The sequence below is a fragment of the Pseudoalteromonas sp. Ld20 genome, from assembly GCF_045064175.1.
Taxonomy (GTDB): domain Bacteria; phylum Pseudomonadota; class Gammaproteobacteria; order Enterobacterales; family Alteromonadaceae; genus Pseudoalteromonas; species Pseudoalteromonas neustonica.
Genome location: NZ_JBISHB010000025.1, coordinates 1 through 57,671, shown reverse-complemented (window position 1 = coordinate 57,671; position 57,671 = coordinate 1). Strand labels below are relative to the sequence as shown.

Annotated in this window: 49 protein-coding genes (1 of these 49 running past the window's edge); 30 read left to right on the top strand and 19 right to left on the bottom strand. The window is 38.4% G+C overall.

Going from position 1 to position 57,671, the window contains the following annotated elements; translation table 11 throughout:
- The 3 genes in view from ACJJVX_RS02140 to ACJJVX_RS02130 are tightly spaced (at most 54 nt apart) and all read left to right on the top strand, a layout consistent with a single transcriptional unit that may run on beyond the window.
- Positions 1–562 carry the 3' portion of a Xaa-Pro peptidase family protein gene (locus ACJJVX_RS02140; protein WP_064435959.1) on the top strand. The gene continues 524 nt to the left of window position 1, outside the view, so the window shows 562 of its 1,086 coding nt (coding positions 525–1,086); its start codon lies off the left edge, out of view; it ends in the stop codon at positions 560–562.
- 1 nt (position 563) lies between these two features.
- Positions 564–1,520 carry an ornithine cyclodeaminase family protein gene (locus ACJJVX_RS02135; RefSeq protein WP_405629852.1) on the top strand — a complete coding sequence of 319 codons (957 nt, stop codon included), beginning with the start codon at positions 564–566 and terminating at the stop codon, positions 1,518–1,520.
- A 54-nt stretch (positions 1,521–1,574) separates the two neighbouring features.
- Positions 1,575–1,976, top strand: coding sequence for a hypothetical protein (locus tag ACJJVX_RS02130; RefSeq protein WP_054455710.1), 402 nt, complete (start codon positions 1,575–1,577; stop codon positions 1,974–1,976).
- Positions 1,977–2,034: 58 nt separating this feature from the next.
- Here ACJJVX_RS02130 and ACJJVX_RS02125 read toward each other — a convergent pair whose 3' ends face one another.
- The 3 genes from ACJJVX_RS02125 to ACJJVX_RS02115 are packed head-to-tail and all read right to left on the bottom strand — an operon-like array spanning position 2,035 to position 3,752.
- Positions 2,035–2,643 (bottom strand): flavin reductase family protein, encoded by a 609-nt coding sequence (locus tag ACJJVX_RS02125; RefSeq protein WP_054205938.1) that lies wholly within the window; start codon positions 2,641–2,643, stop codon positions 2,035–2,037.
- A gap of 9 nt (positions 2,644–2,652) precedes the next feature.
- Complete coding sequence (locus tag ACJJVX_RS02120) at positions 2,653–3,387, bottom strand: SDR family NAD(P)-dependent oxidoreductase (RefSeq protein WP_054455712.1); 735 nt, start codon at positions 3,385–3,387, stop codon at positions 2,653–2,655.
- Positions 3,387–3,752 carry a thiol-disulfide oxidoreductase DCC family protein gene (locus tag ACJJVX_RS02115; RefSeq protein ID WP_054205940.1) on the bottom strand — a complete coding sequence of 122 codons (366 nt, stop codon included), beginning with the start codon at positions 3,750–3,752 and terminating at the stop codon, positions 3,387–3,389. The genes ACJJVX_RS02120 and ACJJVX_RS02115 overlap by 1 nt, the downstream gene beginning before the upstream one ends.
- Positions 3,753–3,973: 221 nt before the next feature.
- On the opposite strand from ACJJVX_RS02115, the gene ppc reads away from it, so the two are divergent.
- Entirely contained in the window at positions 3,974–6,619 is a 2,646-nt protein-coding gene (gene ppc / locus ACJJVX_RS02110) for a phosphoenolpyruvate carboxylase (protein ID WP_054455714.1), read from the top strand.
- Positions 6,620–6,642: 23 nt separating this feature from the next.
- Here ppc and ACJJVX_RS02105 read toward each other — a convergent pair whose 3' ends face one another.
- A complete protein-coding gene (locus tag ACJJVX_RS02105; RefSeq protein WP_064435962.1) occupies positions 6,643–8,667 on the bottom strand; it encodes a tetratricopeptide repeat protein in 2,025 nt (674 codons plus the stop codon).
- A 248-nt stretch (positions 8,668–8,915) separates the two neighbouring features.
- Here ACJJVX_RS02105 and ACJJVX_RS02100 point away from each other — a divergent pair, with 248 nt between their 5' ends.
- Together ACJJVX_RS02100 and cdd are read left to right on the top strand one after the other, a co-directional pair.
- Positions 8,916–9,293 carry a hypothetical protein gene (locus ACJJVX_RS02100; RefSeq protein WP_054205943.1) on the top strand — a complete coding sequence of 126 codons (378 nt, stop codon included), beginning with the start codon at positions 8,916–8,918 and terminating at the stop codon, positions 9,291–9,293.
- A gap of 49 nt (positions 9,294–9,342) precedes the next feature.
- The gene (cdd, locus tag ACJJVX_RS02095) at positions 9,343–10,278 is read left to right on the top strand and encodes a cytidine deaminase (protein ID WP_054205944.1); all 936 of its coding nucleotides are present in this window, start codon (positions 9,343–9,345) and stop codon (positions 10,276–10,278) included.
- On the opposite strand, the gene udp is transcribed toward cdd, so the two are convergent.
- Positions 10,275–11,030 carry a uridine phosphorylase gene (udp, locus tag ACJJVX_RS02090; RefSeq protein ID WP_054205945.1) on the bottom strand — a complete coding sequence of 252 codons (756 nt, stop codon included), beginning with the start codon at positions 11,028–11,030 and terminating at the stop codon, positions 10,275–10,277. The genes cdd and udp overlap by 4 nt on opposite strands.
- A 431-nt stretch (positions 11,031–11,461) precedes the next feature.
- Between udp and ACJJVX_RS02085 the strand changes: the two genes are divergently transcribed.
- From ACJJVX_RS02085 to ACJJVX_RS02060, 6 genes are all read left to right on the top strand, one after another.
- Entirely contained in the window at positions 11,462–12,571 is a 1,110-nt protein-coding gene (locus ACJJVX_RS02085) for an arginase family protein (protein ID WP_405629846.1), read from the top strand.
- A 123-nt stretch (positions 12,572–12,694) separates the two neighbouring features.
- Complete coding sequence (locus ACJJVX_RS02080) at positions 12,695–13,384, top strand: ABC transporter substrate-binding protein (protein ID WP_054455722.1); 690 nt, start codon at positions 12,695–12,697, stop codon at positions 13,382–13,384.
- A gap of 214 nt (positions 13,385–13,598) precedes the next feature.
- Complete coding sequence (locus tag ACJJVX_RS02075; RefSeq protein ID WP_054205948.1) at positions 13,599–14,906, top strand: hemolysin family protein; 1,308 nt, start codon at positions 13,599–13,601, stop codon at positions 14,904–14,906.
- A gap of 634 nt (positions 14,907–15,540) precedes the next feature.
- The gene (locus ACJJVX_RS02070; protein WP_405629842.1) at positions 15,541–17,169 is read left to right on the top strand and encodes a cyanophycinase; all 1,629 of its coding nucleotides are present in this window, start codon (positions 15,541–15,543) and stop codon (positions 17,167–17,169) included.
- 593 nt (positions 17,170–17,762) lie between these two features.
- Complete coding sequence (locus ACJJVX_RS02065) at positions 17,763–18,764, top strand: branched-chain amino acid aminotransferase (protein WP_169327957.1); 1,002 nt, start codon at positions 17,763–17,765, stop codon at positions 18,762–18,764.
- Positions 18,765–19,193: 429 nt separating this feature from the next.
- Positions 19,194–20,810 carry a diacylglycerol kinase family protein gene (locus ACJJVX_RS02060; RefSeq protein ID WP_064435964.1) on the top strand — a complete coding sequence of 539 codons (1,617 nt, stop codon included), beginning with the start codon at positions 19,194–19,196 and terminating at the stop codon, positions 20,808–20,810.
- Between the two features lie 288 nt (positions 20,811–21,098).
- Here ACJJVX_RS02060 and ACJJVX_RS02055 read toward each other — a convergent pair whose 3' ends face one another.
- Both ACJJVX_RS02055 and ACJJVX_RS02050 read right to left on the bottom strand, forming a co-directional pair.
- Positions 21,099–21,365, bottom strand: a complete 267-nt coding sequence (locus ACJJVX_RS02055; protein WP_054205952.1) for a VF530 family DNA-binding protein — start codon at positions 21,363–21,365, stop codon at positions 21,099–21,101.
- A gap of 111 nt (positions 21,366–21,476) precedes the next feature.
- On the bottom strand, positions 21,477–21,779 hold the full coding sequence (locus ACJJVX_RS02050; protein WP_054205953.1) for a DUF1496 domain-containing protein: 303 nt from the start codon (positions 21,777–21,779) through the stop codon (positions 21,477–21,479).
- Between the two features lie 181 nt (positions 21,780–21,960).
- Here ACJJVX_RS02050 and ACJJVX_RS02045 point away from each other — a divergent pair, with 181 nt between their 5' ends.
- Complete coding sequence (locus ACJJVX_RS02045) at positions 21,961–22,194, top strand: TIGR02647 family protein (protein WP_054455730.1); 234 nt, start codon at positions 21,961–21,963, stop codon at positions 22,192–22,194.
- A 13-nt stretch (positions 22,195–22,207) separates the two neighbouring features.
- On the opposite strand, the gene maiA is transcribed toward ACJJVX_RS02045, so the two are convergent.
- Positions 22,208–22,837: a maleylacetoacetate isomerase gene (maiA, locus tag ACJJVX_RS02040; protein WP_054205955.1), complete on the bottom strand. Its 630-nt coding sequence runs from the start codon at positions 22,835–22,837 to the stop codon at positions 22,208–22,210.
- 7 nt (positions 22,838–22,844) lie between these two features.
- Positions 22,845–24,146 (bottom strand): homogentisate 1,2-dioxygenase, encoded by a 1,302-nt coding sequence (gene hmgA / locus ACJJVX_RS02035; RefSeq protein ID WP_405629836.1) that lies wholly within the window; start codon positions 24,144–24,146, stop codon positions 22,845–22,847.
- Between the two features lie 131 nt (positions 24,147–24,277).
- Here hmgA and ACJJVX_RS02030 point away from each other — a divergent pair, with 131 nt between their 5' ends.
- A complete protein-coding gene (locus ACJJVX_RS02030; RefSeq protein WP_064435966.1) occupies positions 24,278–24,712 on the top strand; it encodes a MarR family winged helix-turn-helix transcriptional regulator in 435 nt (144 codons plus the stop codon).
- Between the two features lie 65 nt (positions 24,713–24,777).
- On the opposite strand, the gene ACJJVX_RS02025 is transcribed toward ACJJVX_RS02030, so the two are convergent.
- Positions 24,778–27,945 (bottom strand): TonB-dependent receptor domain-containing protein, encoded by a 3,168-nt coding sequence (locus ACJJVX_RS02025; protein ID WP_405629834.1) that lies wholly within the window; start codon positions 27,943–27,945, stop codon positions 24,778–24,780.
- 39 nt (positions 27,946–27,984) lie between these two features.
- Positions 27,985–28,845: a S1/P1 nuclease gene (locus ACJJVX_RS02020; protein WP_054205959.1), complete on the bottom strand. Its 861-nt coding sequence runs from the start codon at positions 28,843–28,845 to the stop codon at positions 27,985–27,987.
- A 220-nt stretch (positions 28,846–29,065) separates the two neighbouring features.
- Between ACJJVX_RS02020 and ACJJVX_RS02015 the strand changes: the two genes are divergently transcribed.
- Both ACJJVX_RS02015 and ACJJVX_RS02010 read left to right on the top strand, forming a co-directional pair.
- On the top strand, positions 29,066–29,959 hold the full coding sequence (locus ACJJVX_RS02015) for a hypothetical protein (RefSeq protein WP_212760659.1): 894 nt from the start codon (positions 29,066–29,068) through the stop codon (positions 29,957–29,959).
- Complete coding sequence (locus ACJJVX_RS02010) at positions 29,952–30,899, top strand: hypothetical protein (protein WP_405629831.1); 948 nt, start codon at positions 29,952–29,954, stop codon at positions 30,897–30,899. The genes ACJJVX_RS02015 and ACJJVX_RS02010 overlap by 8 nt, the downstream gene beginning before the upstream one ends.
- A 59-nt stretch (positions 30,900–30,958) precedes the next feature.
- Here the strand turns inward: ACJJVX_RS02010 and ushA are convergent, their stop codons facing one another.
- Positions 30,959–32,593: a bifunctional UDP-sugar hydrolase/5'-nucleotidase UshA gene (gene ushA, locus ACJJVX_RS02005; RefSeq protein WP_405629829.1), complete on the bottom strand. Its 1,635-nt coding sequence runs from the start codon at positions 32,591–32,593 to the stop codon at positions 30,959–30,961.
- 76 nt (positions 32,594–32,669) lie between these two features.
- Positions 32,670–32,867 (bottom strand): hypothetical protein, encoded by a 198-nt coding sequence (locus ACJJVX_RS02000; protein ID WP_054205962.1) that lies wholly within the window; start codon positions 32,865–32,867, stop codon positions 32,670–32,672.
- 275 nt (positions 32,868–33,142) lie between these two features.
- Between ACJJVX_RS02000 and ACJJVX_RS01995 the strand changes: the two genes are divergently transcribed.
- Positions 33,143–33,883, top strand: coding sequence for a peptidylprolyl isomerase (locus ACJJVX_RS01995; protein ID WP_064435972.1), 741 nt, complete (start codon positions 33,143–33,145; stop codon positions 33,881–33,883).
- Positions 33,884–33,946: 63 nt separating this feature from the next.
- Here the strand turns inward: ACJJVX_RS01995 and ACJJVX_RS01990 are convergent, their stop codons facing one another.
- Positions 33,947–34,366 carry an MAPEG family protein gene (locus tag ACJJVX_RS01990; RefSeq protein WP_054455741.1) on the bottom strand — a complete coding sequence of 140 codons (420 nt, stop codon included), beginning with the start codon at positions 34,364–34,366 and terminating at the stop codon, positions 33,947–33,949.
- 153 nt (positions 34,367–34,519) lie between these two features.
- On the opposite strand from ACJJVX_RS01990, the gene ACJJVX_RS01985 reads away from it, so the two are divergent.
- The 6 genes from ACJJVX_RS01985 (at position 34,520) to ACJJVX_RS01960 (ending at position 40,375) form a co-directional block, all read left to right on the top strand.
- Positions 34,520–37,399, top strand: coding sequence for an insulinase family protein (locus tag ACJJVX_RS01985; protein WP_405629860.1), 2,880 nt, complete (start codon positions 34,520–34,522; stop codon positions 37,397–37,399).
- A 126-nt stretch (positions 37,400–37,525) separates the two neighbouring features.
- Positions 37,526–38,044 (top strand): RNA polymerase sigma factor, encoded by a 519-nt coding sequence (locus tag ACJJVX_RS01980; RefSeq protein WP_054205965.1) that lies wholly within the window; start codon positions 37,526–37,528, stop codon positions 38,042–38,044.
- Positions 38,045–38,053: 9 nt separating this feature from the next.
- On the top strand, positions 38,054–38,440 hold the full coding sequence (locus tag ACJJVX_RS01975; protein WP_231659066.1) for a DUF6768 family protein: 387 nt from the start codon (positions 38,054–38,056) through the stop codon (positions 38,438–38,440).
- A 24-nt stretch (positions 38,441–38,464) separates the two neighbouring features.
- A complete protein-coding gene (locus ACJJVX_RS01970; RefSeq protein WP_170173616.1) occupies positions 38,465–39,307 on the top strand; it encodes an alpha/beta fold hydrolase in 843 nt (280 codons plus the stop codon).
- Positions 39,308–39,356: 49 nt separating this feature from the next.
- Entirely contained in the window at positions 39,357–39,947 is a 591-nt protein-coding gene (locus tag ACJJVX_RS01965; protein WP_405629824.1) for a DUF1287 domain-containing protein, read from the top strand.
- Positions 39,948–39,970: 23 nt separating this feature from the next.
- Positions 39,971–40,375 (top strand): DUF1801 domain-containing protein, encoded by a 405-nt coding sequence (locus ACJJVX_RS01960; RefSeq protein ID WP_405629859.1) that lies wholly within the window; start codon positions 39,971–39,973, stop codon positions 40,373–40,375.
- A gap of 32 nt (positions 40,376–40,407) precedes the next feature.
- Here the strand turns inward: ACJJVX_RS01960 and ACJJVX_RS01955 are convergent, their stop codons facing one another.
- Complete coding sequence (locus ACJJVX_RS01955; protein ID WP_054455746.1) at positions 40,408–42,588, bottom strand: OsmC domain/YcaO domain-containing protein; 2,181 nt, start codon at positions 42,586–42,588, stop codon at positions 40,408–40,410.
- Positions 42,589–43,001: 413 nt separating this feature from the next.
- On the opposite strand from ACJJVX_RS01955, the gene ACJJVX_RS01950 reads away from it, so the two are divergent.
- Positions 43,002–44,081, top strand: coding sequence for a hypothetical protein (locus ACJJVX_RS01950; RefSeq protein WP_082355720.1), 1,080 nt, complete (start codon positions 43,002–43,004; stop codon positions 44,079–44,081).
- A 10-nt stretch (positions 44,082–44,091) separates the two neighbouring features.
- The gene (locus tag ACJJVX_RS01945; RefSeq protein ID WP_197279081.1) at positions 44,092–44,508 is read left to right on the top strand and encodes a phosphate ABC transporter substrate-binding protein; all 417 of its coding nucleotides are present in this window, start codon (positions 44,092–44,094) and stop codon (positions 44,506–44,508) included.
- A 481-nt stretch (positions 44,509–44,989) separates the two neighbouring features.
- On the opposite strand, the gene ACJJVX_RS01940 is transcribed toward ACJJVX_RS01945, so the two are convergent.
- The 3 genes from ACJJVX_RS01940 to ACJJVX_RS01930 all read right to left on the bottom strand — a co-directional run bounded on the left by ACJJVX_RS01940 (position 44,990) and on the right by ACJJVX_RS01930 (position 48,798).
- Positions 44,990–46,372 carry a Na+/H+ antiporter NhaC family protein gene (locus ACJJVX_RS01940; RefSeq protein WP_405629821.1) on the bottom strand — a complete coding sequence of 461 codons (1,383 nt, stop codon included), beginning with the start codon at positions 46,370–46,372 and terminating at the stop codon, positions 44,990–44,992.
- A 342-nt stretch (positions 46,373–46,714) separates the two neighbouring features.
- Positions 46,715–47,800, bottom strand: a complete 1,086-nt coding sequence (locus ACJJVX_RS01935; RefSeq protein ID WP_054205969.1) for a methyl-accepting chemotaxis protein — start codon at positions 47,798–47,800, stop codon at positions 46,715–46,717.
- Between the two features lie 89 nt (positions 47,801–47,889).
- The gene (locus ACJJVX_RS01930; protein ID WP_342884009.1) at positions 47,890–48,798 is read right to left on the bottom strand and encodes an AraC family transcriptional regulator; all 909 of its coding nucleotides are present in this window, start codon (positions 48,796–48,798) and stop codon (positions 47,890–47,892) included.
- Between the two features lie 174 nt (positions 48,799–48,972).
- On the opposite strand from ACJJVX_RS01930, the gene ACJJVX_RS01925 reads away from it, so the two are divergent.
- The 3 genes from ACJJVX_RS01925 to ACJJVX_RS01915 all read left to right on the top strand — a co-directional run bounded on the left by ACJJVX_RS01925 (position 48,973) and on the right by ACJJVX_RS01915 (position 51,285).
- Entirely contained in the window at positions 48,973–50,493 is a 1,521-nt protein-coding gene (locus ACJJVX_RS01925; protein WP_054205971.1) for an aldehyde dehydrogenase family protein, read from the top strand.
- Between the two features lie 156 nt (positions 50,494–50,649).
- Positions 50,650–51,024 (top strand): VOC family protein, encoded by a 375-nt coding sequence (locus ACJJVX_RS01920; protein ID WP_405629818.1) that lies wholly within the window; start codon positions 50,650–50,652, stop codon positions 51,022–51,024.
- A gap of 63 nt (positions 51,025–51,087) precedes the next feature.
- On the top strand, positions 51,088–51,285 hold the full coding sequence (locus tag ACJJVX_RS01915; RefSeq protein ID WP_054205973.1) for a CPXCG motif-containing cysteine-rich protein: 198 nt from the start codon (positions 51,088–51,090) through the stop codon (positions 51,283–51,285).
- 268 nt (positions 51,286–51,553) lie between these two features.
- Here the strand turns inward: ACJJVX_RS01915 and ACJJVX_RS01910 are convergent, their stop codons facing one another.
- The gene (locus tag ACJJVX_RS01910) at positions 51,554–53,569 is read right to left on the bottom strand and encodes a winged helix-turn-helix domain-containing protein (protein WP_054205974.1); all 2,016 of its coding nucleotides are present in this window, start codon (positions 53,567–53,569) and stop codon (positions 51,554–51,556) included.
- A gap of 136 nt (positions 53,570–53,705) precedes the next feature.
- Between ACJJVX_RS01910 and ACJJVX_RS01905 the strand changes: the two genes are divergently transcribed.
- The gene (locus tag ACJJVX_RS01905; protein ID WP_405629815.1) at positions 53,706–55,526 is read left to right on the top strand and encodes an alpha/beta hydrolase; all 1,821 of its coding nucleotides are present in this window, start codon (positions 53,706–53,708) and stop codon (positions 55,524–55,526) included.
- Between the two features lie 1,345 nt (positions 55,527–56,871).
- Positions 56,872–57,153: a hypothetical protein gene (locus tag ACJJVX_RS01900; RefSeq protein WP_405629812.1), complete on the top strand. Its 282-nt coding sequence runs from the start codon at positions 56,872–56,874 to the stop codon at positions 57,151–57,153.
- Positions 57,154–57,671 lie beyond the last annotated feature (518 nt).

Genomic DNA, 57,671 nt, shown 5'->3' with positions numbered 1-57,671 from the left:
GTTTAGAATGCAAAAACTAGGCTCAGAAGGCATGTCATTTGCGACCATTTTAATGTTTGCTGAACGTACATCACTCCCCCATGGCAGCCCAAGTGAGCGCACACTTAAAGAGGGCGATTTTATTACCTTAGATTTTGGTGCTGTTATTAATGGTTATCGCTCAGACATGACTCGCAGCTATGTATTAGGCAAGGCGTCAAGCAAACAAACTCAAATTTACAATGCAGTTGCGACTGCTCAACAAACTGCTATTAATTTACTTAAGCCTGGTGTTGATTGTATTGATTTACAAAATGCCTCGCAACGAGTATTGGATGACTCAGGTTATGGGAAGTGGGCAGGGCAAGGGCTTGGTCACGGTTTGGGGCTATTTTTACATGAACACCCCTTTATTAATAAAAATGTGAGTCATGTTTTAGAGGTTGGTAATGTGATAACAATTGAACCGGGTATTTACATCCCTGATTTTGGTGGTGTACGTCTTGAAGAAGATATTTTAATTACACCAACCGGCTACGAAATATTAACGCATGCACCAAAGCCATTTGAGCTGGAGCTATAAAATGCAAGTTATTGATACAAAGCACATTGATAGCGCTCTTGATTTTGATTCGTTAATAACTGCTATGCAACAAGGATTTGCGCTCGATTTTGGCATGCCAAAACGTAACGTGTATGAGTTAGATAGCAACAGTGCCAGCCATGATGCGTTTGCTGTGCTACCTGCTTGGAATGAACAAGTGATTGGGGTTAAAGCATTTACTTACTTTCCAAACAATGGCGAAGCGGGTTTTGACTCGTTGTATTCTAAAATTATGCTGTTTTCGCGCGAGCACGGCGAGCCACTGGCACTGGTGGATGGAACGCGGATTACTTTGTGGCGCACGGCGAGCGTATCTGCACTGGCGAGTCGTTATTTATCTCGAGAGAACAGCAAGCATTTAGTGTTTTTTGGCAGTGGCAACTTAGCCCAATACATGGTACGTGCACATTTAGCTGTACGTGATTTTAAGCGGGTAACGCTGGTGGCGCGCAATAAATTAAAAGTAGCCGCCCTGCAACGTCGTTTACAGCATGCATTTCCCGATGTTGAGTTTGTGATTGGACAAAGCACACAGGAGATTATTTATAGCGCTGACGTGATCAGCTGCGCAACCGGTTCTGCTAAACCATTATTTGATGGTAACTGGTTAAAAGCAGGCACGCATATTGATTTAATAGGTAATCATCACAGCGAGCATCGTGAATGCGACACCACGACCATCAACCGCAGCCGTGTTTATGTAGATAGCAAAGCAAATGTTTTGGCAGAAGCAGGTGAGTTATTAATACCGATAGCGCAAGGGGTATTTAGTGAGCAAGATGTATGTGCAGAGTTGGCTGATTTAGCCAAGGTAAATACCATTGCTCGTTTTAATGAAACGGATATAACAGTATTTAAGTCAGTTGGTACGGCATTGAGTGATTTAATTGCTGCATATAAAGTGTACACCCAAACCACCTGCAAAACGACCAACTGAAACTCGCATCTTGAGGTCGTTTGGGTATATCAATCTTTACAAGGCTAGAAACTGATGAGCAAAGTACTATTTATATTGGGGGCTATTTTTATATTCGTTGGCATTTTGCCACTACTGCGCTGGCTAAAAAGTAAAATTAGCAAGCATCATTGGCGAGTATGCCCGATTGACGATATAACGAGTGTTGTTAATACGCGCGTGGCATCGCGTGAGTTACTACCACAAAAATCAATGTTAGTAAGCTTTCGCTTTAATAACCATTTGCACAGTGTTTTAATTGGTTACGATAGACGATTATTACTGCGTTTTAGAGATTCGCAAAGCTGCACTATATTAGTTGATAAAGATAACCCGCAGAGTGTGTATAACAATGCGCAGCTGTGGCATAGCTACGCAACAATATGGTTATTTTCAGGGGTAAGCCTATGTGCGGGTAGTTACTTTTTAGTGCCGTAGTTTTGGCCATTTAAAGGTTGGTATAAAGTAACTTAAAAACCAACCTTTTGGGTACGGGCTATTTTTTAGCGTAAGGCAGGCGAGTTAAGTGGCGAGTTTTATGATAGCTATCTAAACCACTGATAGCGACTGTATTTATAAGTTCAATGTCCAGAAAACCGTCGTCCATCACGGCTATATCATCAACGTGTATGTCCATTATTTCACCGATTACCAGCTCTGTTGCGTTAATATTAAGGTGCTGATGATCAACAAACTTAACAGCGTATTTTAGTTTACTTTGCGCGACGAATGGAGCTTTAAAATCAGCTAAGTATTGCTCCGTTAAGCCTGTTGCATCAAACTCAGACTCATCCTTATCATAGCGAGCTGATGTTTGATGTGCTTGCTCAACAATTTCACTGTTAACTTGGTTGATTGTAAATACACCGGTCTGAATAATATTTTCAAAGGTGTGTCTAGGTACGCTGTGTGGACGCATTATCATTGCGACCAAAGGTGGATGCGCGCCTAAGTGGATAACTGAACTGACAATCGCCAAATTGGTATTACCTGATTCGTCTTGTGTACCAATTAAATTAGCGCTTTTGAATCCAGACAATGAGTTTATCAGATGAGTGCGATAATCCTTTTCAAAGCTTTCGATTGCGTCTTTTGTTATATGCATGATGAATCCTTACCAGTGAATGTGTTCGCCTCGCCAATCTATGTAAGCTGGCGTACCAATATTTGTTAATTGTTCGGGTGTTTGTAAAAGAGCAAATAATTGATCCGCCACAAATTCAGGTGTAAACAGTTTTCCTGCGGGGACATTTTTTTGAAATGGTTTAGATAGTTCAGTATCTGTTGTGCCAGGGTGAAAAAGCACTAACCGTGTTTGTTTTGCTCTGCGGGCAAGCTCTATGGCAGCAGTTTTAAACAACATATTAAGCGCCGCTTTAGAGGCGCGATAGCTATACCATCCACCTAAATCATTATCAGTAATACTACCAACACGCGCACTGAGTGAGGTTATCACACAGGGGGATTTATGATTAAGTAGCGGTAAAATAGATTGTAAGCACAATACCGGTGTGAGTGCATTGGTGTTTAGCAGTACGTTGAAATAATTTTCATCTAAATCTTCGAGTTTTTTTTCTGGCATTGATTGGTCAAAATGCAGTAAACCGTTGAATATTAAAACTTGAGTAGGAGTAATGTTTTTAGTTTTTAAATGGGCTGTTAATTTGGCTAAGCTGGATTTGGTGTAATCACTGTGTATTTGTTCAATAAGTAATGAAGTGTTGGGCAATTGAATCTGCGCACGGCTTATACAAAAAACATGCGCGTTGGCGTCATCTAATGCAATTTTTTCTATGTATGCTTTTGCAATTGCACTGTTTGCGCCAAATAAAATATACACAGATGACATTATTTGATCCCACATGATGATTTACACAGTACGCTTGAGATTTGCAGGCGATACTTTGCAAATACCCAGTACCCTAGATCTGCAAAAAAGCGTATTACAGGAAGTTGTAAAATCTTTAACCATGAATGACGACCAACGGCTTTCCAAGCCGCAAATGTAACATCTAAGCCATATAGCATTTCGCCATTGTCACTTTGACCATGTAAAAAAGCCTGAGCATCTTGGCGTTTTATATAGCTATAGCGGTCTTCAAAATCATCTTTGTTGATATCTTCAAGGACAATTTGGTTGCGTGTGTCGGCGTGTTTGAGTTGTTGCATTTCTTTGCTGCATAAAGGGCATTTGCCATCGTAAAAAATAATCACAGTTTACTCATCCAGTATCAATTCATTATTAATTGTTACGAAATAGAATAAGCTTTGGATCTGTTCAATTAGCAATTTGGATGATATTAATAGAGCCTAACAAAATAAGGGTTAGCAAAATGTCGATTTTAACCATTATCCACACTCCACACTTTTAAAATCGATCCGGCTAACTATTTGTACCTAAACGGTATAAAAACATCAACAATGGAGTATCAGGAATGAGTGAACAATATGCCGCCTTACGGGGGAACGTTAATTTATTGGGCCAATTATTAGGCCAAACAATTAAAGACGCCCAAGGACAAGCAATTTTAGATAAAGTGGAAGAGATCCGAGCTTTAGCTAAATCATCTCGCACAGGTAATGAGCAAGATCGTTATGCCTTAATTGATGTTCTGCACGCTTTAACTGATGAAGAGCTATTGCCCGTCGCGCGTGCGTTTAATCACTTTTTAAACTTAGCGAATGTTGCTGAGCAATTTCATACAATATCGCGCTTTAATGATGTTGGATTTTGTCAATTAAGCCCTCTGACACAAACACTTAAAGCGTTATCAAGCCAAGTCCAGCAAGGTAAAATAGATCCAAACCAAATAGCAGACAACCTTGCTAAATTACATATCAATTTAGTACTAACCGCGCATCCTACAGAAGTAACTCGTCGTACTATTATTAATAAACATGTTGAACTAAGTGACTGTTTAGCAGCGCTTGAGCGCACTGATAACTTACCATTTGAACGTGAGAATATTTTAAACCGTATTGCTCAGCTTATTAGCCAAGCATGGCATACTGATGATATTCGTCGCTCGCGACCAACCCCCATTGATGAAGCGAAATGGGGCTTTGCGGTTATAGAAAACAGCTTGTGGCATGCGGTTCCTCGTTTTTTACGTGATTTTAGTAAAGAAGTAAAAGAGCATCTGGATTTAGAACTGCCAAATAACTATAGCCCGGTTGAATTTACATCTTGGATGGGGGGCGATCGCGATGGCAATCCATTTGTTACTGCACAAGTAACACAGCAAGTGTTGGATCATGGTCGTTGGATGGCGCTTGATTTGTACAGTCGTGATATTGAGACCTTAAGTACAGAGCTATCAATGTCGCAAGCAAGTGATGAACTGATTGAACAGGCAGGACAAGAGTTTGAACCATATCGTGCTGTATTAAAAGATCTCAAGGCAAAGGTGAGTGAAACGGTAGCTCATTTAGGCGCTAAAATTATGGGTAATCGCAGTGAAGCGCAAGACATCATTACTGATATTAGCCAAATTAAATATCCTCTAGAGGCGTGCTATCGCTCATTACTTAAAACAAATATGGGTGTTGTAGCGAATGGTTTATTATTAGATGTATTACACCGTATTAATAGTTTTGGGATCCGATTAGCTAAGCTTGATGTACGTCAAGATTCATCACGTCATAGCGATGTTTTTTCAGAGTTAACACGTTACTTGGGTCTGGGTGATTACAATCAATGGCAAGAAGAAGATAAGCAAGCCTTTTTATTGGCTGAGCTTAACTCTCGCCGCCCACTTATCCCTAAACATTGGCAACCAAGCGCAGATGTTAAAGAAGTGCTCGATACCTTTGATGTAATAGCACAACAAGATGCGTCAACATTTGGTTTATACGTGATTTCAATGGCACGTACAGCATCAGATGTGCTGGCGGTACAGTTATTATTAAAAGAAAGTGGCTGTGGTTTTAAACTGCCAGTTGCGCCGTTATTTGAAACCTTAGATGATTTAAACGCCGGGCACAGTGTTATAACGCAATTACTGGATAATAATTGGTATCGTGGTCAAGCTGAGGGTGTGCAAAACGTCATGATCGGTTATTCAGATTCAGCTAAAGACGCTGGTATGATGGCAGCGGGTTGGGCTCAATATGAAGCAATGGATAAACTTGTACAATTAGCGCAGCAACGCGGTATTGAACTGGTGTTGTTTCATGGTCGTGGTGGTACGGTGGGTCGTGGTGGTGCACCTGCAGCGCAAGCACTTCGTTCACAACCGCCAGGATCACTCAAAGGTGGCCTGCGTGTAACTGAGCAAGGTGAAATGATCCGCTTTAAATTTGGTTTGCCTAATGTGGCATTACAAAGTTTAAATATATACGCGGGTGCAGTGCTTGAAAGTAACTTATTACCGCCGCCAGAACCTAAAGATAAATGGCGTGACGTGATGGCATTGATCAGCGAAAAATCATGTGAACATTATCGTAATGTGGTTCGTCATGATGACAATTTCGTGCCGTATTTTAGAATGGCAACACCTGAGCAAGAGCTATCTAAATTACCGCTAGGTTCAAGGCCTGCTAAACGAAACCCACATGGTGGCGTTGAAAGCTTACGTGCTATTCCGTGGATATTTGCATGGAGTCAAAACCGTCTAATGCTGCCAGCATGGTTAGGTGCATTAACAGGGCTACAGGCAGCACTTGAAAAGCATGGCATAGAGACGCTTAATGAAATGAGTCAACAATGGCCATTTTTCAGAGCGCGTCTAGAAATGCTCGAAATGGTGTTTAGTAAGGCTGACTGCTGGTTAAGCGCGCATTATGACGATGCGTTAGTTGAGACACAATACAAACCTCTTGGTGTGACGTTACGCCAAGAGCTAAAACAAGCCATTGAATTAGTTCAATCATTAAGCCCACAACAAAGCTTATTGGCAGATCAGCCATGGATCAAAGAATCTATCAATTTGCGTAATCCGTACACCGATCCACTTAATGTATTACAAGTTGAGCTATTAAAACGCTCTCGTGAAGCTGCGCAAGGTAGCTCCGGTGATATTGATAATGCACTAATGATCACTATGACGGGCATTGCCGCCGGTATGCGTAATACGGGTTAGATAGCGTTAACTTAGGGTTTATATTACATCGTCTCAACTGGCCCATTGAGAGGCAATACAATTTTAAAACATGCGCCTAGCTTACACGGCTCGGCGCATATATTACCATTTAATGATTGCTTTACTGCGTTAAACACAATATTTAAACCCAGTCCTAAGTGGTTTCCCCCCATATTTGTTGAATAAAATGGAGTGAAAATATCTTTGAGTATTTTATCATCAATGCCGCTGCCATTATCTTGAAATATAATCACAGCATGATTGTTAACTACACTTATTTCTATTGTGATTAACGCATTATCAGTGTGTACAAAACCATGCTCGTAAGCATTAATGATCAATGTTTTAATAACATCAGAAACAATTGATGGATAAGTAGGAATAGAGACTTCGGTGCCTATCACGTTAAAACTAATATGTTTTTTAAAGTGATTTTGTAATGTGGTCACTCTATCTGTAATAAACGTTTTAAGTGGGATTACTCGCATTGGTATATCGGGTGCAATCGAGACACTTAATGCTTTGAACTCTTCAACAATATTTGCTAAGCGGTTTATATTATTGATCACAAAATCTTTTGCTTCGTTCGTTTCTTGAATAAATTTACTAAAGTCGTTGCTGCTGAGTGTTTTTTCATTGAATTTCTGACTCAATCGTTTTAGATTTTCTTCGATCAAAGAACTGGCCGTCGCAGCTGTGCCAATAGGGGTATTTAATTGATGTGCAAGCCCGGTGACTAACACTGTTAATGCGGCTATTTTCTCAGCTTCTAATAATTGCGATTGAGTTTTATGAAGTTCATCGAGTGTTTTAGCTAAGCGTTGCTCACGCTTATGAATATTATGTACAGCAAAAAAAGAGCCGAACAATATCACTAACAACGAAATAGTAATTGCTATAGACAATTCTTGAAACGCTTTAGCTTTTGTTTCTTTGAGTTGTTTTGTACGAGTTAACTCGGTTATTTCTACTTCCTTACTACTTGAGTCAGCTTCGGCGAGTGCCTTGGCTAAGTTAACATCACTTTGCTGTTTCACTAATTGAGTATGCGCATTAGTATGCTTTTTATATGCATTAATTGATTGTTTATAAAGGCTTTGAGATTCAAGGAAACTTGACTGAAATTTATAAACACGAGATACAAATAGTAAATTACTTTGTTTATTTATACTCGCAATCACTAACGCTAGGGTTGTATTTGCTTTATTTAGATCACCCATATCAGCATATATTTGTGCAATAAAAAAATGAGCTTGTGATATTTTTTCAGGCAAACCTTGTTGCTGAAAAATACTGAGGGCTTTTTCGTAATGCTGCTTGGCAAGTGGGTAGTCATTATTTGCTTGTTCAATCTCACCGAGTAATAAATATGCTTCAGCTAAGTAGTATTTAAAATCATTGTCTTGTAACTTAATAATAATATTTAAAGCTAGCGTTTTTGCTTCTGCATACTGTTGTTTGGCAATTAATGTATTAATTAAATTGATCGTCGAAATTGAGATGCTTAATGGGTTTTTTAATGCGGTGGCATAATCGAGGTACTTCCTGTAAATATCCTCTGCTTCATCGAGACGTCCAAGTTGTAAATATACTTCAGCTAAGTTGTTAAGTGTTTGCTGGGCTAAATTTTTGTTATCTTTTTTAGTGTGTTCAAGCGCCTTTAAAAAATGCTCTATAGCAAGTTGATACATGCCTAATTGTGTGTAAATACCGCCAGAAATATTATAGTACCCATAAATTAAGCTCGGTTTATCTGACCGTTGAACCAGATTTTTATACAGGACTAAAGTGCGCATTGCCTCTTCAAATTGCTTGGCTTCGAGTTCAAACCATGCTTTGTAATTAAGCATTACAATTTTTTGAGTTGGATTTAACTCGTCATTATTGAGAATGTTTTTTAATTGTGTAAGTGCTTCGGTGGGGTTTTTTGCGTAACTGGCGCGAAGATCCACGCGTAATTCTTCAAACGATCTATTAGTGTAGGACTGAGCGAAAGCAGATACAGAACTTAGGCTATATAAAATGACAAGTAACACAACACGAAGCATATAACTTCCTTTTAACTGCATGAGTGACGATATAAAATATTCTTTAATTATAAGTGAAAAAGTAGCTCAGTTGTGTATGATTTTTACCTTTTTTGTAGTCTTTGCTAATACTTTAATCTGTTTCTATCGAATGGACTGACCAGTTAGGATGATAATGATTGACGGCGGCGAAGAAAAAACTACAATGACTCACCTCCTTGAATGAGAGTTTATCTTATTCTCTTTTACTTAACTGACAGAGCCGTTTAATGTCTAATGTTTCTACTTGTATTACTTATGATGCGTCGACATCATTAATAATGATGACATTACGAGGGACTGCAAATGCACAGGATGTGATTACTTTTTATCAAATAGCAGAGCAATATATTGGCATCTATAAATGTAATAAATTATTGGTAGATGTATCTGAATTAAAACACGATTTTCCTGCAAGTGACTTACTTAGCATTATGCCTGCGATTTCAAGCTGGCTTAAACACTGTTTTATAGCTCGCATTGTTAGTTTTGATGGTTTTATGCATGATTTATTTTTGCAAAAAGCGAAACGTTTTGAAATAACGGCTGAGAATTTTGAGTGTTTTCGTAGTGCAAAGCACTGGCTTGAAAATCAGCCTAGCAATTAGGCCTGTAACATTTTACACTGTGTAGCCATTAAATAAGAATAAATTGTTTATGACTGCATCAACGTCTTCTGTATTAAAAGATTCATTAAATAAAACCACATTTTCATTTGATGAATCGCAGCGCACAGCATTGTTCAATCAAGTTAAAACACAGCATGGATTGCTGTTTGCTGCTGACATTAAAGCGCTTTGCGCTCAATATACAATTACACATGATGAGCTTTTACGTGCATGTTTGCCGGTAGCCTCATTGTTTGCTGTAGCACCGATTTCTCACTTTTTGGTTGGTGCTGTTGTTGTTGGTATTGATTGTGATGATGCTATAAATTTTTACTTTGGTGCTAATGTTGAATTCGCCAAACAACCATTGAGCTTGGTGGTACATGCCGAGCAATCGGCGATAAACAACGCATGGCTTAAAGGTGCACAAACAATTGTGCAAATAGCAATAAGTGATGCACCTTGTGGCTATTGTCGTCAGTTTATGAATGAGCTTGCCGATGCAGAAAAGTTTGATATTTTGTTACCTGATCAGCAATTTAAATTAAACCAATTATTACCACATGCATTTGGTCCAAAAGATTTAGGTAATAATTACAGCCTATTTAATCCAGCCCCACAAACGCAGACTTTTGAGGCTAACGCTGATATTGATACTGCGCTTACTAAGCTTGCTTTAACAGCTTATGTCCCTTATACGGCTAATTACAGCGCTGTGAAAATTACAACGTTTGATAATGGCTGCTTCTATGGCTGTTATGCTGAAAATGCAGCCTATAGCCCAAGTTTAGCACCACTACAAAGTGCAATTAGCCAGTTGCATTTAGCGGGCTTAAGTATGAATGACACAACAGTGAAAAGTATTGAGTTGCTACAAACTAAGGGAGTGGAAAATCAGTTACACGTAAGTGAATCAGTACTGGCAAGTTATAGTAACTTACCAGCGTTGATTGCATATAGTTTAGCGCTTATAAAGACCTGTTAAGCAAGAAGTATTTTTGCAGCCTCGATAACCACGGCGACTGATTTCTTCTCGATTTCGCCGTGATCAACATTTGGTATTTCCTGGCGAGTACGGTTCACTAATACACCAGCTACACAAGCCGCTTTTAAACCAAGTGCTGCACACATAGTAAATAAGGTTGCTGATTCCATTTCATAATTCATTACACCTAGTTTTTGCCATTCTTCACAACTACCTTGAAATGCTTTTGGCACATAACCAGAATACGTATCGTAACGTTCTTGGCCTGGGTAAAAGGTATCGCTTGATGCTGTAATACCAATGTGAAAATCAATCCCTAAATTGCCACAGGCATTAACCATTGCTTGAGTTGCAAAAAAATCAGATACAGCAGGGTAGCTAAGAGGAGCAAAGTGTTGACTGGCACCATCTAAACGCACAGATGCTTGGCTAATTAATATGTCCCCTTCATTTATATGTGGTTGGATCGCGCCAGTTGTCCCTATACGCAAGAATGTACCTACACCTAGTTGGGCCAGTTCTTCAACTGCAATAGATGTTGAAGGTCCACCAATACCTGTGGAACAAATTACCACTGAATGGCCATTTAATTGCCCTAAATAAACATGGAACTCACGAGTTTGAGCAAGGCATGTGGGGTTTTCAAGGAACGTTGAAATACGTGCTGCGCGATCTGGATCGCCAGGAACGATTGCTAATGTTGCGCCTTGAAGATCATCGCGAGAGAGTCCTAAGTGAAATACCTTTTCCATAACGGGGCCTTATTATTACTTTTGTTGATAACGTAAGTGGTAACGTTAACTTACAGAGTTATAGTCAATTTAGCATAATTACTACAATACCGAGCACTGTACAGGACGGATGTCCGTTTTATAAAATAATGCTTTATTCAGTGCATTTGAATATTCAAGCACTTAACAATATTGTGATAAACCAGCGGTTGTTGACTTGTATTAGCAGACACTATATCTATCTTAATTAGTACTAAATTTTAATTTATCCGGTGTATGAAAATTTATATAACATATTGTTATATAAATGGTTAATTATTTCTATTGTTTGGTCTATAAAAAACAGTCAGCCTTAAATTTGACCATTCAAAAACAAGATGAATCTTTTATTATATTTATTTTCTGCAGCGCCTTTTGCATAACTACGCAAAAATACCAAGTAAGGAATCGTGATGAGCACACAATGGCACACATTTAAAAGTAAAGTTGAACACTGTTTATGTCCACCGGGTGATGGTGTATTTACGGTCAATACAGCACAAGAAAGAAAAGCAGCACTGCGTAATAAATTGTATGGCCAAACTGATAATGTTGATGTGCTATGGCGTGACTCGTTAATTAATCTACCAGAAAGTGAGCATAAGGCAGTTATGCTTGGAATTAGTTCAGATTGTGGTGGTGGGATTTTGCGTGGAGCAAATTGGGGACCATTGTTTTTGCGTTCAGCATTAATTGATCAGCAGCCTCAAGCTAAATCATTCGATTTAGGTGATGTGCGTGTGATCCCACATTTATTGCATGATAAGTACCTAAATGAAGCGACAATTAGTAACTGTCAAAAGGCATTATACGATAACCCAAGCAGTGAATATTATGTCAGCCCATTGTCAATCACTGAAGATGTGTGCGATAGCTTTTACGCAACCTTTACAGATAAAGGAATTTTTGGCATCGGTGGCGATCATTCAATTAGTTACCCGTTAACAAAAGCGTATTTAAAAGCAAAACGCGCGCAAGGTAAACGCACCGCTATTATTCATTTTGATGCCCACACAGATTTACTCGTTGAACGTTTAGGCATTGATTTATGTTTTGGTTCATGGTGTACGCATATTTTAGAATTTTTACCAGCGCCGCATCACCTTATCCAATTTGGTATTCGTTCAAGTGGTAAACCAAAGGAACACTGGGAATCAACGTTTGGTGTTAAACAGCATTGGGCACATGAAATTATTGAACGTGGCGCGCAGGCAATTGCATCGGATGCGATTGCACAGCTAAAAGCAGATAACGTTGATGAGCTTTATGTTAGTTTTGATATTGATGCGCTAGATGAAGAATTTGCTTCAGCGACGGGCACACCAGAAGGCAATGGCTTAACGCCACAACATGCCCTCGATATTTTAGTCGCACTGGCGGATGAATTTCCAATTACAGGTGCTGATATGATGGAGATTGCCCCATTTACAGACAGTTCATTAGTTGGTCAATCAAGCTCAGACACAACGCTTAGGGAAGGTGCTAAAATCTCAGCATTTTTAATTAATGCAATGAATCGTTAAGTTTTATTCGGTACGCATTAAAAAACAGACCCTTTGTGGTCTGTTTTTATTCACATACCCGTAATTTGCCGCTATATTCAACTTATATAAAAGAATGATATAAAAAAAATCTGTGGGGCAACAGTGGCTAAATGGTGTTATTTTTTATTTATAATTATTAGTAATCAATGCGTAGCTAAATTACATGTAGTTACGGAAAACTTCCCGCCTGCCCAATACTTGGATGAAAACGATCGTTTAGTGGGTTATGTTGCCGATAAAGTACGCTTAGTACTTGATCAAGCAAAGATTGATTACACACTTTCAGTTAATAATTGGAGTACCGTATTTAATACAGCCTTAAGGGACCCCCAAACATGTATTTTCTCAGTCGTTCGTTCATCAGAACGAGAAAACAAGCTTTTTTGGGTCGCTGAAATAGCTGAATTAAAAACATATTTGTATGCACTTGATTCAAAAAATATTACGATCACTGAGCTCAATGACGCAAAAAAAATGAATGTCGCAGTACTAAAAGATAACTACAGTCATCAATATTTGCGTTCACAAGGCTTTGAAGATGGAAAAAACTTGATGCTGATTAATAGCTTCGATAACATATTTAAAATTATAAAAAACCGTAAAAGTAGTATTGATTTGGTTGTATTGCCGGAGCAACGTGTTCGTTATGAAGAATCAATAAATCACGTTGCTACATCATTAAAATCTGTTTATCGTTTAAACGTAGAACAACCGCCTTTATACTTTGCGTGTAATAAAAACTTAGACCCTTCAATTAAATCAAAATTGCTTAGTGCCTTTTCGCACTATTGATAAATATGATGCTGCACTACTTTGCGTACATGTCTATTTTATAGAGTACTGCCAGATTTTTAGTTTACCTCACTTAAAAAACAACACTTACACTATCTATTACATTGATATTAAATGCTTTTTAATATTATTTAAATATAAATTGCTCCGCATTTAAAAGAGGCTATAATCCAGCTGCTTTTGCTTATAAAAGCGTTTATTTTTGGAGCTATAAATGGGTGATTTAATCGGGATTGGCTTATTAATCTTGATCAGTGCGTTGTTTGCGATGTCAGAAATTGCGATAGCCGCATCACGTAAAATAAAATTAAGAGTCATGGCTGATGAAGGTAATATTAAAGCTGCTGCGGTCTTAAAATTACAAGAAAAACCGGGTGCATTTTTTGCCATGATCCAGATTGCGCTAAATGCGATTGCGATTTTAGGTGGTATAGTTGGTGAACAAGCACTTTCGCCATACGTTGAAAGTGTACTGACGATATTTTATCAAGGACCTTTGCTTGAGCAAATGAGCTTTATTTTATCGTTTTTAGCGATTACCTCTTTATTTATTTTATTTGCTGATTTATTGCCGAAACGCTTAGCCATGATTTTGCCAGAAGCTGTTGCTGTGCGGGTTGTTACTATTATGCGTTGGGTGACGTTTGCTTTAACACCGCTGGTATTGTTTTTTAATGGTGTCACTAATATTGTGCTACGGCTATTTAACGTGCCAGCTGAACGTGAAGATATTGTAACCACAGAAGATATAGTGGCAATGATGGATGCTGGCGCGGAATACGGTAGCCTGCAGCAACAAGAATACGATTTAATTGGTAATGTGTTTGATCTAGAAGCCCGCTTCTTATCCAGCGTAATGTCACCACGTGATCAAATTGTGTATTTTGATATTAAAGAAGCCAGTGCTGATATTTCGAGTAAAATTATCGATCATCCGCATAATCACTTTTTAGTATGCAATGGTAACTTAGACAAACTAATTGGCTCAGTTGAGTCTAAAGATATTCTACGTCAAGTGCTCAAAGGCGAAGCGGCGAATATTAATGATGATTTATTAGAAAAAGATATTTTCTATTTGCCAGAGACACTCAGCTTATCAGAGGCATTAAATGCATTTAAAGGCGCAGCTAAACCTTTTGCTGTGGTGGTTAATGAGTACGCTTTAGTGGTGGGTATTGTGACCGTTAAAGATCTTATGAAAGGGTTTATGGGAGATTTAATAACTCATACTGGCGATGAATTAATTATTGAACGTGATGAAAACTCGTGGTTAGTCGATGGTCTAACGCCAATAGTTGAACTGGCTAAAGTACTGGATGTTGACGAGTTCCCAGATCAAATGCATTACGAAACAGTTGCTGGCTATTTGATTTATATGATGAAGCGCATCCCCAAACGGGCTGAGTATATTCAATACGGTGGTTTTAAGTTTGAAGTTGTAGATGTAGAAGGTATTCGAGTAGAGCAGCTCTTAGTATCAAAAATAGCTGCGGCGACGAATACCGCATCAGGACATATCTAAGGCGCGTTAAATTAATCATTCAGGCATTTCAAAGGGGCTTACTTCATCGTGTTACTTTATTTAAAATAGCGCCTGATGTTAAGCCCTGCATAATGCACACATAGAGCGCACGTTATTAAAGTGTGGTTATACAACTTTATTAAAAACGTTATCAGTGTGGCGAGTTAAATAACCCATTTAGTGACAAATTACTTATATACGACGACATATAGCCAAGCTACCTCAAGATACAGAATTTAGCGTTTCACAGGGGCGCAATATCAAGGCGTTACTTTGCAATAATGGCAACCCTTTTTAATAAGTAACAACGATGAGAGTGAGTTCCTGTGAAACGCCCATCGTATTGGTTTTAAAGCGATTTATACTGCGTTACTTTTATAAGAAATTGATTTTAACAATAGAACCACTATTATTTGCAATCAATGCCTTGCCTAAATCGCTTTAAATTCCAACGACGCTCGCATCTTGAGGTGGTTTGGGTATAGATGTAGATCAATACAGGAAAGTTGGCGAAACCAACGCTAAAAGATCAAACACGTCCTACATATTTTATTTATTTTATAGCTCAGCTTGTTGTTAATAACTAGATGGTTAACAATACAGACAGTGTTTTATTATTGGGTATAGATTAGTTATGCTAATACAGTCACTTGGATTTATTTCACGTGTTAAACGCAGGGTGTTTTTACTCTGTTTGCTTGCTGGTTCTTCGTCAGTATTTGCTGATAATAAAGAACAAACATTGATTATCATGGGCAGCGAAATTGAGACCTGCACCACTTTGAGCCCACAGTTTTGTAATATAGACACCCCATTGAGGAATGAAAAAGGCGCGCTTTATTCATTAACGCCAAAAGCAATCAAAAGGTTAGAAATTAATTGGCCAACAGACGACAAAATCCAATTAGTAGCAACTGTCAGTCATTTAAATACACTGCTTAAACAGCATCCGTTGCCCCTTAGCAAACAAGAATTGTTATGGGCATGGCGTGATATTGCAAGTAAGCAATTGAGTGAATTATCGCAAATTGAGTTTGATTATGTAATTGATATGCTAGAAATCTCGCATTTAGATGGGCAGCGTAACGTGTTCAGTATTGATGCTAAGAATAGTAAGAAATCTCAAGATTGGTTAACACAAACGTACAAATTTATAGCGGCTAGCTTAAAAGTTAAAACTGAAAAGCCAACTCTATTAGTGATAACAACAGCTGCTCGGGACCCCTATGCTTCAGCTAATTATTATGAAACGTTATTATCGCAGACCGGGGTTGCACTTGAGTGGCTGCCACTGACACCAGGGCTTGCCAAAGCATTACATGAAAAAAAATGTGAGCAGTTAGATACATTTCGTGTTCAGGCTGGTGTGCATAACCGTGCTAACGTTTACCCTAAACGTGTAGCAATAGAGCAAGCAGCCTGTTTACAAGGTACTGACAAACTAATCAAGCGGATTAAAAATAGCACCGGTGTTATTTTAATCGGAGCTGAATTTGATACTGCAACAGATCAACGATTACGGACAACGTTATTTGACTCACAAGGAAATGCCTACCCGTGGACGAGCGCTATAGCTGACTCATCAGTATTAGTAACCTCAGGTTATAGTGGTAATTTATTATCGGGTGGACGTACTCAATTTGGTCCCGTTGCCACGGTCAAACCAATCTCCAGTTTAGCTGCGCTGCGCGGAGAACGTAGCGTGTCAGCAGGTGGCGTGGGTAGTATTACATTTGCGTTGCTTGACACATATTTTAGTGAGCAAAATCGTACAATTGGCTTGGCGAAGTCTCTTGATGCAAATATGCAACCTAATGGCATTGGTATTGATGAGAATACGAGTCTTGTGGTTATTAAATCACCTCACGAAAACGTATTAACGGTGCTTGGTGAGCATGGGGTAGTGCATTTGAAATCGTTAGCTAAACAGCAATTCCAGTTTAATTATTGGCCTGCAGGCGCTGTAGTTGAAATGAAAAAATACGGCTTTATATTGAGTAAACGTAGTATTGATAAAGCGTTACCGACAGTGAAAATACCGCCTTTGCCAATGCTGCGTTTTGACAAAATACTCACAGATGCAAAATTACGCTCGCTTACCCAAGCGATGTGTTTAAGCAATGAACAATCTGCGGTAGGCCAGCAAGATGAGTTTATTGTAAGTTTAGATGCTGCAAAAAACACGCAGTACCATCGCATTAATTCCAGTAGTTATGGATGTGCTATAGAGCAACTAAAGTTAACTATTACAACAATTCAATAAGAGTGACTTACTCAGTAAGATGGTAAATAACTTACTGAGTAGTTTAAACTGCGTCTTTATGGTGTATTTAGAGATTCGACATTCGACATTCGATATTAGATATTAGATCAAATAACGATCGTGGTTTCTCTTTTTAAACTCTTTTCGCTAATAATTCACGCTTGTTGATGTCAATGAGCTTGTGATTATCATAATTTATAATGTTAAACACCTCAGTTTGAGAAACAGGTTATATAGGCAAAATCTATTTATTTAGATGGAGATACAATAAGCCCAAAGCGCTATTGTTTATATAAAAACAATAACAACAGCTCAACCATGATTTTATTTTCCAGCCATTGTTGTTAATTAGCTTAACAGTAAACAGCATCTTGGCAGGAATATTTATTTAATAGAAATAAAATATTACGGTACTAAATGCGCAAGTTAGCTTTAAATGGAGCCTAAATTGTCGATTAAAGCGAGTATTTTCAATTAACTGATCAATCAGTTGCTTTGAAGTCATTAAAAGCCTTATTTTAGCTATGGTTAAACAGTGCATGATTGTCATACAATGGGGTTAAAGTAGACCACAATAATAAAGAGAGATAAAAATGGCAGCGTTTGGTACGGTATTTATGCCGCAGATGATTCAAGCTCGTTTTACAGACAATGCGTGGAGTGAAAGCTCGGTTGTTCCTTCGGATAAAATTGAACTACATGCTGGGGCCCATGTATTACATTATTCAAGTACATGTTTTGAGGGCTTAAAAGCCTTTCGCCATGAAGATGGCTCAGTGTATATTTTTCGTATGGATGCCAATATAGCCCGTATGATACAAAGCTCGCATTTATTAAGCTTACCTGAGGTCGATGGACCCATGCTTGAAAAAATGATCATTGATATTGTACGTCAATATGCAGATGAAACACCTTTACCACCTGGCTCTATGTATATCCGCCCAACACATATTGGTACTGAGGCGGCAATAGGCAAAGCAGCGGTGCCGTCACTCAATTCGTTATTATATGTATTGTTATCGCCTGTAGGGGATTACTTTGCGGGTGGTGCGACTGCGCTGCGCGTTTTACTTGAAGAAGACGGAATGCGTTGTGCACCACATATGGGCATGATCAAAAGTGGTGGTAACTACGCGAGTGCATTAGCACCAATTACTGCCGCACGGGTTAAGTACAAAGCAGATCAAATATTGTTCTGTCCAGGCGGTGATGTACAAGAAACTGGTGCAGCAAATTTTATTTTAATTGATGGCAACGAAATCATCACTAAAGCGCTAGACAGTACTTTTTTACACGGTGTTACGCGCAGCAGTATTTTAACGATTGCAAAAGATTTAGGTATGACGGTATCTGAACGCAATTTCACTGTAACAGAGCTACTAGAGCGTGCTGCAAAACCAGGCACAGAAGCTGCGCTTTCTGGCACTGCAGCTGTATTAACGCCAGTAGGTACTTTTATCCATAATGATATAGAGTACAAAGTAGGTAGCGGTGAGCCTGGTCCAACAACCATGCGTTTGCGCCAAGCTCTTAACGATATTCAGTGGGGCAAAGCACAAGACACTCACGGTTGGTTAACTAAAATAGACGTGTAAACTCTAGGGCAAGTTGACCTTTCGTGATTAATTTTACAGCAGTGTGTTTGGTATTTAGGCAAGGGGCGTGAGCAGGACGCACAAGCTTTGCTCGGTTTTAACTTAGCCCGCTCGATTACAAACCTCGCGCCGCGATTAAATCGCCCCTAGATTGAACAAATTTCAATCCACAAAGGTCAACACGCCCTAGCTACTTGTTTTACATTAAGCCTAGACTATTTATTAGCCTAGGCTTTTTTATGACCTATTTAATGTAAATAAGTAACACGAGTATGAATATATGACTAATATTAATAAAGTAACAGCAAGGTATTTAATTTTAACTACATAATAAAAAACAATTTTTTTAGCTGCATGATTCTTGCAAAGTAATTTCATAATTATGAGATTAATATTCGATATTAAAACGAACACTTAAAAGGAGCATGTATGTGGGCGGCAATAAGTTATTTACTGTTGGCAATCGTTTTTATAATAATGGGGTGGCAAGTTAGCCCAAGTTATTTTTCGGTTCTGTTTTACTGGACAGCCTTATCATTAACGTTGGTCGGTTGTGCGTATGTTTTTAATATAGCAAAAATTTTTCGCAAACGTGAAAACGGCGTTATTCCATTTTATATACGCTGGGCATTCATCCCATTTTTACTCGGCGCACAGGTTTATAATGCGTGGAGTCGTAAGCACGATAAAGTGCCACCACTGCAACAAATAAATGAGCATTTGTTTTTAGCCTGTCGTTTGTTTCCCTCAGATATCGATACGCTAAAAGATAATGGCATTACGGCTATTTTAGACGTTACGTGTGAGTTTGATGGTCTTGAGTGGAGTTCAACGCAAGAAAGCATCAAGTACCTCAATATTCCTGTACTTGATCATCGAGCACCTACACGCTCTCAGCTAAATCAAGCAATTAACTGGATTGCACATCATGTTAAAGAAAATCGTCGCATTGTAGTTCATTGTGCGCTGGGAAGAGGGCGTTCGGTATTTGTAATGGCAGCATATTTGTTAAGCCAAAATAAACATGCAGATGCACATCAGGTTTTAGCGCAAATAAAAGAGACTCGATCTACAGCAAACTTGAACAAACATCAGCTACGTCAATTATTAAAAAGCCACAAAAAAGGGGAGCTATTAATTAAAAATAAAGCAGTTTTGATTGCTAACCCAGTCTCTGGCACCAAGTTGTGGGAGCAAAAAGAGCATGCAATTATTGCTCGTTTATCAGCGTATTATGATTTGAAAGTGATGACAACAAGCGCTGAACACAATGGTACTTTGCTTGCAAAGCAAGCAATCAAAGAAAATCCTGATATGATCATCGCGTGTGGTGGAGATGGAACCGTTGCTGAAGTAGCCAGTGTGCTCGTTAATCAAGACTGTAAGTTAGGGATTATTCCCTTAGGTACGGCTAATGCGTTGGCACATGTATTAATGGGAATACAATCGAAATTGATTCCGGTTGAGGTCGCGTGTGATTTGATTATTGATGGTCAAACTAAACAGATGGATACCGCATATTGTAACGGCGAACTAATGTTGTTACTTGCAGGAATTGGTTTTGAACAGCGTATGATTGAAAAAGCCGATAGAGATACAAAAAATGCAGTAGGTCAATTTGCCTATTTACAAGGGTTTTGGCAAGCACTGGGTACACAAAAAGCACAAGATTATAGTGTGCAACTAGATGACAACGCGCCTCAAGTTATTAATACAAACAGTCTTGTTGTTGCTAATGCCGCACCCTTTACAACGTTGCTCGCGCAAGGAGGAGGGCAACCAAATCATTATGATGGTTTATTAGATGTGAATTGGCTAACCCCTAATCAAGATGCATCAGCAAATGCACTCAGTATTGCTGAACTAGTGTTTAGCAGTGTTACTCAAGCCCATTTAGCGCTTAACTCACATCATACAAATGCTAGGCGTGTGGAAATATCCGCCACTGATACTATAAAATACGTGATTGACGGTGAGGTAAAAGAAGCTGATAAGCTCATTATTGAAATTGAACCCAAGTCATTAGCGGTAGTGTGTGCAGAGTAAAGGTTGTCATTAACATGGGCGCACCGAGTGTGATTAAACCCAAGCCATCTCAAGATGCAGAATTCAGCGATTCACAGGGGCTCTTTGTAATAATGGCAGTCCATTTTAAGAAGTACAGCGATGAGAATAGGTTTCTGTGAAACGCCCAGCGGGTTGGTTTTAAAGCAATTTATACAGTGTTTTATAAGAGATTGATTTTAATAATAGAACTACTATTACTTGCAATCAATGCCTCGCCTAAATCGCTTTAAATTCCAATGACGCTCGGCATCTTGAGGTGGTATATGTTTATTTCTTTTTAATACTTGGCCATACAAAACCGCTATTTTGTGGTTCTGTTTCTACACAGTTATCAAGATATAACTGCTCTACTTTTGTACGGGCCCAAGGTGTTTTACGCAAAAATTTAAGGCTGGATTTCACACTTGGATCTGATTTAAAACAGCGAATATCAACGTGTTCTCCCATCGTTCTCCACCCGAGTGTTTGCTCAAGTTTCGTCACGATCTGCTCTAGGGTTAGGCCATGTAATGGATTGTTTGGTTGTTGATTCATAATTCACTGTTTGTCGTTTAAAGTCAGCACTATTGTAACGTAACTACTGCTCGATACCAATGCGTTATAACCCAACACCGTGGATATAGGTATCGGACTAGGCAGTTAAAGTTAATTAATGCTAATTTTGTTAACTTTCTTAGGGTAAATAATGTTGCCTTTTTCATCAATCATTAACCAGCTAAGAGAGCTATTACTCTGACTAGGATTTTTAGGAGTGCAGATCACACGGGTATCAGACATATATATGATTGCCCCTTCACTATATCGCTTATCATCAAACCAGCATATATTTTGGTTGCTTATTAGATCACCTGGATTGATAAGGAAGGTCGCTTTTTGATTATTACCCACACTATTTGTTGAGTAAATTACACTGATAAAACAGAGGCCTACCATAGTTAAAATTCGCATTTTATACCTTTGCATTTAGAAATAACTACACTAAGCTTAAAACGTGTTAGGGTAAATAACCAACAAAAGAATAACAGATAGTAATTTTATTAAATCACAGTGCATTTAAATGATCTAAATCACTTTTGTAAATCAGTTATTTAATACAATTAGCTCAACAAAACAATAACAAGGTGAACACATGCAATTTAACCAAACAATGATTGACGAATTTACACTTTTAGCTAAATTTCCTCTAAGCACTAAGATGCAAGGCCTTAAACTTCATAGTGACGCAGAGGAAAGTTTAAAACAAGCCGCACAGCGTTTATTTGAAAAAGGGGTTATTGATAGCCCAGACGGGGGGTATTTAACAGAACTGGGTTTAGATTTAATAGAGCACGTTACCGTGCTCCATAGCGCATTAGGCAGTTAAACTTAGGATTTGGTTAAGCTGCATCTGGTTGGTTTTGTGGTGCAGCATCAATAAACGCATCAAGCTTATTACAGCGTTCATAAATGGCTGCTATCTTTGGATATGCGGTCATATCGACTTTGAAGCGATAAGCATTAAATACTTGTGGAATTAAACAGACATCAGCAAGGCTTGGTGTGTTACCTACACAATAGTCGTTATTACCATCAAGTGATTTTTCAATTTTTTCAAAACCGATTTCTACCCAATGACGATACCATGTATTTTTAGCATCATCGTCAGCACCAAGTTCGCTGCTCAAGTATTTTAGTACACGTAAGTTATCGATAGGGTGAATATCGCACGCGACGGCATAACATAAGTTACGAATTTGCGCTTTTTGCCAAGCGTTACCAAACAGTAATGGTGTTTGTGGGTGTGTTTCTTCTAGGTATTCTAAAATAGCCATTGATTGTGCAAGCACACCTTCATCGGTTTCAAGTGCAGGTAGTAAACCTTGTGGGTTTTTATCAAGGTACTCTGCGCCTTGTTGTTCTGACTTTAATAAATTAACGGTCACTAACTCATGGCTAATATTTTTTAAATTAAGCGCAATGCGCACTCGGTATGCGGCAGATGAACGAAAGTAAGTATACAGTTTCATTATTCTATTATCCTTGTGGGGCCGTGAAGTGTTTTTTAATTGTACGCCAGCAATCAGTGTAGTTTGGTTGGCGTTCTTTGCCTTCAAGGGCATATTTAGTTGGTGAAATAACATAACGAGATTCGAACATAAACGCGAGTGTATTGTCGTAACGTTGCGGCTCAAGCTCTGCGTTAGAGGCTTTTTCAAACACATCAGCTTCTGGACCATGCGGTGACATACAGTTGTGCAAGCTCATGCCACCGGGCACAAAACCATGTTCTTTAGCATCGTATACACCTTCAATTAAGCCCATAAATTCACTCATAATATTACGGTGATAATACGGCGGGCGGAAAGTGTTCTCTGCAACCATCCAGCGTGGTGGGAAGATGGCAAAATCAATATTTGCTACGCCTTCGGTGCCTGATGGCGAGGTTAAAACAGTAAAAATAGAAGGATCTGGGTGATCAAAACTCACCGTATTCATCACATTAAAGCGTGCTAAGTCGTATTTATACGGAGCACTATTTCCTGTCCATGCGACTACATCTAATGGTGAATGAGCGATATCACAACGGAACATATTCCCGTTAAATTTAGCAATCAATTCAAAGTCGCCTTCTTTATCTTCAAAGGCTGCGACAGGGTATTGAAAATCTCGGTCGTTGGCATATCCGTTAGCACCGACTGGACCGCGCTCAGCTAAAACATACGCATGGTCGTAGTTTTCACAAATAAAACCACGCGCTGAATCAGTTAATAATTCAACTTGAAACTTAATGCCGCGAGGGATCACTGCAATTTCGCCTGCTTTAATTGTTAAATTACCGCACTCTGTTTTTAACAGCAATTCACCTTGTTGCGGTACAAATAACATTTCGCCGTCGGCATTATAAAAATAGCGGTCAGTCATTGATTTATTAGCGACGTACACATGGATACCAATACCCGTTTGAGCGTTGGCACTGCCGTTTGCAGCCATAGTGATCAAACCGTCAATAAAATCGGTTGGTGTAGCTGGAATATCAATTGGGTTCCAACGCAGCATCGTTGGTGGAGTCGGTACTTCAGTGATGGGGGCTGTACGAATTAGCCCATTATCAATCGATGTGTAATCACCCTGTACAACAGATGGGCGAATGCGATACATCCAAGTACGACGATTATCAGCACGCGGCGCTGTGAACGCGGTTGTACTAAATTGTTCTGCATATAAATCGTATTTTACTTTTTGAGGGCTAAACTGCCCAATAGGTAGAGCACCTGGTAAAGCTTCGGTTTCAAATTCATTACCAAACCCTGTCATGTATTTTAATTCGCTTGTCATCACTCGACTCCTTTGTGTTTTACTGTAAGATACTCTCAAGTGAGAATAAATTCAATCATCAAGCTTTTTATAAGTGTACATATTTATGAACAGTTAAAACATGGTTGTAAATTAATAGGAGATGCAGATTAATGGCACTCGATTTAGAAACCTTTTTACCCTACAGATTAGCTAATATAGCCAGTAAAATGAGTGAAGAGTTTGCATGTGTTTACCAACAGCAAAGTAATTTAACTATACCCCAGTGGCGTATTTTATTTAACTTAGCTCAACTTGGCCAAAGTCATGCAAAAGAGTTATGTATGCAAGCTTCTATGGATAAATCGACTGTATCCCGTGCGATAAAAGCACTCATTGATAAGCAATATATAATCAGTATTTTAAACCCTGAGGATAAACGCGCGAGTCTATTAGAGTTAACATCAGATGGGCATGAATTATATAAGCAGCTAGCACCAGATGCATTAGCATGGGAGCAACAGTTATTAGCAGTATTAGATGAGCAAGAATATCAGGTGTTACAACAATGCTTAGATAAGTTAAGTATTAAGCTAAACACGCCTTAATCATGAGTAAATAAAAAGCCCATCAAGGATGGGCTTTAGTTAATTTAAAGTGATATTACTCTAAATTAGAAAGTGTATTTAACACCAAGCTTAATTCTATATGTTGAATCTTCAGCTTCAAAAGTGAAATCATCATTAAGTGGTGCACCGATAATATATTGACCTGTTTCCGGATCAATATCCATCTCAACTACACTACGTGTTCCAAAATCTTGACGATAAACTTTACCTTTAGACGAATCGATTAGGTTTAGTACATTATCAATTACAAAATAGAACTCACCGCGGTGATCTTTTGTGAAGCCAGGAATTTCTTGAGATACATATAAGTCCATTGCAGTTACCCAAGGAGATTTCCCTTGGCTTCTATCAACAAATCCACCTGCATAGCCTGAAAGACCAAGTTCATTAAAGTGAGCAAGTACTTCAGCTTCAGTTACACCGTCTTCATAACGTACATTTGGATCGTTCGCTGTAGGAACGTAAGCTAGGTAGTTACCACCAAATGTAGACCCGTTACCTGAAGGCTGAATAAGATCTTGGTTAAAGAATCTACCACCAGTCAAGTTTTGAAGGCTTGCAAGTTGGCTATATGCTGAGCCAGAACGACGTTCAAAGAATAAGTTAAAGTTTGTTTTATAGTTTTCGATAAACTCAGTAGAGTAACTTAGACTTAATACAAACCTGTGTTCAGTTTCATAAGTTGATGTACCAATTTGCGTACGTTGATGATCACCAAAGTGGCCGTAACGGTAGTTACTTCTACCTGTAGATGAGCCTCCAGGGTTCCCTTCTGTTACATCTTGGTAAGTATATGAAGCATCGAACTTAAAGCCGTTATCCCAACCTTTAGATAAACCAGTGCTAAGAATAAGAGAACGTCCATCTTCGTCGGCATTTGTTAACATAATTTCAAGTTCACGCGTGTCGTAAAATGGTAACGCACCATCGATTGTTGATCCTACAACATCACCCTCTTGTAATAACGCGGCATTGATCCACTCAGCTGAGTTCTCTTTTTTGGTGTAGATTGCGGTCGTTGTCCAGGCAAAATTATCACCAATATATGGAATATCCAGAGTTACATCAGTATTTAGCATGTAAGTCCATTGCGAAGGGATATCAAAATTTGGGTCGATAAAGTTTGATGTTGAACCACGAGTACCTGAATTTATTGCTTCAATTGCTTCAGGTGTTGGTGTAGTTAAAACGCTTGCAGGTACCTCAACGCCTCTCGCACTATAGCTTTGCGCACTTACACCGTCATTTGAGTATGAGTTTGAAATCCAAACGTTCGGATTACCACCTGCATAACGTCCAACGCTACCACGAATAATAACATCGTCACTTAGGTTATATGTGAAGCCGGCACGTGGTAATAAAATATCTACGCCATCAAGGTTAAAAGTGTTATCGAAACCAGTGCGGTCAAGTACATCTTGGTTGAACTTTGGCTTATCGTCTGAGCCAAGACGTTCATAACGAAGTCCAAAAGACAGGGTTAGATCGTCATTGAAGTCCCAAGAATCATTGATGTATAAAGCAATATCTTTACGAGTGAACTTAGCTGCAACGGCTAAAGGGTTGTTGCCAATACCGTTAGAATAGTTATAGTTCGCAGCAATTCTTTCTTCGAAAGCTTGGATATTATCAAAAGACACAACACCTTTTGAGCCCGGTAAATATTGGTTTTCAATATCTAGTACATCATATTTAACACCAAATTCTAAAGTGTGCTCATCGAACAGGTAAGTACCATCTAATTTAAGTGAGAATAAATCATTTTCTAATGAATTAGAATGGCGGCTTTCATCAGAGCCAAATGAAATCGTTCCTGTATCGCCATCGCTATCGACATCAATATTATTAATTGATATATCGCCTAAGCCCAAGTTACTGTTAAGAGATACCTGACCAGTTTCTACAGACTTTTTGGTTACGCTAATTTGAGATGAGAACTCATCTGTCCAATCAGAATATAAAGTAGAGCTGAAGTTATTAAGTTTTTCAAATTTGTTATACCAGTGTGTATCTAATCGAAGTTCACGACTACTGCTGGTCATGTTACGGGTGTTATTGCCTTCATTATGCATGTAAACCAAATTTGCACGATGATAGTCATTGATATTCCAATCGATTTTAGCGATGTATTTCTCATCTTCTAATTGCGGTTGTGTATCGGCATTACCGATATTATCAACACCGTATACTTCACTTGCAATTTTACGAACGGCTTCTAAATCAGCATTTGTAATTAGTGTTTTATTCGTACCAATGCTTGATCCCGCAACACCGTACTCAAGTTGTTGAGGAGATTCGAATTTTTCATAAGCACCAAAGAAGAAAAGTTGATCTTTAATAATTGGAGCACCAAATGACACGCCATAGTTTTTCTCTTCAAAGTCTAGATCTAACTTTTTACCGTCACTCCCTTTAGGGCTACCAGCCCAATCACTGCTCAGCTTTTCATAGAACATATTACCATGAACTTCATTAGTTCCTGATTTAAACACTGCGTCAACATTACCACCAGTGAAGCCGCTTGATTTAGCGTTGACTGGTGCAACAGATACAGATACTTGATCTAAAGCATCTAGTGGGAAAGGATTACGCTGAGTTGGGTAGCCGTTATTGTTAAGGCCAAAGTCATCATTAAGGGGAATACCATCAACTGTGATAGAGTTTGTTCGCGGGTTTGCACCAGCGATTGTTAAAGAGCTGTCACTACCTGGTTGAACCACTACTAAAGGGTTGTTTCTTACAATGTCTTTTATGTCACGGCCAATACTCGGTACCGTTTTAATTGCGTCTTCGCCGAAGTATGAATCATTTGCAGATGAATTAAATAAAACAGCAGAGCCAGTAACGACGATAGACTCAATATTATTACTTGATAAAGTCTGGTCTAGTCGTCTAGTTTCACCAAGTGATAGGTAAACATCGTTGATTTGAACATCACGATATACATCTGAATCAATTGTAATTTTGTATGGACCACCAACGCGCAAGCCTGCCGCATTAAAAGTACCTGTGTCATTTGTTGTTACAACACGCTTTGTACCAGTAGGCTCGTGAATGATTATTAACTTAGTGTTTGCTGCTGGGCTACCATTAGGTCCAGATATTTGGCCTTTAACAGATGATGTAGTATCACTTGCTATTGCTGCGCTACTCACACCAACACAAGCTGCAATAGCGAGTGATAGAGCTGTTTTGCGTAGTTGGATTTTCATTATGTTGTTTTCCCGTGTTAAGGTTATATTAATGATTATTTAATTTGTGTTAGCGGGCATCTTAAGTGCATCTACTAACGGTTTTGCGGAATTGTCGAAAATTAAATTCAACAACCCAGAAAGTCTAATCCCGCTTTGCTGCAAACGAGTTTTTATAATTGGCATATTTGTATAAATATACTGATAGCTAATTTTTGTTTCATTTTTATTATAGATAACATTAGCTATATTGTTAGATTCTTCTAGCCACATTGCGGGTGTACTTTGTAAATAGTCTGCAATCAGTAGCTTATCGTTTGAATTTATAAAATGTGCAAATTCAGTATAAGATAAATTCTCATTTTCAATAAGCTTAGTATCCCATAGACTATGAAGATTGGTATCCTGCCCGAAGAATGTGACAGAAATATTATTACCGCCTCTGTCTTCTTTACGTCCTGCGTGAAATGGTTGGTGACTATCACCCACGAGGTGAACGAGAAAACGTAAGCTAAATCGCTTTGCATCGATGGAGCTTTTTTTATCTTTAAGTGTATTAATGGAAAAGTGTATACCTTCAAGAATATTAGTGACGGTATCTTTATTTAACGAGTGGTTGTGATTGTGAATAAAACCAGTTGTTGAGTCGGGTGCATTAATATAATGCCAGCGAGAAGATTTTTTTTGCCAAAATGCACTAGGGTCTGAGCGCATTTCATCAGCCCATGTCGATATTTGAGCAAGGCTTTCACCTTCTAATAATGGTAATAATGCTGATTGAGTTGTTGGAGTTAAATGTACCTCAGCAATTTGACCAATAATTCGATGTCCGTTTTGTCCCCAAGCTGATGCATTATGTGTTGTTAATAATAGACAGATTACTAAAAAACTATGAATTCCAAGTGTAATTTTGCTTAACATTTACCTGTTCCTAAAAATAATGCGGCTGCTTTGAGCAATGTATCTAGATGTAAATTGTCCTGATTTTGACAGAAATAGAAAGGACTCAATTAGATTCATAATTTCTTGTTCATAAATTAATTATTTCAATGGTTTATGTCATTTAAGTAAAATTACCTATTGTAATGAGTAATTAAAATTGTTCAAATAGATATATGCTTCGGATTGGATTGTAGAACTTTTGAAAATAAAACAACTCGCTTTACAACATAGTGCCTTTGTTACTGTTTTGTTACTGTTTTTTTTGCTAGTTTGGATTTGTGGAAAGTTCAGTGTAGATTCAGAGAAAAAAGAAATAAAACCATTAATACAAACGTCTAATAGCTGTCAGACATCTGCAGTACATAATAAAGAAAAGCTCATTGTATTTGCACCTTCAAAAAAAGTAGCCTCCACGTTAATTAACAGTTTATGCGGTGACTCTGTTATAGCAAAACAATTTGGTGAGGTTGTTGGTTTTTGGGGGTATAGGACAACAGATAGCATTGAATTTGTTGGTAAAGGAATTGCTGATCTGATCTTGGCAAAAAACAATATTATGTCTGCATTCAAAGCAGAATCTACTTATAATTATCAGCCGATTGTCGGCTTTCCAAGTTATACAGCTTTTTTTATATCTGCGAAAGAAAAACCTAAAGTAGATAAGCAGTACTTTTTCGGTAAACGTATTGGATTACTTGATTATCCAACAAGCCGCTCAGGGCATATTTTACCGAAGCAGAAATTCAAAGAACTAGGTCTTAATCTTGAAATGTTAGATATTACTTACGCCAGTTCCCATAATGAGTTAAGAGAGTTATTAGCCAGTGGGCGTGTAGATTTAATAGCATCGTTTTGGAAAGAAGAAGATCATGAGCATTTTTCGAAAAATTACATTACACCTATCAGCAATAATATAACAGGAACTCGTTGGTATTTAAAAATGCAGCACGAAAATACAGATTTACTCTGTGCTGTCCAATCACGTCTTATGACACTTTCAAAACAGCAGACATCACCATACTTTAATCATGCCGAATCATATTGGCATTGTTCCGCAGATGAGGTTGAATTTTTAGGAGACAAGGATGATTAAAAATAAACAATTTTCAATTATCACTTTGTGTGTTTTCGTCTTCTCATTATGCATATTTAAAGTATCTACTTATTTTAAACAGCTTGAAAGTACCGAGCTCGTTATAGCTCAAATCGAAAAACGTATTGCATTAGATTTACCTCGTCTTGATTTAACAGATGCATTTTTAAAGCACTCAGGTAATCATGAAGAAATTACACATTATATTAAACTGCTAAACAATGAACTGCCTACCGAGAAGGTTAAAGTCTATGCTATTGCTGATGTGATGTTATCGTCACAGGATTTAAGCTTTAAAACGGTTATTAAATGGCTTACAACGAATGATCAAAGTGTAAGTATAACTTTTTTGACTTATACGCCTTTATTCCTATTGAGTGACCTGTATCTTGTTATTGCTTTTTTTGTTGTTGCTTTATTGTTTGCAAGATGGGCAGATGTAATTAAATATTCATCGAGGCGCTATCTGGCGCTAAAAAAACAAAAAGAACAATTGTTGCCTAAAAATAATGCCAGGTTTGAAATTGATTTGAAAAATAAAACACTGGGTATGAACGAAGATAAAGCTATTAAAATTGCTCTAGCTAACAAGCCGTTGTGTTTTTATTTAGCACTAATCGAGTTTTGTATAGATAACCCTGATGTAACGCTTAACCAAAATAAAGATGTGCCAGTTGAGCTCCTTGAACTTGCTAATAAATATTTTTACCGTTTGATTGAGCTAGGTCATACAATTCGTAAACGACCTAATTTTACCAATAGTTTAGAAAAAACATTAAGTGAAATTCGTGCTGCGCTTGATGAAATACTCAGTGAGTACCCCGAGCTAAAAGATAAGTATTACCCGCCAAAAGCACATGGAGAAGGATCCCGTTCGCGGCTTCATAGCTATGGGCTAGTCAATATAAAAGCAGATGACATTGTTGTGATCGGTAAATAGTAGAGGTGGGGTTGACTATGGTCAATTTGAGATTTCAAGTTGACCATAGTCAAAGTCGGTTATTTAGGTGAAAATTCCGCAGCATTTACAGGGCTGTACTCACTAAAAAATCGTTTTAAGGCTTGTGCATCAGTTTCCTCAGTGCTTACAAAGCCCTTTAAATCTGTAAGGGCGGGGTAGCCATCACCGCCTGAAGCATTGTAGCTATTAAGGCTCATTCTGTATGTTTTCGTTTTATTTAACTCTTTACCGTTTATCATTACGTTAATTAGAGAATCATTATTACGCTCAAAGCTTAGCTGATGGTATTGCAAATAAGCGCCAGAATCAGGCGGAAAACGCGTTACAATATCAAGATAGTCCCATAAATCTTGACCTTGCCAATCCATATAAGTAATGCGGTTTTTAAACGGGTGTACTTTTAAAATATCTTTATAGCTTACTTCACCTGCCGAAATGCTGTCTCTAACACCGCCGCCACTAATAAGGCCAAAGTCTGCGTTAACACTGTTCATTTGTGCTTGAATAATGACGCGCGCCAAATTAGTTTGCTGATAACGGACTTTATTACGATCGCCTTCTAATTTTGCATTAACAAAGCCAATTTTCCCCTCGATTTGTTTCGCTCCTTTAGCTTGATACGGTGCTAAAAAGCTCTTCAATTCAGGGTTTGGTGTAATGTATTCGTTTGCTAACTCGGGAACAGTTATACCATTAGCGTTTACTTTATCTATGTATAAATTAACTGGCAGTAGTTCATAGTTGATTAACGTAAGCTGTTTGTTTTCAATTTTGAACATCGCCTTACCAACGTACTTGCCCCATTCGTGGGCTTGCATTATCCAAGTACCATTTTGTTGGTCTGGCTTGCATGCCATGCCTGGTTTAAAGTTGTCATCACTTTTATTATCAGCAGTCATACAAATTGGTTCTTGTGAATGACCCCCAATAATCATGTCTAAGGTGCCATGAGGTAATGAGCGTGCGAGGGTTACATCACCAGGGGCGTTAATACCATATGAAGCATCAACATAGTGACCCATATGGGTGACGGCAATCGTGATATCTGGTTGATATCGGACTTTAATTTTTTGAGCTACTGCTTTGGTTATTTCAACAGGCTCTTTAAATTCAAGGCCACCAATAAATTGGGGGTTACCAATTTTTGCTGTATCGGTTGTGGTTAAACCAATAACAGCGATTGTTAACCCTTGTTGCTTGAAAATTTGATAGGCTTGAAAAGCATTTTCTCCAGTCTTTTTATCGAAAATGTTCGCCGACAGCAGAGGGAAATTAGCCCATTGTTGTTGTTTTTTTAAAATGGATAAAGGATTGTCAAATTCATGATTGCCAAGGGCCATTGCATCATAACCAATAAATGACATACCTTTAAAATCAGGTTCTGCAAATTGCAAGTCTGACTCCGGTATACCTGTATTAATATCACCGCCAGATAAAAGTAGTACGGCATGACCCTGAGCTTTTGCGTCATTTCTAAGTTGGTCAATCAATGTTTTACGTGCGGCCATACCATATTCGCCTTTTTCATTGTGCCAAAAGCGACCATGATTATCATTGGTATGTAAAACAGTGAGATATTGAGTTTCGGCTGCTGGTTTTTTTTGAGTTGGGGTATTGTTATTACTACATGCACTGAGGCTCAGTAATAAAAAGAGTGTAATAAATACGCGCATAATGTGACCCGTGTTGTCCATATTTGCTGGTGATTAAGCGCGTAGTTTAACCTAGTTTGTTTTTAAAATAACGTAATTATTCTAATTCAAATGTAGTTTCTGCAGTTAATTTTCCTGTTGCAGCAAGTTGGCGTCTTTGTAACTCTTGATGTGCAAACGCTGATTTTTCGTGATTATTACCAACCATCCAGTTTAAAAAGCTGGCGGGCAGTTTGGTGTATGGTTCGCCTTTGTGCAATCCAAAATCACAAATATGCTCAGTAGTGTATGACATTGCTTTGTATCCTGTTACGACTAGTTTTTATTATTTGAGTAATACTAACAAATAAGAAATAGCCTGTTCAGACGATTTAGACTTAAGAAGAACCTAGTTATAACATGAAAGAATAAAGAGATAGTGTAGGGCTCTGCAATCAAAATGTAATTAAGTTGTAATCAAACTGCTCTTATTTGTATAAACAGGCTCTTAGCTATCGCTTTCGCTGCAAAGGTTTATTATCATTTCATAAATGTTAAATAATTAAAATAAATTTGGGAAACATAACAAAAATGAAAAAATTATTACTATGTAGTTTATTAGCCGCAGCATCTTTTAACAGTTATGCGACGGTTGTTGAAATGCAAACATCGCAAGGGACTATTAAGATAGATCTATTTGATCAACAAGCCCCTAAAACAGTCGCTAATTTTTTAAAGTACATCCAAAGTGACGCATATAATCAAACGGTAATACACCGTTCTGTTGATGACTTTATTATCCAAGGGGGTGGCTTTACTTATAATGAGGGTTTTAAAGCAATCACTACATCTGCTGCTGTTCAGAATGAGCCCGAACTGTCTAATGTTAAAGGCACTATTGCGATGGCAAAACTTGGTAGCAACGAAAATAGTGCAACCAGTCAGTGGTTTTTTAATTTAAAAGATAACAGTGCAAATTTAGATATACAAAATGGTGGTTTTACGGTTTTTGGCCAAATAAGCACTGACAGTTTTGCTGTGCTCGATACCATTGCTGAGTTAGTGCATTGTGGTGAAGTACCCGTTGTCAATGTGACTAAAGAACAGTGTGCCAGCACAGATACTGTACTTACTACAGCAAACTTAGTATCTATAAATAGTGTTGTAGTATTAGATAACGATGAAAATTCATCAGTTAATTTAAACCCAACTAAAAATACACTAATAGATACAGTTGAAAAACCATCGACGGGTGGCTCAGATGGAGGCAGCATGGGCTGGTTATTACTCCCTTTATTATTTGCTGGTTTTAAGCGTCGTCGCGCAGCATAGCCATCCAAATTTTATGTATATTTTGCTATCAGGTTTATTGATAGCAAAATATAAAAATGCTCGTTACATCAAAAAGACTTGTGTAACTATTTGAATCCACATAGCTAATACACATAAACAACTGACTAAAAAGCTATAATAACGCATCTTTACGCGATTGCCTCCCAAGTGAATTATACTGTGTATTATTCGTGAAATTACAAAGCACCACGCCAATACAATAAGTACATATCCCGTAGCATTGAGTTGTAAAGCCGCTAAGCTGGCCACAAAAAACAATACGGGCATTTCAAATTGATTAACAAAGTTACGACCTGCTACATGAACATCATCACCGGCTTTATCTAATTTCATAGTGACAAAGTCTTGCATCGAGATTGTCTTATTACGCGCAGCGCTAAAGCGGCGACGCCCCATAATGATCATAACCGCAAACGTCAGCAATACCTGACAAAACATAGCGAGCAATAAATATTTTTCCATTGTTATTACCTCTTATAATTACAGTCTCTTAAGCCTAACAGTTTGTTTTTACAATTCACAATGTGTTACAAAGTATTTATGAAAATGATTGCAAGCCCTGTTGGGTTTACCGATCATACTCACAAGACAACAAATATGGATTATATTCCCGTTATGAAAAAAATTATTACTTTAAGTGCCATTGCGCTAGCTGTATTAAGTGGTTGTGGTACAACAACGACGCCAGTTCAACAGCAAACCTCTTTGTTATCAGACACGCTAGTTGTCAGCCCAAATGATAACCGTGAATATAAAACACTCAAGCTTGCTAACGAAATCGAAGTAATTTTAGTCTCTGATCCAAGTGCTGAAAAATCAGCTGCAGCATTAAGTGTAGGTGTTGGTTTATTGCATGATCCAATGAGTCAACAAGGTATGGCGCATTATCTAGAGCACATGCTGTTTTTAGGCACCGAGCGTTACCCTGATACAAAGGGTTATTCTGACTTTATGACCAAAAATGGTGGCGCGCACAACGCGTACACTTGGCTCGATATCACTAATTACATGTTTAAAGTAAATAACGATGCCTACGATGAAGGACTTGATCGTTTTGCTGATTTTTTTAAATCACCAAAGCTTTACCCTGAGTACACAGACAAAGAGAAAAATGCCGTCAATGCAGAATGGTCAATGCGTCGTGAAATGGACTTTTTTGGACAGTTTAAACTTGCCCGTAAAATGATGGGCGATCACCCAGCAAACCGCTTTTTAATTGGTAACCTTGAAACATTAGGCGATAAAGAAGGCAGCTCACTGCATAAAGAAACCGTTGATTTTTACAATAAGTATTACTCTGCAAATATTATGAAAGTGGCGATGATTTCGAATCTTCCACTTGCAGAAATGGAAGCGAAAGCACAAAAATATTTTGCTGATATTGAAGATAAAAAAATTGATAAACCCACTGTTACTAAAAAGTTAGACTTTGATAATGTTGGCGGAAAACGCGTACATTACGCACCAAATGAAGATGTGAAGCAGCTACAACTAGATTTTACAATTACAGATAATAGCGATGAATTTGCTGTTAAACCAAACCGTTTTGTCGCTTACTTACTTAGCAACGAGATGCAAGGAAGCCCAGCACAAATTTTACGTGATAAGGGCTGGGTATCACAACTTTCTGCAAGTAGTTCACCGACACATTATGGTAACTATGGCATGCTTTCGGTTGATATTCAGCTGACTGATGAGGGCATGAAAAACCGCGAAACAATTGTCGCGACTATTATGCAATATATTGACTTGATCAAGCGTGAAGGGGTTGATAGTAAATACTTTAATGAGATCCGCACGTCGCTTAATAACGAATTTAAATTTTTAGAAAAAGGCGATGAATTTGGGTATGTTAGTAACTTAGCGGGCAGCATGCAAGATTACCCACTTAATCATGCTATTAATGCGCCATATCATTATGCACAGTTTGATGCAGATGCAATTAATGAAGTACTTGCACAATTAAATGCGCAAACACTGCGTATTTGGTACACCTCACAGCAAGAAGAAACGGACTCAAAACTGCATTTTTATGATGGTAAATACCGCATAGCAGAAATTGGTGAAAGTGAAATTGCTAGCTGGAACAAACCAAGTGAATTTGCCTTAGCATTACCAACAGTTAATCGTTTACTTCCTGAGAGTTTTGCAATTAAAACCACGCAATTTAGCGAGCAAAAACACCCAGAACTTACATACGATAAAAACGGTGTAAAAGTATGGCGTCAAGCGAGCCAAAACTTTGCAGAGCAACCAAAGGGCCTTGTAGAAGTTTATTTAAATACTCCTGATGCACTTGTGGATATTAAAGCGAAAGTGTTGTATTCAGTATGGGCAGATTTATATAATCTTCAGCAAAGTAAACTCAGCACTGAAGCAGCTGTAGCCGGTATGAGTGTTGGCCTTGAAGACAGCAATGGCCTTATTTTGTCAATGAGCGGCTTTACAGATAAACAAAATGTTTTACTTGCGCAGGCACTTGAAAGCATAGATGTACAAGTAGCAGAGCAAGGTTTTGCTCAAGCACTCGATCGCTACCAACGTGATTTACTCAATGCACAAAAGCAGTTCCCTTATTACCAAGCTTTTGGTGAATATTCAAAACTAGTACGCACTGGTAGTTTTGATACGGATGCATTGATCAAAACAGCCCAAGCACTGACGATTGCTGATTTTGAAGAACTAAAAAATCAAACGTTTAGCCGCAATGAACTGCGTGTATTTACTTTTGGTAACTACAATCAACAAGATGTTGAAGCAATTGCAAAAGAGCTGACGGCAATATTACCGAAAGATCATAAGTCAACGTCATTTACGCGCAGTAAAGCGTGGTTACCGCAAGTAGGTGAAACTATCGTTTTACAAAAAGACATAGATGTGGCTGATGTTGCCATTATTGATATGACAGTTCACCCAATTGCAGGTTATAAGCAAAAGGCGCAAGCACAAGTATTGCAAGATCATTTTAGAACTATTGCCTTTGATAAGATGCGCACAGAAGAGCAGTTAGCCTATGCTGTTGGCGCACTTGCACGTTCAGTTGAAGATTACTCAGCAATAGGTTTGTTTATCCAAACCCCCGTTAAAGGGCCGAAAGAGATGCAAGCGCGTTTTGAAGCGTTTAAAAAACAGTACGCAGTGGAGCTTGAAGCCATGAGCGAAGAGACCTTTGCGCAGCTTAAAAATGCCACACTTGTCTCGTTAAAAGAGCAGCCTAAAAACCTTAGCGATGAGATGGGCCCGCTGATTGGTGATTGGTACCGTGAAAACTTTGATTTTAACTCAAAACAAAAGTTAATTTCAGAGGTCGAAAAGGTCACACTTGCCGATATTAAAGATTACTACAAACAAACCATGCTAAACCCGCAAGCTGCACGTTTAAATGTGCAATTACGTGGTAGTAAATTTGCAGATACTCCATTTGCCGATCTACCAAAACAAACACTGGTTACTGATTTAAAAGCGCACTTTAATGGTATTAAACTGCAAAAGTAACTAAGTAGTTTAAGCGTTAACTTACAATGAGCCCAAGCAATTGCTTGGGCTTTTTTGTAAAAAATAAAAAGTTGCGAACCTTTTACCAAGCTAAACCGTCTTGTAAAAAAGAGATAAAGGAATTGCATGAATTCGACGCAAATAACGCTTACTGTTATTAATGCACAGCAGGGCGATGAGCTAGCTTTTAACTCATTATGCAACTGTTTATACAAACCAAGCTTTCTCTTCGCGATGAAATTGAGCAAGCAGACGGATTTAGCAAAGGATATTACGCAAGAAGCGTGGGCTGTAGTGGCAAAAGATATTCGAAAACTAAAAGAGCCAAGTGTATTTAAAGCGTGGCTATTTAGAGTGGTGTATCACAAATTTATAGATACAACCCGACAAAGCAGGGGCTACGAAAGTTTTCAACCAGATAAGCATGAACAAACAAGAGATATGACAAGTAGTAATGAGCAATCGATTGATTTACTCAAACTAATAAATAACCTGCCGGATAGTGAGCGGCACAGTATCTACTTATTTTATCTAGAGCAAATGTCAATTAGTGACATCGCCTTAATAACGGATGTAGCGGTTGGGACAGTTAAGTCACGTTTGCATCGGGCAAGAGCTCAGTTGGCAGTATGGTTAAATGAATAATTGGAGAGAATGATGATGAATTTTGATGAAAAAATTAAACATAGTTTGCAAGCAGAGCAACACAATTTAGAGTCTATTTTAGAGAGTGATCCAGGCTTATTTAAACAACTAATTGGTATATATAAGGGAAAAATGCGACTTTGGACTATTCTAGGGACGTTTTTCGCTTTTATATTCACTGCCATTTTTATATTATCAGCTTATCAATTTTTTAACTCCGAGCAGCAATTGTTTTGGGCAGTGTGTTTTGTGAGTAGTTTAATGATGCAAATTGCAATAAAACTGTGGCTGTTTATGGAAATGAACCGACAATCGATAATGAAAGAAATCAAGCGAAGCGAGCTTGAAATTAGGCTAATTCTCAGTGAGCATTTTACCTCCAACAGTCAAACCTAAGCTAAAATGTAAAAGGAAAATGCAATGCAGTTAAGATCTCTAGGTGTTAATACTAATAGCTTCTTGTTACTGACTCTCTCTTTATTGTTTGCTGCAAATGTTAAAGCAGCATTTGTAAAAGTGGGAGAGTTTGAGTTGCAATATGAAATTGCAGGCAGTGGTAAGCAAATTGTGGTTTTAGAGGCAGGTGGTAGCGCAGGGCTAGATGATTGGAACTCGGTTTTTAGTTCCATAGCTGAACAAACTAAGGTTATTCGATACTCGCGTGTTGGTAATGGTAATTCAACTGCAATTAAACGGCATTTCACTTCAATGGATTATGCACAGCATCTGAGCGAATTCTTGTTGGCGCTGGATATTTCAGAGCCTATAGTATTGGCTGCACACTCTTATGGCGGCAGTGTTGCGCGAGAATTTGCCGCAAAATACCCACAGCAACTGAATGCTTTACTTATGCTCGATCCTTCTTCTGAGCACGATGTAGATATACTGCGTGCCATAAATCTAGAACAGGGTAATAAAGAAATCGCACAAATAAAACTAAGTGATATGGCAAATGGTATGTCGAATCAATATTTAGATTTTTGGAGTAAACGGCCCTTACCAGACTATCCACAGATTAAAGATATACCTGTCACCGTTATTGCGTCAGTGCGCAAAATGGCTGAACCGAGTAATTTGTTTTTTACAGACAAGGGCCGAATAATGTGGGGGGAGATATGGCAGAATTGGGCTGCTGAATTTCCTCAAGGACGTAGTGTATTAACAGAAAAAAGCGGTCATTTTATTCAAAATGATGAACCTATGCTGGTGCTTCGAGAGTTAAAACGAGTAATGAAGATGTTGGATGAGAATAAGCAGCCATGATTTTAAAGCTATTGAAGTTTAAATAGCGTTTAAATTTACAGGAATGACTATGACTTATGTACTTTGGTTTTTGCCGCTATTGTTTTCTGCTTTTAGTTATAGCAATACATTTACTGATGGATTGGCAAACGCCGCAAATGATAGAACACAACACAATGTACGTTACGATGGCGCATATCATCGAATTGCGTATCCAAATGGTGATGTTCCCGCCAATATTGGCGTGTGCACTGACGTGGTTATTCGTAGCTACCGTTCATTGGGGGTTGATTTACAACAATTAGTGCATGAAGACATGCGCGATAACTTTTCTTCTTATCCTTCAAAAAGAATATGGGCTTTAACTAAGCCCGATAGTAATATCGATCATCGCAGAGTGCCCAACTTACAAACTTTTTTTAAACGTCATGGCACTGTGCTGCCGATTACGAACAATGTTGAAAACTATAAAGCGGGTGATATTGTCACCTGGATCCTACCAGGTAACCTGCCGCATATCGGCATTGTGGTAAACACATACGCAGTAGATAATAAAACGCCTTTGATAGTGCATAATATCGGATCAGGGCCGCAGCGAGAAGACGTATTGTTTCGTTATAAGATCACCGGACATTACCGGTATGAGCCAGTTGAAATATAAAAGGACTTGCTATGTACTATAAGATGGATGTGAGTGTTCAGCAAAAATTTGCTACCTACCCAACTGAGGTTGCTGTTGTTTTAAATCAAGTTAGAGAACTAATATTCTATGTTGCTGAGCAAGATGGTATCACCGAGCTTGAAGAAACACTTAAATGGGGTGAGCCGAGTTATATCGCAAAAAGTGGTTCAACAATAAGATTCGATTATAAAGAAAAAGCGCCGCAGCAATTTTGTATTTATTTTAATTGTAAAACAAAACTAATCGATACATTTAAAGAGCTATATGGCGATACCTTTGTCTATCAAGGTAATCGTGCTTTGGTGTTTGAGCTTGAGCAAGCATTGCCGAACAAGGAACTTGCGCATTGTTTGTCGTTGGCTTTGCGCTACAAAAAAATAAAGCACCTGCCAATGCTAGGTGCTTAAATTTAATTTGAGTATTATAAGCAGTATAAAGTTTATTTAGCTCTTGCAGCGCGTGCAGCGTGGAGTTTTTTGTAGCTGTCAATTAAACGCTGATGACGCTCTAACCCTTCAAGTTGCATGTTGGTCGGTGTTAAACCGTAGAACAGCACATCGCCATTGATTGAACCTACCACGGCATCCATTACTTCTTGCCCAAACATGCGAGTGAAGCTATGAATGTAGTCTTCAATTTCTAGGTCTTCACCTAGTGCCACTTCGAGTGTGGCGTGCATTGCTTGATAAAATAACCCGCGCTCAACCGTGTTATCGTTAAATTGTAAAAAGGTTTCAACTAATTCCATCGTTGCTTCTAAATCACCTAATGCTAAATAAATAAGTAATTTAAGCTCTAGGATTGTTAGCTGGCCCCAAACTGTGTTTTCATCAAACTCAACACCAATTAGAGTGATAATATCTGTGTAGTTATCCAGCTGGCTTTCTTCAAGTCGCTCTACTAAATCGGCTAGTTGATCTTCATCTAAACTGTGCAGGTTTAAAATGTCTTCACGGTATTTAAGGGCTTTGTTGGTGTTATCCCAAATTAAGTCTTCTACAGGGTAAACTTCTGAATAATCAGGCACTAAAATACGACACGCGGTGCCAATATCTGAAAACTCCGCTATGTAGGCTTCTTTACCTAAGTCTTTCAAGATGCCGAACAGACTTGCAGTTTCTTCTTCGTTAGTGCCAGAAAAATCCCATTCAACAAAGTCATAATCATGTTTAGCACTGAAAAAACGCCATGAAATTTTACCGGTTGAGTCTATAAAGTGTTCAACAAAGTTTTCAGGCTCAGAGACGGCCATACTGTTAAAGGTAGGTTTTGGCACGTCATTTAAACCTTCAAAGCTGCGTCCTTGTAATAGCTCCGTTAAGCTGCGCTCAAGAGCGACCTCAAAACTTGGGTGCGCGCCAAATGAGGCAAATACACCACCTGTTTTTGGGTTCATTAGGGTAACGCACATAACCGGAAATTGACCGCCTAACGAGGCATCTTTAATTACTACAGGGAAACCTTGCTCTTCTAAGCCTTTAATACCGGCAACAATAGCTGGGTATTTAGCAAGTACTGCGTCTGGCACATCTGGTAATACGAGTTCTTGCTCAATAATTTGGCGTTTAACTGCACGTTCAAAAATTTCTGACAAGCACTGCACTTTAGCTTCGGCAAAGTTATTACCTGCGCTCATGCCATTACTTAAAAATAAGTTTTCAATTAAATTTGAAGGAAAGTACACAGTTTCGCCGTCAGATTGACGAACATACGGAATTGAGCAAATGCCGCGTTCAACATTACCTGAGTTAGTGTCGATAAGGTGTGAGCCACACAGTTCATCTTCAGGGTTATAAATACTCAGTGTATAGTCGTCTAAAATACCTTGTGGCAGTGAGTCATCATCAGTGAGCTTAAACCATTTTTCATTCGGGTAGTGCACAAACTCACTGTTGGCAATTTCTTCACCAAGAAATTGATCATTATAGAAAAAATTACAGTTTAAGCGTTCAATAAATTCGCCTAGGGCTGAGCATAATGCGCTTTCTTTACTTGCGCCTTTACCATTGGTAAAACACATTGGCGACGCCGCATCACGGATATGCAATGACCATACATTTGGTACGATATTACGCCACGATGAGATTTCAATCTTCATGCCTAAGTCAGCTAAAATTGCGGTCATATCAGCAATGGTTTGCTCAAGCGGTAAATCTTTACCTAAAATAAAGGTGTTTTCGCTACCTTCAGGCTTTGCCATTAGCATGGCCTGTGCGTCATTATCTAAGCTCTCTACCGCGTCGATTTTAAATTCAGGCACAGTTTGAATAACGCGTTTTACTGTACAGCGATCTACTGAACGTAGGATACCGGTACGGTCTTTTTCAGAAATGCTTTCAGGCAGCTCTACTTGAATTTGGAAAATTTGGTTATAACGATCTTCAGGATCAACAATGTTGTTTTGCGCAACACGAATACCATCTGTCGAGATGTCACGGGCATTACAATACACTTTTATAAAGTACGCAGCACATAACGCAGATGATGCTAAAAAGTAGTCAAATGGACTTGGCGCAGAGCCATCGCCTTTATAACGAATTGGTTGATCTGCAATCACAGAGAAATCGTCAAACTTGGCTTCTAGTCTGAGGTTGTCGAGAAAATTAACTTTAATTTCCATTAAATAGTTCCACTTAAATGCGCACTGACAAGTAAGTTTAGCAAGGGCTAAAAAATTACTTAGTGAGTGTATTAATTATATGGATGCAATTATCTGCTTTTTCAGCCCTTACATACAAGTAATAGTCTTGGCTTAGTTAAAATAAATCTCGTAGTGGTTGCACTTTGAGTAATTGATAGCGGGTATTCATATTTGTAGATGCCCCCCATTTTTATCAAAAATAGAAATTAAGATTGTTTTACTGTGCACTTATAAAGCATTTTGCTCGTTATATTGATGTTATTTATGATGGAAAAAATAATATTTAATGCTTAATTTAAAAATAATTTATTATAAATAATGAGCAAAATTTTCACGGTAAGCTAGTTTTATTACTGCATATTGCAAAATACTAATATCATAAGGTAACGCAAATGATGAAAAAGCTGTATTGGTTATTAACTGTGAATTGCATTTTATTTACAGGTGCTTCTTATGGCGAGATTAACTTCTCAGGATTTACCAGCATCAATGCCGGTAAGGTTTTATCTGGAAGTGGAGTCCCGCAATACGATATACCCCCTACCTTTTTAGCTGACTATCCGATTGTTTCAGCTTACTCAGAAGATATTTCATTTAAGCCTGAAAGCTTATTCGGCCTACAAATTAATGCTGATTTAGCCGAAGGTTTATCCATGACAGGTCAAATTGTTGCCCGAGGGGCTAATGATTTTGATGCAACAATCGAGTGGGCATACATATCTTATGAAATAAATGAACATTGGACGATCCAAGCAGGTAAAAAGCGTTTGCCGCTGTTTTATTATTCAGATTTTTATGACGTAGGTTATGCCTATGTGTGGATGCGTCCACCTGCAGATAATTACACATGGCAAATATTTAACTATAACGGTGTTAACGCACTCTATAGTGGTGAGATTGGTGATTGGTCTGTCATGGGTAATCTTTATTACGGTGAAGAAGACGATAAGGAAAATAAACTGCTCAGTGAGTTTTTTTTCAAAGAGCCTACGCGTGAAATTTGGCGTGACATGCTTGGTGGAGTACTGCAGTTAAACAAAGATTGGTTTGAAGTTCGCTTAACTCATATGACATACAAAAATGAGCGCTACCGTAAAGGTGAGCAAGTATTATTTGATGGTGAAACTAGCCGAACAGGTAAATTCTATGGTGTTGCGGTTAATTTAGATTTTGATAATTTATTTATACTAACAGAGCTAAATCGGTTGGATTTAAATGGCAACCTTGATACCTCAATGATTACCTTAGGCTACCGCTTTGATACCATCACTCCTTATGTTACCTATTCTCAATTTGAAGAAGATGCCGAGGATGGTGAACAACATGATACAACGTCGGTTGGCGTACGCTGGGATTTTCATTCCTCTGCGGCTTTTAAAGTCCAATTTGACAAAGTGAATGATGAATCCTTTGATTTGGCCGTTGCAGGTGATAGTGAGTCGATCACATTTGGCATTGATTTGGTATTTTAAGGAATAAGTTATGATATTGTTTAAAAAAGTATTCTTATCGCTTTTATTGCTTAGTTGTTACTCAGTAAATGCCGAGGTTGTTATTATTGTTCACCCATCAAATAGTAGTAGTTTTGATCAATCTGAAATTTCAAAGCTTTTTTTAGGGAAAGCGAAATCATTTTCCGATGGGAATCAAGCTGTGCCATTAAATCAAGATGAAAGCTCTGCAGCGCGTAAAGAGTTTGATAGTAATGTACTATCTAAATCGGGCAGCCAATTAAAAGCTTATTGGTCAAAATTGATTTTTACGGGTAAAGGGTCACCACCAAAAGAAGTAGGAAATGATGCAGATGTTATTGACTTAGTCAGTAAAAACCCGAGTATGATCGGCTATGTTGGGGCGGCCTCATTAACTGATTCAGTAAAATCAGTTGGAAAATTTTAAACGTTTATTTTGAGTGTATGTAAAATCGATTACATTAGGGGCTGTTGACCTTTCAGGATTAAAATTTGTTCAATCTAGGGGCGATTTAATCGCGGCGCGAGGTTTGGAATCGATGGGCTAAGTAAAAATCGAGCAAAGCTTCCGCGTCCTGCTAACGCCCCTTACCTACATCCGTGTAGGTAACAAAGAGTTAATCGCCCCTAGGAAGAACCCTTTGGGCAGCGCATGTTCAACCTCAAAAGATAAACAGGCCCTAAACCTGTAATCGATTTTTTATTAGCAGATACTTACCTGAACTCGGGTTAAGTATCTACTAACGTATTGATTTAATAATATAAAAATTCACTCAACTCTCCAATCGGAGATTTTCAGGGATAACAAGGCGAATTTACGCGTCGAATGCCTATTTCAAGTAAATTCAACGTAGTTAGCGTTGAAAATAGCCACTGGAGATAGATTTATTATCCCGAGTTTTGGTTACTTAGGCTATCACTAAAAACCCGATAAAAGCACACGCTGCTGCGATGAACGTATAGGGTAATTGTGTAACCGCATGGCTAATTAAGTTACAGCCTGAGCCTTGTGCCGCAAGGACTGTTGAGTCTGAGTAAAAACAGGCTTGGCTACCAAATGATGATGCTGATAGCAGCGCACCAATTACCAGCGGAATATTCGCGTCAACCGCGACAGCTAACGGCATTACAATCGGAATAGTGACCGCAAAAATACCCCAGCTTGAGCCAGTAGCAAACGCCAGTACTGCCATCGCTAAAAACACCACCGCAGGTAAATAGCCTGCGGTCATAAATGGGCTGAGTGAGTCAATAACAAACTGCGGTAGCAATAGTTTATCGCACACGTCTTTAAAAATAAACGCGGCAATTACAGTGGCAATTGCTGGGATCATGCTTTTAAAACCATCAAGCATTTTTTCGATCATTTCAGCAAAGGGCATTAATTTTTGCAGCATATAAATAGGGATTGTCACTGCAAATGTAGCTAATAGCCCTTTGTATACGTCAATATCGAAATACACAGTAAAGGCAACGAGCAAAAAAATAGGCAGTAAAAAGTTGTACAGTTTGCCGTGGTTATCTGCGCTTTCAAAGCTTTCTTCTACTGCTTTAACTGCGTATTCGTCAGCAGTTTGTACTTCGTTATATTGTGCCGGGTCTACTTGTGCCTGCTCTTGCATGGCTAATTGCTGTGCTTTTTTCATCGGCCCAAATAATGGAATAACACCCAGCACGACTAAGGGCACTAGCAATACCGCAAACCAGGCATACAGCATGTAAGGAATGGCTTGCATATACACAGCAATCCCTTGGCCTTCACTAGCAATATTGTTATCAACCAACAAGCCACCAAAAAAGACCGCCCAGGTAGATAAAGGTACGAGTACACAAATTGGCGCAGCGGTAGAGTCAACCACATAAGCGAGCATTTCACGGCTGATTTTAAATTTATCGGTAATGCGTTTCATGGTTTCACCCACGGTAAGTGCATTGAGGTAATCGTCGATAAAAATCACGATACCGAGGATAAAAGTCATCATTAATGATGAACGCGGGCCTTTACAAAAACGCAGTGCAAAGCTGCCAAATGCGGCTGCGCCACCAGTACGCACCAATAATGCGATTAACGCACCAAAGCCACCACACACTAAAATAAGCCAGCCAATGGTTTCATCGACCATCACTTTTAAAGACGCAGCCGCAAAATTACTTAACATAGCAACAGGATCAAGCATGGCAAGGCCAACTAAGGAACCCATAAGTAGAGATAAAATAGGACGGCGTAAAATGATCGCCAATATCACCACCACAATGGGCGGCACAAGACTTAGCGCAGAAGGTTCAAGCATTTAAGTATTCACAAAATAAAAAGTACTTGAGTGATTGGCCCAAGTGACTTAACAAAAACAAAGAATGTTAGCTCAAAGGCTTATATTCCAAGTCACTGCTTTTGCACGCAAATGTCACTTATAAATACAGTGAAGTGCGTTGGCTTATCGCCAGACGGTGCAGAGGGTGCACCGCTATTGTTGTGCCGATAAAAACATCAGCGAGAAAATAAGCTTGAATAAGGTTTTAGTCAACTAAAAAATATTATAGTTATGCCGTACTTTTAAATATTTAACGCTCATGCGTACATATTTAGTTTTATTCGATCGCAGGTTAAATGCGTAATTTATAGAGCAACAGAGTTAATGGTTATCAAGCTCATCAAGCAAATTCATCACGCGCTCACTAGCAGCTTCCATTTTATTTATATGTTTGATTGCTTTACTTCTTTCACCGTTATGTATTAGTACTAACGCTTCAACACCATTACGGTGTACCTCGCGGTGTGGCTCTTCAAGTTGTTTAAAAGCATTAAGTTTTTTGAAGTTCTGAGCTTGTTCAGAGTTATACCATTTCCCTAAGCGGCACATTGTGTGATCTGTAAAGTCGTCGATTGATTTTTTACTAGTACCGTTTGCAACAGCATAAACATCGCCTTTCCAAACTATATGGTCTAGCTTAACGGTTTGAATAAATGAGCGCGTTGCAGCACTCGTAATAGTATCTTTCATTTTGGTGCAGTGACTGATAATTGCACTGTAATCGTTATTTAAAGAATCGAAATTGGTAGAAAGCTGGGCATTATTTTGTTGAATATCTGAAACTGACTCTACGGTTTCACCTGTTTTGGCAATAATTTCTTTCACCAGTTCAGACACTTCCTGTGCAGATTGATTTGTATTAGTGGCAAGTGTTCTAACTTCATCAGCAACCACACTAAAGCCTCTACCAGCTTCACCTGCACGTGCAGCTTCAATTGCTGCATTTAAAGCTAGTAGATTTGTTTGATCCGAAATTTTCGAAATGGTAACTACAAACGTATTTATGCTATCAGCCATACTTGAAAGGCCTGAAATGTTTTCGGTCATACTCCCCATTTTTTTTGCCATAATTTCCATTTCGTGAACAATATGCTTAAGTGAAACATTTGAGTTATCAAGTAGTTCATTGATTTGGTAGCTAACTTTACTTTCTTCATCAATGGTTAAATACGACTCTAAAACGGTTTGACGAACTCCTTCAATTTGAGTGATACAATCAATAGAGCTTGTAAGTAAGCTTTCTTGAAATACTTGTATGTCGTTTTTTCTTTGATCATTAAGCTGTGTTTGTAAATGCTGCTTTTCATCAAAGAGGGTTTTGTTTTTCGCTTTTAATGTTTCGATCTCCTTTACTAGCGCATCATTTTGATTTTTTATTGATAAATACGTTTTACTCGAGACGAACATGCAGCTTTCCTGTCTTTTTTATTAAAAGAGAATTTAAAGTTAACTAATCTGGATTCTAAACGGCTTTGCTGAATTAGGCAAAAATGTTGTTATTTATTTAATAGCAAATTCTTTGGTGAAACGCCAAAATATTGCTTAAATAAACGGCTAAAATGACTGGGGTTCGTAAAACCAATATCATAGCAAACTTTGCTTATTTGTTGCCCTGATAGCAGAAGTTGACGCGCTTTTTTTAATCTAAGTTGTTGTTGATATGCAGCAGGGCTTTGCCCAAAGGCCAGTTTGAATTGTTGATAAAACTTACTACGGCTCATGCACGCTATTTTACAGATCGTATCAATATCGAGTGTTTGATTAAGATGCTCTTTCATAAAATACAGTGCATCAGTTAATGGACATGGAGCAGCATGTTGGCAATTAGCGAGTAATAAATCACGGCTTTGTTGCTGTAGCAGGCGGGTGATTAATTCATTGACGGATAAATCAATTAAGTAATGACGATCTTGCTCGTTTTCACTGAATAGACCAATCATACGCTCCAGTAATTGTTGAGTTTGTTGATTGTGCTGTGCGTGCACTAGGTTAGGTATGTACTGAAAAAAGTCATCATTGCTTATTTGTTGTTGCATATTTAGTGCATCAGCCACTTGGCTAATTTTATCGCAGCTTATTTCAATAGCTAAACAAGTCGTGGGCTGCTGCATTGATGCCTGTGGAAAATCAATTAATACACCTTGCTCGGGGGCGAGTACAAATGATTGTTGAGGTAAAAATTCTTTATGGTAGTCACTATCAGCAACATGCATCACTTTTTTACCACTAATCATCCCGCAAAACAGTAGTTCACTTGAGTGTAGGGCAACTTTCTGTGCATCTTGGTAGGTATCGTAAATACTGAGTTCGGCATTTTCTGCTGCAAAGGTGACTTTATTTTCAATAAGCACATCAACTGCTTGGCGTTTTCTCGTGAGGTTGCTCGTTGGTAGTGATGCAGTCATTTTATCTCCTTTAAACAATGGACGCACAGACATGTTTTTTGGACAGCTAATCAAGTTTTTAAGCTTCTTATAGGCTAATGTCAACAGGTGGCGGATAAATAAACAACAACTACTCGCTGGACGTTAATTAACCCAGGTTAAGTCAAACTCAACAATTTGAACAGGAATCACACAATGATTTATGCAAACCCCGGTGCTGATGGCGCACTCATTAATTTTAAACCTCAATACGGTAACTACATTGGCGGACAATGGGTTGAGCCTGTAAACGGCCAATACTTTGATAATATAAGCCCTGTAAATGGTAAAGTGTTTTGCCAAATTCCACGCTCAGATAAAGCCGATATTGAATTGGCTCTTGATAAAGCACACGCAGCAAAAGCGTCGTGGGGAACAACCTCAGTGACTATACGCAGCAACATACTATTAAAAATAGCTGATCGGATAGAGCAAAACCTTGAGTTACTGGCCGTGGCCGAAACATGGGATAACGGCAAAGCGATTCGTGAAACACTCGCAGCAGATATTCCATTAGCAGCTGATCACTTTCGTTATTTTGCAGGCTGTATTCGCGCGCAAGAAGGCAGTATTGGTGAGATTGACGAGACCACAGTCGCTTATCACTTTCATGAACCTCTAGGTGTGGTTGGGCAAATTATTCCGTGGAACTTCCCTATTTTAATGGCTGCGTGGAAGTTAGCGCCAGCGCTTGCGGCGGGTAACTGTGTGATTTTAAAGCCGGCAGAGCAAACACCGGCTTCAATTTTAGTGTTAATGGAACTTATCGGCGATTTACTACCTGCAGGCGTTCTAAACGTTGTTAACGGCTTTGGTAAAGAAGCCGGCGAAGCACTGGCGACGAGCACCCGTATAGCTAAAATTGCCTTTACGGGCTCAACTCCAGTTGGCTCGCATATCTTAAAATGCGCAGCTGATAATATCATTCCATCATCTGTTGAACTTGGTGGTAAATCACCGAACATATTTTTTAATGACGTAATGGAAAAAGATGATTCATTCTTAAGTAAAGCAATAGAAGGCGCGGTACTTGCGTACTTCAACCAAGGCGAAGTGTGTACTTGCCCATCGCGTTTGTTTATTCAAGAAGATATTTACGAGCAATTTATTGAACGTATTTTAGCGCGTACTTTGCAAATCAAACGGGGTAATCCACTTGATAGCGAAACCATGGTGGGTGCACAAGCTTCAAAAGCACAGTTTGATAAAATCCTTAGCTATATCGAAATTGGTAAAAAAGAAGGCGCAGAAGTACTCACCGGTGGCAATATTGAGCAATTAAGTGACGAGTTAAACGGTGGCTACTATATTCAGCCAACCTTGCTTAAAGGCACTAACGATATGCGGGTATTTCAAGAAGAAATTTTTGGCCCAGTTATTTCAATGTCGACCTTTAAAGATGAAGCTGAAGCGCTGGAGTTAGCCAATAGCTCAGAGTTTGGTTTAGGCGCAGGGGTGTGGAGCCGCAACATGAACCGTGCCTATCACTTTGGCCGTAAGATAGAGGCAGGGCGCGTATGGACTAACTGTTATCACATGTACCCAGCTCACGCTGCTTTTGGCGGCTATAAAAAGTCAGGCATCGGCCGCGAAACCCACAAACTCGCGCTTGATCATTACCAACAAACTAAAAACTTGTTAGTAAGTTACAGCGAAGATCCGCTTGGCTTTTTTTAAAAAGAGCATAAGAACAACTAATTAAGTAAAGCGCGGCTCTTAGCTGCGCTTTTTGCTATATTAAAGTACTTAAGGTTAAATACTCATTAAAGGTTCAAAAGTGATTTTGGAATGAGTTAATTGCACCGAAGTTGTGCCGCTTACTAAGGAGATGGAATGAAAATTTTAACGAATATATGCTCAGATAATTTACCAGAAAGTAAAAACTTCTATGTAGAATTACTTGGTTTTATTGTTAAATATGAGAGTGATTGGTATGTACAACTTTGCTCGCCAGACGATCATTCAATTGAATATGGTATTATTCAAAAGGATCACTCCTTAGTGCCAAAAAAGTTCCAACAGTCGCCAACGGGTATGTACGTTACTTTTGTTGTGGCAGATGTTGATAGCACTTATGAAAAAGCGCTGAGTATGAAGATACCTATTTTGCAAGCGCCTCATAATGAATTTTACGGGCAGCGTCGCTTTTTAATTGAAGATCCTAATGGTTGTCTAATTGATATTTGCTCGCCATGGGAGATTCTATAAAAGTGTAACCTTTACGCCTATACGAAAGTAAACGAGCGTATTAATCTACGTTGGAGCGATAATATGAATCAACTAACTGAACAAACAATAGCATGCCCATATTGTGGCGAGAGTATTGATGTGCTGCTCGACCCAACAGATGTTGATCAGCAATATATTGAAGATTGTCAGGTTTGTTGTAAGCCCATTAACTTTTTGGTTTTTGAAAATATGGATGAAGACTTAAGTGTGACAGTGTCTAGTGAGGACGAAAACTATTAAAAGATTAGGCACCCGATAATAAATAAAAAAAACACAGCTAAATATACTGAGTGGTGCCAGTTTTCGTTGCGATTTTTGCGGTAAGCGTTGCGCATTTTCCATTTATCTTCATGGGTAAAAGTGTGAAAGCAGCGTTCACAATATTTAGCACTGAATTCTTCCCAATAACCACATTGCGTACAGGCATATCTCTTTTTAAATTTGGTCCAAGGTTACTATTGCGCTTAAATATTTTTTATCTCAGCCTTTGATAATTTAAACAATGGATTTAAAACGCATACTGGTAAATATCTCCTTGGAGTGCCTTCAACCGAACCCAATAAATATACTGTTGATCAGGCGATATTGTATATTGATGGATAAAATCATTCGTTTTTGGCAACAGCAATTGTTCAATGTGTGTGTCAATATTATATGCCCATACACCGGTTTCTTGTCTGTAGAAATACAGCTGGTTATTGATAATTTGCCAATTTAACCAATTAATACGATTAAAGTCTTTAATTATCAGCTCTTCATTTGGATGGTCTAATTTTTTTCGCCATAAGCCATCGACCGTAAATTTAGAGTAATACAGGTATTCACCAATTATTCTGCCACTGTAACCACCATTTACGGTAAGTTGCGTGTGTTGGCCACTACTTCTTTGGTAGTGCCATAGTTGCCAATTACCAGAAGAGTTGCCACTGTAAATAACATTATTATTCGCATCGTAATTGGCAACATAGCTATTTTTTGATTCAGTGAAAACGTGCTGATACGTGTTTTCATCAATATTTAATTCATATATATCACCATGCTTGCTAAACAGCACACGCTTACCATCATCTGAAAGCTCATAGCGAACAAACTGTAATTCAAACGGTAAATCAACATTAATTAGTTGGGCGTTGTCACCTTTTATTCTCCACCAATGATGGCTTTTATAGCGTGTTGATAAAATAAGTTGTGTGTCAGCTTTCATTCGAGGTAATAATTCTGTTCGAGCGCTTTGTTGCCATGTAATGTGTGTTTTTTGTTTAATATTATACTTTGCAATGTCACTTACAGCGTTGAGATTACTGATCAATAGAGAAGGGCCATTATCACTTTGCAAAAGAGCCAATGAGTTAATTTTAAAGTCTAATTTTTTAAGTAATGAGTAGTGGCTGTTAGCGGTTTTTAGAGTGTACAGGCTTGCACTATCAGCAATAATTAAATCGTTATTATTAGGGTGCCATAGCAGGTTATTTATTCGCAAATCAACAGTGTGCTCTGTTAAGACATGATCATCGTTGATGATAATAATATGAGATTGGTTATCATTTATATAACGAAGAACGGCAAGCTGATTGGTATGACGGTTGTAATTAAAATTAAAATCACCTTTGGTGTTATTTTTGCTGGTGGGGTTGGTTATTTGTTTTAACCTGCCTGTATTTACGTTATAGCTAAATACCTGATACGGATGCGATTTACTAAAGCGCTTAGTAAAGTAAAAGGTGTTATTTTCTCCCCATACTAATGATGTTGGTATTTCATCACAGGTAAATAAAGGCTGCTGCTTTTGTGTTGCGACATAATAAATAGCAATCGAACACTGTTTATCAATGTTCGTTGCATAAACAAGTTGCGTTCCTTTGGCGTTAATGGTGGCGAGTGAATCTGTTAATACTCTCTTTTTTGAATGTGTTTTTGTATCATATAAATACACTGCTTGGTTATTATTTTCATCTAGGTGATGAAATAGAATGTGTTGGCCAGAATCCGTTGTAGATAGTTTATACTCCGATCCGTTGAGTGCAATTAATGGGGCGCTAATAAGTGATAGCGTGTTTGAATGAGTAAAACTATCTGGTTTAATAAAATAACTAATAAGCGCCACTAAAAAGAGTAAAATGAAGGTAATAACGCAGCTTACTTTTATGAAAAACCATGTGCTTTTTTTATTTTCAGTAGCGGTAATTTCATTTAATACGGGCTCAATAGGGTCTTTGCTCAAACCTTCAAGACAAGCAATGAGCCGGTAACCTTGAGTTGGTACTGTTTCAATAATGTTTTCATCGGTTAATGCAGCAAAATGCCCACGTAATAAAGACACGGTTCTGTTTATTGCGCCTTCACCTACAACACGGTTGTTCCACACTTTTTCTATGAGTTGATCACGACTGACAATCTGCCCATTAGCCGCCAATAAAGCTGTTAAAAAGTTAAATACTTTAGGTTCAAGATTGCGACTTTGAGTGCCCTTTACCAATGTTCGCTGGTTTGCATCAAACATTACACTTGCAATGTGTACCGTCATACTAATCTCTATCATATTGAAATAACTTTATATTTTAAAACATAACACAAACATAACAAAAACATAAGCTCGAACTATGTGAGCTGATGTAAATACATGATTTGCTAAGCTTCCATGTTTAATAAGAGTAAAAAAAATGCGTAGTTATCTATATTGTTTATTAAAAATAGTCGCTATAACATGGCTATTATCAGGTTGTAATGGCACCGACAATAAATCGGCTTCTCCTGTATCTAAGCCACCAGAGAGCGATGTAAATAAAACAAATTTAAATGGGCGAAGTTATTACCTTTCACTGCCAGCTAAAAACTTTGACTCAAAAAAAGCCTATAAATTACTATTGGCTTTTCATGGCTCCGGACAAGGGGCACAAAGCATGCGTAGTATGTCGGCTCTTGAATCTGCATCAGACAATTATATTGTTGTTTATCCGCAATCAAAGGTTGAAGAATGGAATGAAGGGTGTGATTGCAATAAGCCACACCGGCTCGGAATTGATGATTTAGGTTTTGTAGATGAGGTTGTTGCAGATGTTAAAACAAAATACAACATCATAGATGATGAACTTTATGCTGTTGGATTTTCTCAAGGGGGGCTTTTTGCACAAAATTTAATGTGTAATAGTGACTTACAGTTTAACGCGATAGCGTCGGTTGCATCGCCAATGTCGGTGCAATTATCACAAAGCTGCTACATTGAAAATAATACACACTATATGATGGTGCATGGTAAAAATGACAAAACATTGCCCTATTATGGCCTAACTCATTCAAATTTTGGGCTTATAGCCAGTGAATATGCAATAGAACTTATTGCTAAAGAAAACGATATAGAGTCGCCAGTCGAAGTTGAAAAAACCAATGTAACGACCAAATATGTATATAAAAATGACACACACATTAATCAGTTAGTGGCTATTGAAGGCGGAGGGCATAGTTGGGGCTTTACTGGCTTTAATACCACTGAGGAAGTGATCAGTTTTTTTGATTCAGTCAGCTTAAATAAGCTAGATATTCACTCAAGTTTATACCGTGTTGGCTCGCAGCCAAGTAAAGATGTGCATGTACGCAGTATGGGCCTAGAGCATAGCGGCCCTGCCATTATTTTACTCTCAGGGTTTAATAAAAACTTTCATAGTGACAGTGCGTGGTTTTCATTGTTGCAGCCGTTAATTGCAAAAACGCATCGCGTACACGTTATTGAGCGCTTTGGTAATGGGTTTAGCAGTAATGTAGATCAACCATCATATGCATCGTTTGTGTCTGCATTAGATAAAACCCTTAATATCCTCAACGAAGATGAGCTAATAGTGGTGAGCTTTGCAAGCGCAAATATTTTGGCTCATTTGTGGCAAGTGTCTCCAGATTCACACGCGTCAGCCAATCTTAAAGGCATGCTCTGGATTGACCCTGATATTTTATTACCTCATTCAATCAGTCTATATCAAGACTGGCCAGTATCGTGGTACAGAGAAGTTGGGGGCGATCTTATTGAACATATACAGCAGGGTAATTGGACCGAAAGAACATTGGGTAAGTTAGCCGCTGAACGCGAAGAAATGAATGCACTTATTCCTATCAATTATCAAAATGATATGAATTGGCCGTATTTTGATCTCATTAGTCAAGGCAGAGCACAAATTGATAAACAAGTAACCCGGGCAAAAGAAATCATGAATTACCATGATGACTTAGCCAGCGTGCTCAACAGTGATATAGCCACCTCAGTGCCTATTACAGTCATAGATACTGACTTTGAGTCGCATGATATTGCAAACGCAGAGCCCGAGTATGTTGATGGCCTCATTAAATGGCAGCAAGAAGGAACACAATGGAGTCACTTGATCAGTGAGCAATCAGGCGGTCAATATGTGCCATTGAACAACAGCGATCATATGGCTGTATTTCAGCACCCGGATGAAATTATAAAAGCGATAATTAATCTACATAATCAATAATGTAGCAAAAATTAGCTTTTAATTACCCTAGCCAGATGGCTAGGGTTTATGCTTGCTAATGGGTTTAAAAGTTATCACATACTTTTTTACTGCAAAAAAGCAGAGAATATAATTGAGGTAAAAATAGGGTTGTAAGATTGTTTTTTTTTCTAAATTAATGTGGTTGACTTGTTACTAAAATGTGGTTTTATTGTGTTTTCCATACAAAGGGATAATTGTAGATGTTAAATAAAAGTAATAACATCCGCCTGTCATTTTTCCCGAATTCATTATGCAAGTGCACCACTGACCATAACCCACCAATAAATATGACATTCTGAAATATTTGCTAATGTAGTAAGTGCGACCAAACTCATTATCGAGGGAATTCAGAATGTCTTACGAACTCATTCGAGGTATTATTCACAGTCGAACGCTGTTCATCACTATCACAACACGGTGATCTATGTGAATTTAAGTTCATTTGTAGTATCTCCTCTGGTTAAGATGTTCAGGCCTTCACCGTGTCCCCTCTATTACGATGGGCGTTTGGCTACTCGGCAACTGCTCCTGCGTTGCTCTACCTTCTGCATCCATGCAGTCGTATGCCATCTGCTGACTTCTGATAGATCACTCTAGCGATTACTCGATAAAGCGCGTCTAAACTAACGCTTGTTTACTGCTATTTCGCTCGCTGTAGGTCGCAGCAACCAAAGCGCCAAGGGTTGAACAACCAGTCCCTAACTGGTAATTTCCAAGCGTTAGCGCGGATGCGTGTTTATCAGATCTCCCCCCCCTTTTTACCAATAAAGAGCAGGTGCATCGGCTTTCTCTGCACAACTGGATCATTTACGGTGGCCGTTAGATCACATGACTTCGCTATCTTGTGCTAGCTCGTCTTCAGCCTACGCCTCATATGATGTTTTTGTTCATCAGCTCACACTTATTTTTATAAAGAATGCTAGCGGCTTCCTCCAGACTATCTCTCACGATTTAGCCCTTGCCATTTGCGAGTGTCTATCGTTTAATAACAGTATGTTATTTAAACGGTGATCTTCCTACAGAGGACTTTCACCTCATAAGTCAATGCCCATGCCGGGCGTACAAGGTATTTAAACGGAACAAAAACAGTGGGTTACGTTTCGCTTCGCTACACATTTTAACCCACTATTTTTGTCCGCTTAATGCGGCGTTGTGGCTGTAGAATTACTCTTTTTTAAGAAAAACAGCCTGTTTTATGGGTTCCAAATGCATTACCTAATGCTTTAAAAACGCTTAGAGTTAATCACAGGAGCTCGTTTTTTAATTGAATTTGGCTGTTAGAGTTATTCTACAGCCTCGTTATATGCCTTTTGGAGTTTAGTGAATGAAGTCAGTCTGGGTTTTCAACAAAAATAATGCCGATTTTTCTGGTGGTGTTTTTAGTGAGCTCGATTTAGCTGAAAATTGGATTAAAGAAAACTCATTAACTGGGATTCTCACTAAATATCCACTTGATCAAGGTGTTTTTGATTGGGCAGTTGAGAACGATATGCACAGTATAAAACCTGAAAAATTGGCTTTAAAAAGTAAACAGCCTAACTTTATTGGCGGTTTTACAACTGCGCGTCAGGAACACTATCATTACGAAAATGGTATTTGTGTATAAGGCATATAACAAGCTGTTCAAGCGGGACAAATAACAGTTGGCTGTTTCGCTCCGCTCACATTATAGCCAACTACAATTTGCCCCTTAACAGGGCGTTGTGGCTGTAGAATTACTCTTTTTTAAGAAAAACAGCCTGTTTTATGGGTTCCAAATGCATTATCTAATGCTTTAAAAACGCTTAGAGTTAATTACAGGAGCTCGTTTTTTAATTGAATTTGGCTGTTAGAGTTATTCTACAGCCTCGTTGTGGCTGTAGAATTACTCTTTTTTAAGAAAAACAGCCTGTTTTATGGGTTCCAAATGCATTACCTAATGCTTTAAAAGCGCTTAGAGTTAATTACAGGAGCTCGTTTTTTAATTGAATTTGGCTGTTAGAGTTATTCTACAGCCTCGTTGTGGCTGTAGAATTACTCTTTTTAGGAACTGATTCTACACATTTGACTTGATTGCTTTTTAACCTTGAATCCACTGGGTTACTGTGATCTAATAGATATTATTCACCCACGGTAAACCGTTAT

What these genes read in the sequence shown, in the direction of transcription:
- ACJJVX_RS02135 (WP_405629852.1), top strand. Translation starts at nt 564, where the DNA reads ATGCAAGTTATTGATACAAAGCACATTGATAGCGCTCTTGATTTTGAT.
- ACJJVX_RS02130 (WP_054455710.1), top strand. Translation starts at nt 1,575, where the DNA reads ATGAGCAAAGTACTATTTATATTGGGGGCTATTTTTATATTCGTTGGC.
- ACJJVX_RS02125 (WP_054205938.1), bottom strand. Translation starts at nt 2,643, where the DNA reads ATGCATATAACAAAAGACGCAATCGAAAGCTTTGAAAAGGATTATCGC.
- ACJJVX_RS02120 (WP_054455712.1), bottom strand. Translation starts at nt 3,387, where the DNA reads ATGTCATCTGTGTATATTTTATTTGGCGCAAACAGTGCAATTGCAAAA.
- ppc (WP_054455714.1), top strand. Translation starts at nt 3,974, where the DNA reads ATGAGTGAACAATATGCCGCCTTACGGGGGAACGTTAATTTATTGGGC.
- ACJJVX_RS02105 (WP_064435962.1), bottom strand. Translation starts at nt 8,667, where the DNA reads ATGCTTCGTGTTGTGTTACTTGTCATTTTATATAGCCTAAGTTCTGTA.
- ACJJVX_RS02100 (WP_054205943.1), top strand. Translation starts at nt 8,916, where the DNA reads ATGTCTAATGTTTCTACTTGTATTACTTATGATGCGTCGACATCATTA.
- cdd (WP_054205944.1), top strand. Translation starts at nt 9,343, where the DNA reads ATGACTGCATCAACGTCTTCTGTATTAAAAGATTCATTAAATAAAACC.
- udp (WP_054205945.1), bottom strand. Translation starts at nt 11,030, where the DNA reads ATGGAAAAGGTATTTCACTTAGGACTCTCTCGCGATGATCTTCAAGGC.
- ACJJVX_RS02085 (WP_405629846.1), top strand. Translation starts at nt 11,462, where the DNA reads ATGAGCACACAATGGCACACATTTAAAAGTAAAGTTGAACACTGTTTA.
- ACJJVX_RS02075 (WP_054205948.1), top strand. Translation starts at nt 13,599, where the DNA reads ATGGGTGATTTAATCGGGATTGGCTTATTAATCTTGATCAGTGCGTTG.
- ACJJVX_RS02070 (WP_405629842.1), top strand. Translation starts at nt 15,541, where the DNA reads ATGCTAATACAGTCACTTGGATTTATTTCACGTGTTAAACGCAGGGTG.
- ACJJVX_RS02065 (WP_169327957.1), top strand. Translation starts at nt 17,763, where the DNA reads ATGGCAGCGTTTGGTACGGTATTTATGCCGCAGATGATTCAAGCTCGT.
- ACJJVX_RS02060 (WP_064435964.1), top strand. Translation starts at nt 19,194, where the DNA reads ATGTGGGCGGCAATAAGTTATTTACTGTTGGCAATCGTTTTTATAATA.
- ACJJVX_RS02055 (WP_054205952.1), bottom strand. Translation starts at nt 21,365, where the DNA reads ATGAATCAACAACCAAACAATCCATTACATGGCCTAACCCTAGAGCAG.
- ACJJVX_RS02050 (WP_054205953.1), bottom strand. Translation starts at nt 21,779, where the DNA reads ATGCGAATTTTAACTATGGTAGGCCTCTGTTTTATCAGTGTAATTTAC.
- ACJJVX_RS02045 (WP_054455730.1), top strand. Translation starts at nt 21,961, where the DNA reads ATGCAATTTAACCAAACAATGATTGACGAATTTACACTTTTAGCTAAA.
- maiA (WP_054205955.1), bottom strand. Translation starts at nt 22,837, where the DNA reads ATGAAACTGTATACTTACTTTCGTTCATCTGCCGCATACCGAGTGCGC.
- hmgA (WP_405629836.1), bottom strand. Translation starts at nt 24,146, where the DNA reads ATGACAAGCGAATTAAAATACATGACAGGGTTTGGTAATGAATTTGAA.
- ACJJVX_RS02030 (WP_064435966.1), top strand. Translation starts at nt 24,278, where the DNA reads ATGGCACTCGATTTAGAAACCTTTTTACCCTACAGATTAGCTAATATA.
- ACJJVX_RS02025 (WP_405629834.1), bottom strand. Translation starts at nt 27,945, where the DNA reads ATGAAAATCCAACTACGCAAAACAGCTCTATCACTCGCTATTGCAGCT.
- ACJJVX_RS02020 (WP_054205959.1), bottom strand. Translation starts at nt 28,845, where the DNA reads ATGTTAAGCAAAATTACACTTGGAATTCATAGTTTTTTAGTAATCTGT.
- ACJJVX_RS02010 (WP_405629831.1), top strand. Translation starts at nt 29,952, where the DNA reads ATGATTAAAAATAAACAATTTTCAATTATCACTTTGTGTGTTTTCGTC.
- ushA (WP_405629829.1), bottom strand. Translation starts at nt 32,593, where the DNA reads ATGCGCGTATTTATTACACTCTTTTTATTACTGAGCCTCAGTGCATGT.
- ACJJVX_RS02000 (WP_054205962.1), bottom strand. Translation starts at nt 32,867, where the DNA reads ATGTCATACACTACTGAGCATATTTGTGATTTTGGATTGCACAAAGGC.
- ACJJVX_RS01995 (WP_064435972.1), top strand. Translation starts at nt 33,143, where the DNA reads ATGAAAAAATTATTACTATGTAGTTTATTAGCCGCAGCATCTTTTAAC.
- ACJJVX_RS01990 (WP_054455741.1), bottom strand. Translation starts at nt 34,366, where the DNA reads ATGGAAAAATATTTATTGCTCGCTATGTTTTGTCAGGTATTGCTGACG.
- ACJJVX_RS01985 (WP_405629860.1), top strand. Translation starts at nt 34,520, where the DNA reads ATGAAAAAAATTATTACTTTAAGTGCCATTGCGCTAGCTGTATTAAGT.
- ACJJVX_RS01980 (WP_054205965.1), top strand. Translation starts at nt 37,526, where the DNA reads ATGAATTCGACGCAAATAACGCTTACTGTTATTAATGCACAGCAGGGC.
- ACJJVX_RS01975 (WP_231659066.1), top strand. Translation starts at nt 38,054, where the DNA reads ATGATGATGAATTTTGATGAAAAAATTAAACATAGTTTGCAAGCAGAG.
- ACJJVX_RS01970 (WP_170173616.1), top strand. Translation starts at nt 38,465, where the DNA reads ATGCAGTTAAGATCTCTAGGTGTTAATACTAATAGCTTCTTGTTACTG.
- ACJJVX_RS01965 (WP_405629824.1), top strand. Translation starts at nt 39,357, where the DNA reads ATGACTTATGTACTTTGGTTTTTGCCGCTATTGTTTTCTGCTTTTAGT.
- ACJJVX_RS01960 (WP_405629859.1), top strand. Translation starts at nt 39,971, where the DNA reads ATGGATGTGAGTGTTCAGCAAAAATTTGCTACCTACCCAACTGAGGTT.
- ACJJVX_RS01955 (WP_054455746.1), bottom strand. Translation starts at nt 42,588, where the DNA reads ATGGAAATTAAAGTTAATTTTCTCGACAACCTCAGACTAGAAGCCAAG.
- ACJJVX_RS01950 (WP_082355720.1), top strand. Translation starts at nt 43,002, where the DNA reads ATGATGAAAAAGCTGTATTGGTTATTAACTGTGAATTGCATTTTATTT.
- ACJJVX_RS01945 (WP_197279081.1), top strand. Translation starts at nt 44,092, where the DNA reads ATGATATTGTTTAAAAAAGTATTCTTATCGCTTTTATTGCTTAGTTGT.
- ACJJVX_RS01940 (WP_405629821.1), bottom strand. Translation starts at nt 46,372, where the DNA reads ATGCTTGAACCTTCTGCGCTAAGTCTTGTGCCGCCCATTGTGGTGGTG.
- ACJJVX_RS01935 (WP_054205969.1), bottom strand. Translation starts at nt 47,800, where the DNA reads ATGTTCGTCTCGAGTAAAACGTATTTATCAATAAAAAATCAAAATGAT.
- ACJJVX_RS01930 (WP_342884009.1), bottom strand. Translation starts at nt 48,798, where the DNA reads ATGACTGCATCACTACCAACGAGCAACCTCACGAGAAAACGCCAAGCA.
- ACJJVX_RS01925 (WP_054205971.1), top strand. Translation starts at nt 48,973, where the DNA reads ATGATTTATGCAAACCCCGGTGCTGATGGCGCACTCATTAATTTTAAA.
- ACJJVX_RS01920 (WP_405629818.1), top strand. Translation starts at nt 50,650, where the DNA reads ATGAAAATTTTAACGAATATATGCTCAGATAATTTACCAGAAAGTAAA.
- ACJJVX_RS01915 (WP_054205973.1), top strand. Translation starts at nt 51,088, where the DNA reads ATGAATCAACTAACTGAACAAACAATAGCATGCCCATATTGTGGCGAG.
- ACJJVX_RS01910 (WP_054205974.1), bottom strand. Translation starts at nt 53,569, where the DNA reads ATGACGGTACACATTGCAAGTGTAATGTTTGATGCAAACCAGCGAACA.
- ACJJVX_RS01905 (WP_405629815.1), top strand. Translation starts at nt 53,706, where the DNA reads ATGCGTAGTTATCTATATTGTTTATTAAAAATAGTCGCTATAACATGG.
- ACJJVX_RS01900 (WP_405629812.1), top strand. Translation starts at nt 56,872, where the DNA reads ATGAAGTCAGTCTGGGTTTTCAACAAAAATAATGCCGATTTTTCTGGT.